Consider the following 57671-nt stretch of genomic DNA (forward strand, 5'->3'; position numbering starts at 1 on the left):
GGCGGGATGGGGGGAGCAATAAACCTGGCTTTATCAGTTTGTCGGGGCGGGTGGTGATTGATGGTATCGACGCACTAAAAACCGCGACTTATGGGTTTCGTTCATGGGCGCTAGAGGCGGTTGCACAAACGTTATTGGGAGAGGGAAAAGCGATTGATAATCCCCATGATCGCATGGCCTCCATCAATCGCATGTTTCATCACGACAAAGTGGCACTGGCGACCTACAACTTACAAGACTGTGTATTAGTCAACCGCATATTTGCTCACACCCATTTACTGGATTTTCTTATTGAGCGATCACGGTTAACAGGGGTAGAGCTTGATCGTGTTGGGGGGTCGGTGGCGGCCTTTACCAATTTGTTCTTGCCACGTTTGCATCGTTCGGGGTATGTGGCGCCGAATCTTGCCAGTGAGGGGTGGATCGCAAGCCCTGGCGGTTACGTGATGGACTCTAAGCCGGGGCTGTACCACTCGGTATTGGTTTTGGATTTCAAATCCCTGTACCCCTCTATTATTCGTACCTTTCTTATCGATCCGCTGGGGCTTATCGAGGGATTAAAAGCACAAGAAACGGGTGAAGAGGCAAAGACGGTATCTGGCTTCCGTGGCGGCGTCTTTCACCGAGAAAAGCATTACCTTCCTGCCTTGATTGATGATTTATGGCAAGCTCGCGATCGGGCCAAAAAAGCCGGCGAAAAAGCCTTTTCACAAGCGATAAAAATTATTATGAATTCCTTCTATGGGGTGCTGGGCTCACAAGGGTGTCGGTTTTTTGATCATCGTTTGGCATCGTCGATCACCATGCGTGGTCACGAAATCATGAAAACCACCCGTGAATTGATTGAGGCGCAAGGCTTTGAGGTCATTTATGGCGATACGGACTCGACGTTTGTCTCTTTAGGGGGCGAGAAGTCGAGCGAGCAAGCTGATCAGATCGGGCAGCACTTGGTGAGTGAGGTGAATGGTTGGTGGCAAGCACACCTTAGTGACACATACGGTTTGGACTCGGCGTTAGACATTGAATACGAAACCCATTACCAACGCTTTCTCATGCCCACCATTCGCGGTCAGGAAACGGGCAGTAAAAAGCGCTACGCCGGCCGCGTAATAGACAGACAGTCTGGCGAATCGAGGTTGGTGTTTAAAGGGTTAGAAACCGTTCGTACCGATTGGACGCCATTGGCACAAACCTTCCAAAAACAGTTATACCAACGTGTGTTTGATGGCGACGAGGTAGACGGGTTTATTCGTGAAATTGTCGAGCGTACCAACCAAGGTGAGCATGACGATGCATTGGTCTATCGCAAACGGCTTCGCCGACCCTTGGCGGAGTATCAAAAAAATGTGCCACCGCACGTGCGCGCGGCGCGGATGGCAGAGAGCGAAAACCAGAAACGGGGGCGGCCTGCGCAGTATCAGCGTGGTGGTTGGATAGAATACGTGATCACGGTCAATGGCCCCGAACCTTGTGATTACCTGCGTAGTCCAATTGACTATCAGCACTATATCGATAAACAGCTTAAGCCGATTGCCGACGGTATTTTGCCTTTTATTGGCAAAGAGTTTGATACCTTAGCCTTGCCGCAACTGGGCTTGTTTTAATCTAAATTTGCAATTTTGCTGTCCACCCGCTTGAATAAAAGAATCAGCAGGGAGGATGACGTGGAACAGCTCGATTTTTTCGAGGTGCCGAGTCCGTGCAAAGGCATCTGTCAGGTGAACAATAAAGGGTACTGTAAAGGGTGCTTACGCAGTCGCGACGAGCGCTTTTATTGGTATGACTTCACCAATGAGCAAAAACGTAATGTTGTCCGCCTTTGCCATCAGCGCTATCTGCGCATCTTACGTGCGAAAAGAAAACAAGCGCAAGACGCCGCTTTGGGTGCTGAGCCCCTGCCTTACCAACCTTCCTTGTTTGATGAGCCAAACGACGATCTCTCATCTTAGTGATTGGCTTTCCTTCTTCCTTGATTGAACGTCACTTTTGCTGGCGAGTTGGCATGTCCTTTCTAAAATAATAATAGGAGGGTGAGCGATGAGCGGTAAAGTGTGTGGTTTTAAAGCGCGTAATGGATGGCAATGTGATCAGCAAGCGGGTGAGTCCGGTCTTTGCTATTGGCATGATCCGAATGTTGATAAGCGGCATCACGATGTCAAAGCGGATGTGGAAGCGTGGGCGGCTTCGGGCCGGCCACTCGATGGTTTTCAGCTGGCGCGTACCAACTTGACGGATATTCATTTGGTCAATCGTGGCAATAAGCAAGGGTACTCTTGCCAAGGTGCGGATTTTTATCGTGCGAATTTAACCGAAGCGCATTGCTTTGGCTTAGATTTACGCAATGCGTCGCTAATGAAAGCCAATTTGCTGCGCGCCAACCTTAACTGTACGCACCTTGATGGTAGTAATTTATTGGGTGCAGATATGGCGCGCACGGGGCTTGAAAATGTCGATTGGGGCGAGCAATTTAAGCAAGAGCGGTTGGCCTTTTTGGAAAAGGATCCGTCTCGGCGTCAGTCTCTGTTCCAAGAGTCGGAAGAGGTATGCCGAAACATTCGTAAGCAGTGTGAAAAACAAGGACTGTTTGATGTGGCGGGTTATTTTTTTAAAAAGGAAATGCGTTTTCGTCGCTATCAAATGCCAACGTTCAGTTTTCAGCGCGCTCTGTCGAAAACGGTTGATTTGTTTTGTGGTTACGGCGAAGATCCGCTACGGGTAGTGATTTTTTCCGTGTTAGTGATTGTCTCTTGTGCGCTGGCGTATTTCGCGCTTGGCACCACGCAAGCCAACCCGATTTATCCTGACCTTGCTGGCGTAGAGGCTCGCTTTTATGAGCTGCTGAATGCGTTATATTTTAGTGTGGTGACCTTTACCACCTTAGGTTACGGGGACATTACGCCGTCTGGCTTTGCCCGTTTTATCGCCGCCTTTGAGGCGTTTCTAGGCAGCTTTACCATGGCACTTTTTGTGGTGGTGTTCGTGAAGAAGATGACGAGGTAGAAATCACTGTAAAGAAGAGAGGCGAATACTGCTTGATATAATCGAATGCGCCCTTAGAAAGAGCGCATTAGAGCTACTTATAACAAACCACTAATTGATTGGGTTAATCCTTTCTTAAGCTCAGGCTCTGCCTCAGCAAATTCTAGGTTAACCTTATTTGCGGTGGAGAGAATACGAGTCTGATATCTTTTCCACTGTGTCTTCTCCGTGGACGTCACTACCTTTTTGCTAGTAGAACCCTGAGCGAGTTGAGAGTCCAAAGCCTCAGTCACAACAACACCATCTGACGCTCTTTCAGAGATCTGTAAATCGGTGATCATTGAGTAATATACATCTTCAACGAGTGCATCTGCTACTAGTCCAACTGCAGCTCCTGCTAATGACGTAGCTCCTCGTGCTGAACCACCGCCAAACTGCGCGCCAGCCAGTGCGCCACCAACAGCACTACCAAACCCTTGTGACAAAAAGTTTTCGCTGTCACGTAAGTCAGCTTTACCAACTTGCAGAATATTGGCTTGGATCATGTAATGAGTCTTACTAGGGTCCTCAAGGACTTTATATCCGCGGCTTTCAATTTTTTCTTTGATACTAGATTTAATATCAAGATTAGGCTTGTCAGAGGTATTTCGAACTTGCAGAAATACTGTTCGTTTTGATGGAGCTACTGGGTCCAAGAAAACGGTGTTACTCATTTTTGTCTGAACTTCAAGATTACGCTTTTTAACGAGAGTATTGGTCGCTGAGCAGCCAGTCAGCGCAAGAGTTAGCGATATTAACGCCACAAGAAAGATATTGTTTTTCATAGTGAAACATAACGTGTGTATTGAAAGGGTGGCTATACTAACTAACTGGGTAGGCAAAGTGGAATACTGCTATTAATTTCATTCTCTTTTTAGTGATCAAGGTCTCTAATTATGACGGTAATATGACACACGAAGTTGATTTTTACGCTACACGAGCAGTTAATAAAAACAAAAAAGGCGCCGTTAAGGCGCCTTCTCTCATCTCATCATGATCGCAGGGCGATTAGATGCGGATGAAGTCCATGTGCTCAACTTTTGGCTTGAACGCGTGGCGCTGGATGTCTTGTGGCTTAACTTTTACTTCTTGGCCATCGATAACCAGGATGATGCCTTCGTAGAACTCAGGCTTGTCCATTTGGTTAACAACCACTGGGTGGTCAAGTGCGATTGATACAGGCTCTTGATTGCCACCGTAAACGATCGCAGGGAATTTCTTCTGATGACGTAGGCGGCGGCTCGCACCTTTACCCTTTTCTGTACGTACTTCAGCTTCGAACTTAAACATAATTAATAACTCTCTTTAGAGTGAAAACACAGTACTGAGCGTAGCGACCTAACTCAGTACCCAAAAACGAACGCGGATATTAGCACCGCTTGGCCGCTAAAACAAGCCTTATCGGTGGGGGCATCAGTGCCCAAGCCGCCCACAGTGTGCCTTTTCTCGTGGAATCGTTTATGGATTGACCCTCAGTGCGTTCAACTCGCGTCGGATTCGGCGAAAGCTTGCCCTCGGCTTTGCGCTAACAGGGCCGTTAGCCTGTCTTGGCTAATAAAGTTCTCCACATCAAAGATTTTCTGGCGCAGGTGCCAGAACCGGCCTTGTTTACGCGCAATCACGAAGTCAGGCGGACGAAATCGATGCTGTGACGCGGTCACTTTTGTCGGGGCGGTGGCGTCGAATGGGCGGTGGCGATCGACCAGGTGTGGTCGGACAAATCGTGCCAGGAAGTCTTGTTTTTGTTTTTTGCTGGCCAGCGGCCACACCTCGTGTAAATCGTTGCCCTCGTGGGTGTGATAGGTCACTTTAAGTTGTGGTTTTTGATAGCGGTTTTTTCCGGCGGTCAGTGTCATGTCGTTACACGCCATGACCAGCGCATCTTTCAATTTGAGTGCCTCTCGCAATTTCTTATCGGGGTCAATCAAAGGGGCATCGCATTGGTGACAGCGACGCGCGGCAATGTCGTTATCGGCGCCGCACTCATCGCAAAACTTGGCGCGAAAGCGGTAACCACAGATCTCGCGTTCGCCATCTTCATCCTCAAAATAGCCTTGGCACTGGCGGCCATAGTGTTCAATCAAAAAGCCATTGTCGTCCAGTTTGCCCCAAAAGCTGTTATTAAACCCGCATGCGGGGCAGGGGATCGTCACCAGCTCGCTGTCACTATCAGGTTTGGGCATGCCTATTTCTGGTTGGTACAAGTCGTAGACATTACCGGCGTAGTCGAGAATCAAACAATCTTGCTTTCCTGGCGCGAGGCGAAGGCCACGCCCGGCTATTTGCTGATAGAGACTGACCGATTCAGTGGGGCGTAAAATCGCTATCAAGTCTACATGAGGCGCATCAAAACCGGTGGTCAGGACTGACACGTTCACTAGATATTTCAGTGCTTTTTGCTTGAACGCAGTGATCAAGCGATCGCGCTCTGTGCTGGGCGTGTCACTCACGATCAGCGCGGATGTTTGCGCTGGTAAATAAGACAAGACTTCTCGCGCATGATTCACCGTGGCGGCAAAGATCATCACCCCTTGCCTTTCCCGTGCATAGTCAACAATTTGTTCGACAATTTGCGGGGTTGCACGAGGGGCGTTGGCCACCACTTTTTCTAGATCGGCTTCGCGGTAATAGCCGTTTGCAGTGCGAGAAACCTGAGAAAAGTCATAGCTCAGTAATGGCGCATCCAAGACATGGGCAGGGGTAAGAAAGCCCTCATCAAGCAAGTGACTTATCGGCAGTTCGAACACGCAATCGCGAAAAAAGCGTGTCTCTGTGGTGCGCACCTTGCCACTGGTGTGGTACTGATATATCCACCCTTGTCCAAGCCGGTAAGGGGTGGCTGTGAGCCCCAACACTTTGAGGCCAGGGTTGACCGTTTGCAGATGCGCAATCACGCGGCGATAACTGCTGTCTTGGTTATCAGGCACACGATGGCACTCGTCAATGACCAGTAAGGAAAACTGATCGGCAAAGGCATCCAGATTTCGCACCACCGATTGAACGGAGGCGAAAACCACTTTGTCGTGAGACTCTTTACGGCCGAGTCCAGCGGAAAAGATCCCCCCCGTTAATCCATAGCCTTCATATTTGGCATGATTTTGTTCGACGAGCTCTTTAACGTGGGCAAGCACCAGTACTCGGCCTTTGGCGATACGCGCAAGTTCTGCGATCACCAAGCTTTTTCCCGCACCGGTCGGCAACACGGCGACAGCAGGAGACGCATGGCGGCGAAAATAATGCAGCACGGCCTTCACCGCGTCAGATTGATAGGGACGTAGGGTATACATAATGAAAAAACGGCCTAAGTGAGGCCGTTTAGTTTACTGACTTGTGACGTCAGGTACAGAATTAAAGTCGTTTTGTCATAATGCAGTGCTGGCGGCGAGGCTGGTAATCGAACTGCTCATAGAAAAGCCGAGCGCCTTTGTTACCAATATTGACCTCAAGGATGACGGCCACGCATTCTTTTTCTTTGGCTCGCGCTTCCACGTGTGGGATCACTTGCGACCCCACGCCTTGCCGTCGCCAGCTGTGTTGGATAAAGAATTGATCTATCACACCGACGCTCCCCCCGTTTTCCACGCTGAAGCTATAGGCGACGACTAAAAAGCCAATGGTTTCGGTTTCTCCCTCATGCTCAACATCAATCAGAAAAACATCACCACGCTCTGGCTGTGAGAGCAAGGTGCTGAAGGTGGCCGCGACGGGAGTACGATCAAAAGGCAGCGCTTCGTGGTCGTGCTGTTCGTGTGACAGCGTCAATAAGGTTTCAAAGGCATCGGCGTCGGGGCGGCGAAGAGAGACAATCATGGTGTTTCCTTCTATATCACTGATTGGTCAAGACGACCGTATCATACTCGCCAAGCTGGCACGCTCAATCACCAACAATATTTTGATTGGCAGGTTGTGACAGACTCGGCGTCTCAGCAAAAAGCGTTGGGTTTTGCTTGCATTGTCATCTGTCCATCACGTGGACAATGACACCCAGTTTATCCCATCACGGCCTGTTTTTCCGTCAGATCTCGTAAAACTTGATCTGTGTCTGAGCCGCAATGTGACGTATAATCCGCGGCAAACAAAGGTGCAATAAGCGGTAATATGCGATTAGATAAATTTTTATGTGAAACCCTAGGGGTGACACGCAAGCAAGCAGGGCGTGTGCTTAAAAGCGAACTGGTGACGGTTGATGGTGAGGTGATCAAGTCGGGGGCCGTCAAAGTGAACGAGCATGAAGAGGTGGCGTTTGAGGGACGACCGCTGACGTTATCAGGCCCGCGCTATTTTATGATGCACAAGCCTGCTGGCGTGGTGTGCTCGCATGAGGATGCGTTTAATCCGACGGTGTTTGTATTACTGGATGAAGTCAATGCGGAGAAGCTGCACATTGCGGGTCGCTTGGATGCGGATACAACCGGGCTGTTGCTATTGACTGATGACGGTCAGTGGTCACATCGTATTACCTCACCCAAGCATCAGTGCTCTAAAACCTATCGTGTGTGGCTGGTTGATCCGATTAGTCCTGAGACTGCTCCTGCGTTTAAAGAAGGGGTGATGCTACGAGGCGAGAAGCAACCCACGCTACCGGCAACCCTAGAGAAAGTGGGTGATTACGAGGCTCTGCTCACCATTCAAGAGGGCAAGTATCATCAAGTAAAACGTATGTTTGCGGCGGTGGGCAATAAGGTCGACGCGCTGCATCGAGAATCCATCGGTAACTTGGTATTAGACGAACACCTAGAGCCGGGTGAATATCGTCCATTAACAGACGAAGAGATCGCGTTACTGGGTTAACGCAGGTGACTGGCTCGCTTCGTCATTGCAGGTTCTCGTTAAGCAACGGTAAGCACAGCATGGGCTGTGCTTTTTTTTGCCTTCAGCCTGAGGGGGGAGTGTGACGATGGTGTGATAAAAAGAAAGACATTATTTCCCACGGCGACACAATAAATTGTTACACTTTGACCAAGCTCACGTTATTTCCTTTTTTCCTGTCTTTTACGTTAAGGAGAGTTATGTCGCAATCATCGGCTGTCACGTCGTCCCCGACGCAATTAAGCTGGCTTTTGATCTTGGTGCTTGGCGCGATTGCGGCGCTGACGCCGTTGGCGATTGATATGTACCTCCCAGCCATGCCAGCGATTGCCGCGGACTTAAATGCACCCAGCAGTGCGGTGAAATCAACCTTGGTCGCGTACACGGCCGGCTTTGCGATTGGACAGCTTTTTCATGGCCCGATCTCTGATAGTTATGGCCGCAAACCGGTGATGCTGGCCGGTGTGGCACTATTTTTCATTTGTGCCGTGGTCAGTGCGATGGCTCAAGATATAGACGTACTGACCGTTGTACGTGCAACGCAAGGGTTTGCCGGAGCCGCTGCCGCCGTCATTATCCAAGCCTTGGTCCGTGATATGTTTGAGCGCGAGGAGTTTGCGCGGACTATGTCGTTCATCACCTTGGTCATGACGATTGCGCCTTTAGCTGCCCCGATGATTGGTGGTTATTTGCTGACCTGGTTTGACTGGCGCGCAATTTTTTGGGTGCTGGCCGGATGGGCGTGCTTTGTGACGCTTTGCATTATTGTCCGGATCCCTGAAACCTTACCTAAACACAATCGGCCGCCGATGCGTATTGGTGCGTCACTGCGTAACTATGCCCGTATGCTGAAAACACCGTTTGCTGTGGGCATGATCTTTTGTTCCGGGTTTTCCTTTGCTGGGATGTTCTCTTTTTTGACCGCAGGCTCATTTGTTTACATTGATTATTATGGCGTCAGCGCGAAGATGTTTGGCTACTTGTTTGCGTTAAACATTGTCTGTCTGATTGTGATGACCTTTATTAATGGCCGTTTGGTGCGCAAAATGGGCTCGCATTGGATGCTTCGCCTAGGGTTAGGCTTACAGCTGGTGGCTGGGATAGCCATTGCCGCGTTCCAATGGTTAGATATTGGGCTTTGGGGCACCGTGATTCCAGTGATGATGTACGTTGGCGTGATTTCAACTATCGGCAGCAACAGCATGGCGTGTTTGTTGGCTTGCTATCCGCAAATGGCGGGAACGGCTTCTTCATTGGCGGGGACGATGCGGTTTGGTATCGGCTCGTTGGTCGGTGCGGGTGTGGCGGTTGCCTCTGATGGTACGCCGTGGGGCATGGTTGGCGCGATAGCCCTTTGTGCGATACTCTCTGCCGCTTTCTATTGGCTATTAGCAAGCAAAGAACCATGAGTTATGTCACCGAAATTCAAACTGTGATGGCCGCTGCCTATGACGATCTCTCGGCAGCGATCGCCGCCAAAAAAGTGGCCGATGCGCCCCATGCGCGTGAGGCGTTTCTTGGTCGTTGGGTGGCGCAAGCGGTGAAGCGACAACGTTTTCATCACAGTGTCAAAGCGGACTTACAACGCTGGATCCAGCGCGCCCGCAGTGCCGGGACCCAAGCCGGGTTAGACACCGAGTTTGGTCAAATTCAACAAGTGTATGCCGAGTGGTTTCCCGTCGGTGAGCCCGTCAAGCCAGTGCACAAACAGCAATTGCAACAGTGGGTTGATTGTGCAATTGACGCGGGGTGGTGCGTGCATACGCAAGATACGATTGATCGAAAAGTGAAAATTATATCAGGTGGGCAGCATTCAATGGCCGTGTGCCCAGACGCGATGCAATCGGCTTTTGATGATGATCAGCACTTGGCTTCAGCACTGAGCGTGTATGTCCGAGGGCCAGAAGCCGAGGTAATACAATGGGCGCATCAGGCATGGATAGCACCGACGAGGGTGACGGCTTATAAATCGATCGTCAAATACCATGCTGAGTACCGTATTTGGCCCAACAATCAAGCCGATGGCTTAATGGTGATGCCGCGCTAATCGGCATTGATTCGCAGATAAGAAAACGCTCTCGGGCGTTTTTTTCTGTTTTAAAGGCACGTAAACTACATCGGTCCCCTCTAAGCTGGAGTCTCTTGTGAGCGTACTTTCCCGTCCTTTCTTTGATCCTGTGTTTTTAAAGCGTTTGCTGTTAATTGCCGTACCGATTGCACTACAAACCATGATGTTTTCGAGCCGCAGTTTGGTCGATATCTTAATGGTGGGACAATTAAGTGAAGCGGATGTCGCCGCCATTGGTATTGCCGGTAAAGCGATGTTTGTCTCCTCCTTACTGATCCTTGGTGCCATGACCGGCGGCTCTATGTTGGTGGCGCAATATTGGGGCGCGGGGGATCGACAAGGTTTTCGTGAAAAAACGGCGCTAACGGTGACTTTAACCAATGCCACGGCGGCGTTAAGTGCGTTTGTCTTCTGGGCTTATGCGGATGTCATTGTGGGGTTTGCCAGTGACAATCCTACTGTTATTGCGTTGGGGAAAGATTACTTACAAATAGCTGGCTTATCACTGTTTTGTTTGGCCAGTGTCTCAGGGCTGGCTGCCGGGCTTCGTGCCATGCACAAGCCAGGCATTAGCACCTTTTTTAGCGGGGTCGGGATCAGTGTCAACGTGGTGCTCAACTGGGTTTTTATCTTCGGTAATCTGGGCGCGCCTGAGCTGGGTTCGAAAGGGGCAGCGGTTGCTACCGTCCTGAGTGGTATCGTCGAAGTTGTCGCTTTGTATGCTTATCTATATCGTCGCCAACATCTGGTTGCCTTCTCGTTATCTGATTGGAAAGCCTCGCTGACGCTTGTGGCAGTAAAGCGGTTTTTGTCGCTTTCGTTGCCAACGGCGTTTAACTTTTTAATGTGGTCGTCCGGTATGTTCGTTTACCACGCGATTATCGGTCATGTTAACGAAGCCGGCCTAGCTGCTATTGCGGTTATCACTCCCGTCGAGTCACTCTCACTGTCGTTTTTGATTGGTACAGCCAATGCAGCGGCGGTGTTGGTCGGTAATAACTTGGGAGCCCAACAAACGGACACCGCTTATCACCAAGCCTGGCAGGTGGCGATATTTAATTTTCTCGCCGGTGTGGCGATTGCCTGCGTGATGCTGATGATTCAGCCCTGGGTGTTGAGTTTCTTCCCTGCATTAACGGGCGAGACGGCACAGATCACGGCTTACTTTTACTGGGCGATGTGTGCGTTGATTGTGGTGAAAACCATCCCCATGGCAATGATCGTTGGGGTACTGCGTGCTGGGGGTGATGTGCGCTACTGCCTGGGACAAGATTTTGTTGCACAGTGGCTAATTGGTATTCCTGTGGTATTGACCGCTGCGGTGGTCTTTGAGTGGCCGGTTTATTGGGTTTATGCGCTTTTGGGAGTGGAAGAAGTAGTCAAATGGGTTGGGTCTTTGATTCGGGTGAAGTCAGGCGTTTGGCTCAATAATCTTGTTAATGACGGCTAAGGATCGGCGAAAAAGAAATTGGGAAGCTGCCCACCGTTTTTAACGCTTTTCTCAGCCTCTTAATTGGGGTACATTGCCAAATTAATCAAACAGTGTGACCTAGTTCTCGTTTATTGCTGTTTTAAGACACTATAAGGGTGTGCATTGGCATGTTAGCAATTAAAGGGCTGTGTAAAGGTTATCAGGATGGGAGCGACTTCCATCCTGTGCTGCAAGGCGCCGCGATGTCGCTGTCGTCGACCAGTCAACTGGCGTTGATGGGCGAGAGTGGGTCGGGTAAAAGTACCTTGTTAAATGTGATTGCGGGGCTGGATAAACCCGATAGCGGTGAGATCTGGTTTGACGATACCCCTCTTCATCGATTGAGCGAGGGGGCACGCACGCAGTTTCGACGCCAAAACATCGGCTTGATCTTCCAGCAATTTAATCTGCTTCCCACCCTCTCTATTGCGGATAACATTCGTTTCTGTCGCCAACTAAAAGGCTTGAAAGAAGACAGTTGTCTGTGGCGACAAATTGTTTCTCAGCTTGATTTAATGCCGTTGCTCAATCGTTACCCAGAAGAGGTGTCTGGTGGTCAGCAGCAGCGCGCCGCCATCGCACGCGCGTTATATATGTCGCCTAAACTGCTACTTGCCGATGAGCCAACGGGGAGTTTGGATGAGCGCAATGCGGACGCGGTGATGCGTTTGCTTATCACACTAACCAGTCAGCAGGAGGCCGGGCTGTTGCTGGTGACACACAGTGATACCGTGGCTAGCTATTTGCAGGGTAGTGTAGGGCTACAAGGAGGCGTGCTCAGTGTTCGGGCCCGTCGCTAGCGCTTTATGGGGGCATTATCGTCGCCATCCCTTTCAAGTCTTTCTCGTCTGGCTTGGGTTAACCCTGGGTGTCTCTTTGCTGGTTGGCGTGTTATCGATAAACCAACATGCGCAGCAAAGCTATCGCCAAGGTGAACAGCTTTTTAGTAACCCTTATCCTTTTAGCATTCATCATACCGAGCGAACACAACGCGTGCCGCATGCCTTTTACATTGGCTTGCGCCGTCAAGGCTTAACCCAATGTGTGCCGATTGATCGTCTCGATGTTGTGACACCGTCACTTAGTGACATCCATCTGATGGGGGTGGATACTATCGCGATGCTGCCATTTATCGCCAATCAGCGAGCAGATGGAGCCCCCTCATTGTCCCCTATGGATGCGATCTCAATGCCTTATCCTGTCTATGTGGGAGAGGCCATGGCTGAACATAAAGGCTGGGAAGAGGGGCAAATGATTGATTTGCTAGATTACCCGCCGATCGGCCCTTTACGTATTATCGATAATGATGCGCTGAGTATGGGCACTTACTTGGTGGCTGATATGGCGCTACTGCGTCATCTCTCTGCGCGTACTGGGTTTACCGAGGTGTTATGCGGCGATTTGTCTCAAGCGGAGCGACAAACGATTCGCGAAGCGTTACCCTCAGCCTTGACGTTGACCAAAACCCAATCAACCCAACTTGGCCCACTCACCCGTGCTTTTCACTTAAATTTGCTCGCGATGGGGTTATTGGCTTTTGTGGTGGGACTGTTTATTTTTTATCAGGCGATTTCCCTTTCCATGACCCAGCGTCAGCCCTTGGTCGGAACCTTGCGGCAGCTTGGCGTTGATGGACGCCAACTCTCAGCTGTCATGTCAACAGAGTTGTTGCTTTGGGTGCTACTCGGCGTGGTCAGTGGCAACGTCCTGGGTATGTTACTTGCCAACCAATTACTTCCCGCGGTCGCCACGACCTTGTCTGATTTGTACGGCGCAGACATTAATTTAGTGATGCATTGGCAGTGGCAATGGGGGCTCTACAGTTTACTGCTTGCTATTTTAGGGGCGGCGATGGCGTCCGCTTGGCCTTTGGTGCGCTTAGTCAACACCTCCCCGGGGCGCTTATCGCAACGGATGACCCTGATGCGTGGTACACATCGAGAATATGCCGTACAGGCTATTTTAGCGGTGTTGCTTGGCGTGGCGGCGTGGGGCGTGTCGTATTGGGAGACGAGTCAATGGCAAGGGTTTACCTTGATTGCCTTTACCATGCTAAGTGCTGCTTTAGCGCTGCCTTATTTGTGTGGCTGGCTGTTTCATACCAGTGCAGCAGTGTATGCGGGCGCGCGATGGCGATGGTTTTTCACCGATGCCGCGGCAAGTTTAAGTTACCGTGGTGTGGCGGCGATGGCGTTTATGCTCGCGGTTTCGGCACATATTGGTATGGAAACCATGGTCGGTAGCTTTCGCACCAGCACTGAGACTTGGCTGCAACAACGCTTGGCAGCGGACGTTTATGTTAGGCCGAGCCATGCTGCTCTCGCGGAGATGGAAACATGGTTGGTAAAAAATAAAGACGTGGCGCAATTTTGGACCACGTATCGGCGTGAGCTGACGGCAAACCAAGGGCGGCTTGAAGTGCTGTCGGTAGGAAACCGTCCGTCTGAGAAACAAACGTTGGCGATGAAGGCGGCTCAGCCTGATTATTGGGCGCAATTACATCAAGCGCGCACGGTATTACTCAGTGAAGCGTTAGCGGCTAAATTTGGCGTTGGCGTGGGAGAGAGCATCAATCTTTCCGCCCCAATGGGCGAGCACTGGCAGGTTGCTGGGATTTATTACGATTATGGCAACCCCTATGGCCAGCTAGTAGTGTCTACCCGTAGTGATGCCGGACAATGGCTAAAGCAGGGCCGATCATCGCTGGCAGTGATCCTCAATCAGGACACGCAAACCGAGCAGTTTGTTGATCGCATCAATCACCGTTTTTCGCTGACCACTGGGCAGGTGCAAAACCAAGCGGATATTATGCGTTATGCAATGCGTATCTTTGATCGTACCTTTACTGTGACGGAAAGCTTGTGTGCACTGATGTTGGTTGTCGCGGTATGTGGGTTGTTCTTTTCCACCTTGGCGACCGAGCTGTCGCGCCAACGGCAATATAGCTTGCTACGTTACCTTGGTCTGTCAGGGCGTGAGCTTATAGCGCTCGGCGGAGGGCAATTGGTGCTGCTTGGTCTCACCAGTGCGCTAATTGCTATCCCGTTGGGGCTTGTGCTGGCGGGCATGTTGATCCATGTTGTCCTGAAAGCATCGTTCGGGTGGACCATGACCATGAGCTTCTTCCCGATAAGCTATGCCACCACCATCGGGCTGTCCATGTTGGCGCTTATGGTCGCAGGGGCTTGGCCTGTTTATCGCATGCTAAAACGCACCGCGGCGGCGTCGTTGCGTGATGCGCAGTAAAAAAGAGGCAGTGAAGTGATTCAGCGATGGAAGCGGAAAATGATACGTTCATTGTTAGGAGGCGGCGTGATCATCGCGCTCGGCGCACTGGTATGGTGGGGTCAGCCGCCGTCATCGTCTCCTGATACCCGTGGAAATTTTGCCGTTTTTGATTCGCAAAGTGGCTTTGCCTCTGTAATCCCAGACCACACGCCTACCTATCCCCAAGACATGGCGGCACACTCAGATTTTGCTACTGAATGGTGGTATTTGAACGCGACCTTAACCGACGCTAATGGACAAGCGTATGGCGTGCAATGGACATTGTTTCGCCGCGCGTTAGCTCCGGATCGCAAAGAAGGGTGGGCGAGTCAGCAGCTGTATATGGCGCATGTCGCGATCACGAGCGATGATAAACAATGGGAGTCGGAGCGCTTTGCCCGTGGCGGGATTGATCAAGCAGGAGTGACGCTGTCACCTTTTCAGGCTTGGTTAGACGACTGGCAATGGCAGGGCGGTCAACAACCTTTTCCCGCCCATGTGCGTGCGATGTGGCCTGCGCAAGGTAAGCCAGTCGGCTTTACGTTGGAGGTGCGAGAGAATGGACACCAGGTCAAGCATGGTGAAGAGGGATACAGTGTCCGTCATGCCAGTCAACCGTCGGCTTCGTATTATTTTTCTTTGCCACAGCTAACCATCAAGGGTGCGCTAACCATTGATGGTGAAACCATCCCTGTGACAGGCAAAGGCTGGTTTGATAAGGAGTGGTCGAGCGGCGCGATGGCCGCCGAACAAACGGGATGGGATTGGTTCGGGCTTAACTTAGATGATGGCCGTGCGTTAATGGTTACCCAAATACGCGGCAAGGAGCCGTTTATGTTTGGATCCTTACTGTATCCTGATGGCCAAGTCGTGACGCTGAGTCAGGATGATATTCGTATGCTACCAATCCGTCATGCCAAGATGGCGGAGGGCGCTAACTTGCCGGTTCGTTGGCAGATCAAAGTACCCAGTGAGGGCATTAGCCTGACTACGCAGCCGCTTAATCCACAAAGCTGGATGGATTTGAGTTTTCCCTATTGGGAAGGGCCTGTGGAAGTGCATGGCAGTGCCACAGGCCGTGGCTTTATGGAAGCGACAGGCTATTAACCCAGTCCGACCCAAGCTTGCGTTTGATGGGGGCGCCAAATGGGTTGGCGTTCAACCGTGATAATCCCAGGATGGTTGTCTCCTTGCGCGGCCGACACCGCGAGACTGAGTGCCGCGTCGCTAATCGCTTCAAATTGTTGAGGGAGAGATTGCACCCCAAAAGGAAGAAAATCGAGGATGCGGCTATCTCCAAAAGTGGCAAAATACAGTGCAGTGGGGGCGATCCCTGTTTGCCGGATGGCGTCCAGCACCCCTTCACACAGCGTGAAGGAGGTGGTGAGTAAGGCATCAGGTAAGTCACCGGCTTCAATCCACTCTGTCATCAGCCTTTGCCCCTCTGTACGGCTGAAAGCTTGACCGTAACGTACTTGTCCATCTACGCCTTGTGCCGCTAACGCACCACGAAAGCCGTTCTCCCTGTCTTGTGAGATGGCCAGCGAGGGGACGGCACCAATCAGTCCTGCTTGATAGACATCCGTTGGGGCAATTAACATCTCGGTGAGCTGGTAAGCGCCTTTTTCATCATCACTCAGCACATTCGCGAATTGGTTGGCATCCAGCCCACGGTCAATGGCAACGATGGGAGTGCCTTGCTGTTGTAATTTGGGGTAGAAGGTATTATCTGCAGGCAAACAAGAGGCCACGATTAACGCATCAATTTTCCTGGAGACGAGAGTTTCAGCCACTATTTTTTCTCGCTCTGGGTCGTCATCAGAGCCCGTAATAATAACCTGATAGCCTTGATCGTGGGCTTTTCGTTCAAAGAGTTTTGCCAACGTGGCGTAACTGGTGTTCGCTAAGTCAGGCACGACCAACCCCAGCGTTTGTGTGGTGCCTGCACGCAAGGCGGTGGCGGCGCGGTTCGGCTGATAATTGTGTTGTTCGACCACCGCCATCACGCGTGCTCGCGTTTTTTCACTGATCCGATAACGGTCGGCTTTGCCATTAATCACATAACTGGCCGTTGTGCGTGATACACCGGCAAGACGGGCAATTTCATCAAGCTTCATAAAGCGATCCTTAAGTAGGCCGATCGTTATTGATGGCTTTGTGAATGCGATCAAAGTTTACGCACTTCAGATCCATAATTTATTTGCATTATAAGCTAAAACGATTCAGCCTTAAAGCTGAAAGGTTTCAGCTTGTGTCAATTATTGGCGGCTGATCTCAAGACGCTGGAACGACGATGCGGCTCATTGCTTCCGGCGCATATAAGTGGAAGAAATTGACCAAACGCCGGGAGCAGTTTCTATCGCTTTACCTAAAAGCTGAATCGTTTCAGTTTTTAGGTAAAGCGAATGTGGCAAGTCAAACACGAACACTGCCAATCAACGGTGACTTGCGACCAACCAATATGTCCGCCATGTCTTAGTGATACTGATGTGGCCGACGACAACATCAACCCGTGCCGCGGCACTGAAAAAAGAGGAATGACCTCATGTTGGCACTTAACGTACACGATATTCATATGCAGCAACACGCGGCGTCTAAGCACGAGGCTATCAAAGCCATGGCCGCAGCACTCACCCAAAAAGGGCTAGTAGAAGCGGGCTATCAAGACGGAATGCTGGCGCGTGAAGCGCAAACCAGTACCTATCTGGGCAACGGTATTGCCATCCCGCATGGCACAACGGATACCCGCGATCAAGTTAAACAAACAGGGGTACAAGTGTTTCATTTTCCCGAGGGGGTTGACTGGGGAGAGGGAAACCTCACTTACGTGGCCATTGGTATCGCTGCCAAATCAGACGAACACTTGAGTATCTTACGTCAGTTGACGCGTGTGCTGTCACAAGACGGCATCGAGCAACAATTAAAAACGATATCGGGATCAGAGCAACTGGTTACCTTACTCAATGGGCAAACGGCGGATACTCAGGCCTTCAAGTTTAGCAGCGACATGGTGTTAACCGGCTTTCCAGCGTCAGATATCACTACCTTGCAAGCCGTGGGCGCGGGATTGCTCAAAAACCATCATTGTTTAAATAGCGATGGCGTCAGCCACGCTGTCGCGGGCCAGTCGGTGCACCTTGGTGAAGGGAATTGGTTGCTCGGTGTGGGAGACGGTGTACTGCAGACCGGGATGTCGGTGGTCATGCCCGCGACGTCACTGTCTCACCAATCCCAGTCGGTCAGTGCGCTTTGGTGTGTCGCAGCCAACAACCGTGCGCATCTTCCTGTGCTCAATACCTTGATGCAATGGAAGCTTGATAAACAACTGGCGGCATCCGGCCGTTACTCGCCACAAGCGCTGGTTGATGCGTTGTCTGCTGAACCCGCCCCCGAACAACCTCATACAGAGGCGCCGTCTGAAGCGCCCACCGCAGAGGGGTCAACAGGCCTGTATACGGTGACGAATGCGCATGGTTTGCACGCTCGTCCTGGGGCGATGTTGGTCAATACAGCGAAAAAATTCAGTGCTGATATACAGGTTGCCAACGCGTCCACCCAGTCGGCGCCGGTTAACGCAAAAAGCTTGATGAAAGTGATCGCGCTTGGGGTGAAACATGGGCACCAGTTACAGTTTTCCGCCCAAGGAAGCGACGCCGAACAAGCGATTGCGGCACTGGGTGATGCCATTAAAGATGGGTTGGGAGAGAACGCATGAGTGCCATTCTGACCGTAACCTTCAATCCCGCACTCGACATGACAGGCTCAGTCAGTGCGTTGCAGCCTGGTGATGTCAATTTGGTGCAAAACTATACACTGCACCCGGCGGGAAAAGGCGTCAATGTCGCACGTGTCTTAACGGATTTGGGCGCGACGGTCGCGGCGTCAGGCTTTCTTGGTGCAGATAACCAAGACCCGTTTGCCCACCTTTTTAGCGAGCACGGCATTGCCGATCACTTTTTGCGTGTGCCGGGCGTTAGCCGCACCAACGTCAAGCTGGTTGAAAAAGCGGGACGTGTCACTGATTTGAATTTTCCTGGTATGGCGGTTGAACAGGCCGATATTGAGGCATTGACGGCACGCTTGCTCAGTCTGGCTGAGCACCATGAGTGGATCGTGCTAGCGGGCAGTTTGCCACCTGGTGTCTCGACCGAGCAGTTGACCACTTGGATCACCACCTTGCGCGAAGCAGGGAAAAAAGTGGTTGTCGATACCAGCCAGCACGCCTTACGCGCCGCCGTTGAGGCAACACCTTGGTTGGTAAAGCCTAATGAAGCAGAACTGGCGCAATGCCTCAACGCGCCCATCAGTAATGAGCAAGCCGTGTTGCTGGCGCGCGGTGAGCAATTGTTTAACCAAGGGATCGCGAATGTGGTTATTTCTCGCGGCGTAGACGGGGTGCTCTGGCGCGATAAGGAAGGCTGGCTTAAGGCTGTGGCACCGGCGCAATCGGTGGTGAGTACCGTTGGGGCCGGGGATTCTTTAGTGGCAGGGCTGGTATCAGGATGCCAGACCGGCCTAAGCAAAGAAGCGGCGCTGTGTCGCGCGGTCGCTATCTCTGCGCTCGCGGTTACCCAAGTGGGGGTCGGTGTGCGCAATGATGAAGACGTGAACCAATTAATCGAAAAAATCAGCGTGTCGCCTGCTGAGCTGTCAGTGCACGCGGAATAAAACCAATCCATGAGTGGGGTAAAAGGTATGAATCTGGTGATTGTGACGGCGTGCCCAAGTGGCGTCGCCAATACCGTTATCGCGGCGGGCTTGTTAGAAAAGGCTGCCGAGGTAAAAGGATGGACGGCACAGATCGAGTGTCAGTCTAGTGTGCAACCAACACAGGCGGTATCGACTGCTGATATTGAAAACGCTGACCGTGTTCTCTTGGTCGGTGAGCCAAAAGAGTCGGCTCGCTTTAACGGCAAGCCTGTCTATCAAGCAAGCTTAAATGAGGTAATGGCCGATCCCCAAGCGGTATTGGAGGCCGCCGCGGATCATGCACAGCCGTATCACGCGCAGACGCCAAGCGAAAGCGGTACCGTCAGCATTGTGGGTATTACCGCGTGTCCTACCGGTGTTGCACATACCTTTATGGCAGCGGAAGCGATTGAAGAAGCGGCTAAAGCGAAAGGTTATCAGGTCAAAATTGAGACACGTGGGTCGGTGGGTGCGAAAAATGCATTAACGGATCAGGAAATTGAAGCCGCGGATCTCGTGTTTATCGCCGCAGATATTGAGGTTGATTTGAGTCGGTTTGCGGGTAAACGTTTATATAAAACCAGTACGGGCATGGCGCTGAAAAAAGCATCGCAGACGCTCGATGATGCGCTTGCTAACGCTGAGGTCTACCAAACAACGCAAGCGAGTTCATCGAACGCCAGTGCTAACCAAGGCGAACGTACCGGTGTCTATAAGCACTTGATGACAGGCGTATCACATATGTTACCACTGGTTGTGGCCGGTGGCTTAGCTATTGCGCTCTCATTTGTCTTCGGGATTGAAGCTTTTAAAGAGGAGGGAACACTTGCAGCCGCACTGATGGAAATTGGTGGTGGTAGTGCGTTCGCGCTGATGGTACCGGTACTGGCCGGGTTTATTGCCTTCTCAATTGCGGATCGCCCGGGTCTGGCACCAGGCTTGATTGGTGGCATGCTCGCCGCGTCCACCGGCGCTGGGTTTTTAGGGGGCATACTGGCGGGATTTATCGCCGGCTACAGTGCTAAGTTTGTGGCAGACAAAGTCAGTTTGCCGGCCTCAATGGAAGCCCTTAAACCCATTCTCGTGATCCCTTTATTAGCCAGTTTGTTTACCGGTTTGGTGATGATCTATGTCGTAGGCGGGCCTGTCTCTGTCGCCATGGAAAGCCTGACCAGCTTCTTGCAGGGGATGAACTCAACGAACGCAGTGATCCTAGGCGTGGTATTGGGTGCGATGATGTGTTTCGACCTTGGCGGTCCGGTCAACAAAGCGGCGTATACCTTCGGCGTCGGCTTGATTGAGAGTGGTACCTATATGCCGATGGCAGCGATCATGGCGGCCGGTATGGTGCCAGCGCTAGGGATGGGACTATCAACCTTCTTAGCCAAGCGTAAATTTAATGATGCTGAGCAAGAGGCAGGTAAAGCATCGTTTGTGCTCGGGCTATGTTTTATCTCGGAAGGGGCGATCCCCTTTGCGGCTAAAGACCCAATGCGAGTGATCCCATCTTGCATCGCAGGTGGTGCGCTGACAGGCGCAATCTCTATGTTGATTGGGGCAAAATTGATGGCACCACACGGTGGCCTCTTCGTGCTGTTAATCCCCAATGCCATCAGCCCTGTGTTTATGTACCTGGCTGCTATTGCCGCAGGTACCTTGGTAACTGGTTTGGTTTATGCGGTGCTTAAGCCCGTCAGCCAACCCTCACCGTTGACGGCGGCCGAGCAATCCTAATCTTATATTGAGTCGTTAACACGTAATAAAAAAGGCCCATTTGGGCCTTTTCGTTTTGGACGTTTTAAGAAAGTGCTTCCGGCTCTGGAACCATGGGGTAGCGTACTCCCATCATTTGCTCCATGCAGTGTACTACCTGACAGCTATAGCCGAACTCGTTGTCGTACCAAATGTACAGCACGCAACGGTTGCCCTCGGCGATGGTTGCTTGGCTATCCACCACACCGGCAAAGCGTGATCCCACCAAATCACTCGATACTAATTCGGTCGACTGAGTAAAATCAATTTGCCCCGATAGCGGCGAGTACAAAGCGACGTCTTGTAAATAGGCGTTGATTTCATCCTTGTGAGTGGGGTTATCTAAATTCAGGTTAGCAATAGCCATAGAGACATTGGGCGTGGGCACACGCACTGAGTTACCGGTTAATTTACCTTTAAGCTCAGGCAGTGCTTTGGCAACAGCACTCGCGGCACCGGTAGACGTGAGTACCATATTCAAAGACGCAGAGCGGCCACGGCGATCGCCTTTGTGATAGTTATCAATCAGGTTTTGATCATTGGTAAACGAGTGAACTGTCTCAATGTGTCCGCCATCAATACCAAATTTATCGTGCATGGCTTTGAGCACCGGGGTAATGGCGTTGGTGGTGCAGCTGGCGGCAGAGATAATTCGATCATCGTCGTTAATCACGTCATGATTGACACCGAATACCACGTTTTTAAGATCGCCTTTGCCCGGCGCGGTGAGAAGGACTTTCTTAGCGCCTTTGCTGTCAAGGTGTTGACTCAGGCCTTCTTCATCTCGCCACATACCTGTGTTATCGACTACCAATGCGTCATGAATACCGAATTGGGTGTAATCGACGTCCGTTGGGTTATTGGCATAAATGACTTGGATGAAATTACCATTGGCGATCAACGCGTTACGCGACTCATCAACAGTAATGCTGCCATTGAACGGGCCGTGAACAGAGTCGCGACGCAGCAGGCTGGCGCGCTTTTCCAGGTCGCCTTCTTTTCCGCCACGCACCACGATAGCGCGTAAGCGTAAGGGGTAGCCAGGACCGCTTTTTTCAATCAGTAATCGTGCGAGTAAGCGACCGATACGACCAAAGCCATACAGTACCACGTCTTTCGGATCAACGCCGTTGCCTGTCCCTAGCAAATGCCCAAGCTGGCTATGAAGAAAATCAGGAATGCCATTTTCACTGTCATGCTGTTGCCAGTATGTCCAGGCGAGCTGACCGATATCGATTTTACTGGGAGCAAGATCCAATTCAGCCATCACTTCGATTAATGGCAACGTCTGGCTGGGCGATAAGGTGCCCCCCGTATAGCGACGCGCCACGCGGTGTGCCTTAATGATATCAATGGTGCTCGCATTGATCAGTTGACGACCGAACAGTTGGATTTCGACGCCTTTTTGGCGATAAAGCTGGCTAAGCAGCGGATACATGGTTTCAGAGTGAGTTTGACTGGTTTGCCAATCGAGTAGGTAGCTTTCTGGACTCATGAATCGACCTTTTTCACGAATGATAGTGGGTGGGCAGGGTGCCCAGTAGGGTATTTGGCTGATCGTTGCCAGCCTTTTGATTATGCCGCGCAGTCTAAATGATGCGGCATTATTCACCTACTAAAAAAAAGTGGGCAGTGATAAGGCGTTATGACGGTGAGAGGTGGGTAGAATGACGACCACACGATCTAGCAAATGTGATCAAAGCTGTAACCTAAATGAAACAAATTACATTGGACATTTATAACTGTGAAGTGCTTCGCTCGTTGAATTATCTTAATAATTAGCAAGAAAAAAGTAAGCAAAGAGAAAAGAAAACACAAGTTACACGGGCCTTTGCAGCGAAGCTTTACAAATCGATAGCAACTTGTGTTTATGTCTTAGCGACAGTAAAAGGAGAGAGGCGCTAAATCCCTAGCTCGTCAAGTAAGTCGTTACTGCCGCTGTCTTTTTTATCGTTTTTGTCGTTAGACTTTTCTTCCAATTGGCGAACCGTTTCTGCTTCCAGAATGGAATCAGGATCAACCTCTTCCCCTTCTTCAAAGTCCTGAAGCTGAATAAATTCGGTACGTTCCATGGCAAGCTCAAGATAGAAGATATTGTTGTGCTCAGTGGTAAAGCTCACGCGGCGCGCCTGTGGCTTGTCGATATTGCTATCGACTGACACGGTAATATTTTTGTTAACCGCCATCATCTTCGGTTGGTTTTGGGTGATCGAGGTTTGGATTGAGCGCTTAATCTTACCGGTGAAATCGCCAATAATCTGGTTCATGAGTTCACCGAGCACATCGCCCACTTCATCCGCGGTGTGTAAGCTGGCTAACTCTTCTTCGGGGATCCCCATATGTTGCATGTAATTGCTGTAAATCTCTAACGCTGCGGCGGAGGAGAAGTTGATCACAACAAGGCCAGAGAAGCCGCCATCAAATAGTACAAAACAGCCGAGGTCAGGCTTGAGGCTGGTTTTGGCAATCTTTTGTACCATCGCAGCATGGTGCACGGGAGAGTCAGTCGCTTTGGTGAGTACTGCCGTGGCGGACTGACATAGTTTGAGCAGAATGTCCTCGGAGGTGACTACTTTGGTTTTTCTCATTATTCACTACCGTCATGGTTGATAAAACTTACTGTCAGTGTGGCACTGGATTGCGCGATTTGTACACCGATTTTCCGGATATCCGGATAAGGGATCACATTCATCTGTCTGTGACTGCCTATATTGGGTCATTGAGGGTCACGCGGTAATACCTCCAGCAAGTGGTCCAGTGCTGTGTCGATACGGGCTAATGCCTGAACAAGTGCTTCTGTTTGCTGATTGTTAGCGGCTTGCTCGGCCTCAAGGCAGGCTTGATGAAGGGCTGTCGCACCAATACTGCCTGCGGCAGATTTTTGTTTGTGTGCGGCCTCTTTTAATGCTTGCCAATGTTCAAAAGGCGGTTGCGATTGCGCGAGGGCGCGTAGGCTGGGGACGCTACGTTTAAGGAAAACATCGACAATATCTTGATAGGCCTGTTGCTGCCCGCCATATAAGCGTTCAACCACCGTTGGATCAAGTACATGTGGCTCTTCGGCACTGGCTGTCACAGGGGGTGGCGTCGACTTTGTCGTGATGTGAGGACGGTTAACCCAATAGGTTAAGCGTTCGTCAAGCGGATCCAGCTCAATGGGCTTGGTAATGTAATCGTCCATGCCTGCCTCAAAACACCGCGCTTGTTCACCACTGAGCGCATTGGCGGTAATGGCGATAATAGGCACCCAGCGAGATGTTCGCTGCATTTCACGCAGCGCAGCGGTTAACGTATAGCCATCTTTGTTGGGCATATGGCAGTCGGTGAGGACAAGATCTACCTGATGGTTCTGATATGCCGCGAGTGCCTGGTTACCATCATCCGTCATCACCACCTCATAGCCGAGGTAATGGAGTTGCTGAGTCAGCACCTGTTGGTTAGTGGGGTTGTCTTCTGCCACTAAAATACATCCACGAGTGCGTTCCGGCTCGCATGTTTTGGCGTCTGCCTCGTCGGGAAGAGGTAGCATTGCGTCAGATTCCACCAACATACTGATATCAGGGCTCTCAAGACCGAGGCAGACGCGTAGACCGTGGACCAGACGACGATAGGTTAATGGTGAGGCAAACAGCTCGACAATGCGTTTATCAGGGTGGGTTGCCAGCGATAAGGTATGTTTGAGGGCAATCACATGATCGACAGCGCGTTCAGCAATTAATGTGCTTGGCTCGGTGTGGGTGGTTATCAATAATCGGTGCTTCGTCGGTTGCTTTCCTGTGTTAGACGGTGCTGACCCATGATGATAAGCGATATCCAAGTGCGCCAGATAGCGGCACACTGCGTGATTGAGTGCGTCTTGATGAATATCCACTTCAATCGATAATTGTTGCGCCTGCTCGCGAGTAATCGGTAAATCGTCAGGTTCTGCTAATGGGTTCACCGTATAATCGATACGCACGGTAAACCGTGTGCCGACTCCCTGCTCACTCTCAATGTCAATATCACCGCCGAGGAGATCGATAATATTCTTACAAATGGCTAAGCCAAGCCCAGAGCCACCAAACTCACGGGTGGTCGACGACTCCGCCTGACTGAATGGCTGAAAGATAGTGTCGACTTTATCAGGCGCAATGCCGATGCCGTTATCGGTGATGGTAAACACCAGCTGGGCTTTTTGCGCGTCTTGGTTATCCATCGCGTCAATATTGACAGCGACAAAACCGGGTTGACGATGCTGGCCGCCGGAGAACTTAATCGCATTGCCAACAAGATTATACAGTATCTGTTTTAATCGGTTGGGATCGCCCACCAGTTGTTCGGGGAGGTCAGGATTAATAAATAGTGACAGTGTCACCTTTCGCTTGTTGGCTTGATGGCTGAGGGTGTCCATCACTTGCTCTACGGTGTCGGACAAAGAAAAGGTGACGCGTTCAAATTGCAGCTTTCCGGCCTCGGTGCGAGAAAAGTCGAGGATGTCGTTAATGATGGAGAGCAAAGAAAGGGCGGACTCACGCACCGTACTCGTCAGGCTATATTGAGATGGCGTTAAAGACGAGCGACGAAGCATATCGAGCATCCCAATCACGCCATTCATTGGCGTGCGGATTTCGTGACTCATGGTCGCAAGAAATTGCGCTTTCGCACGTGATGCGCTTTCGGCGCGCTCTTTTTCGGCCATTAACTGTTCGCGTGCTTGGTTACGAGAAATAATATGCGCGCGAAATATGACTAACCCATTAGCGATTTTGCCGACTTCATCCGTCCGATCTTGAAAATTGCGGGCCGGGGGCGTCATGTCGCCAGCCACAAGTCGCTGCATGGAGTCGGCGAGCTGTGCGATCGGCAAAGTGAATGTACGATAAATATAAAAGTACATTGCGCCACTGACGAATAAGATAAAAACCAGTAAATAACCGAGGTTGAGTTGATTGGAATGGAGTATTGCACGTAAATCAACCATAGACCGGGTTACCACTTTTCCTGTCTCTTGTGCGAACGTAGAGAGCGCATCCTCAAGCGCCTGGTATTCTTGGTCACTCAAGGTTCGCACTGCGGTCATGGCGGCGACTTTGGCACTGGGTTGATAGTTGTTAAAAATAGCGATACCACTGCGCTTTAAACTGGTGAAATGGTGGCGGATGCTCGACAGTTTGTTGAGTGAGGCAGGGTGATTGATCTCGAACTGCGTCAAGGAAAGATAGCGCTCAAAGGTTGCCATATCCTCCATAAAGCGCTGTCGGCTACTTTTTCGCCCATCTAAATACTGATTAAGCTCAGTCAGCATATCGCCATTTTCATCCACCAGTTCATCAAGGTATTGCAACACGGCAAGGTTATCAGGCTGTGTCAACGCTTGTGAGGCTTTTAATTCGGCAATCAAGTTATCGATAGGGCGAACCACATCAATGGATAGCCGCATCACCTGTTTACGCGCCCATTGCTCAGCGACGGGATCAAACTCTGTTAAGACTTTTTGATGAGCGATACGCTGGAAGCGCTCATAAAGCTGGCTGATCAAGGAAAGCCGCTGCTCTGCGTCGGGTTTTACTTCACGAAGGCGCGCCAGTAATTGCTCAAAATCTTGCTGACTTTCTAAAAAAACGGCGAGCGATTCATGACGGCCCATGACATATTTGAGCATGCTGGCATTCATATCACTGGCGGCCCGTTGCATGCGCATGGTGATGATCGCGCTCGGGATTTCTTGATGAGTGGCGCGGCCGACATCGCGGTTAACCCGATCTTGCATGATGTAGCTCGAGACTGACAGGCCCAACACCATCAAGGTGATGAACGTCATAATCAACCCAATCTTACTGACGATACTCTTACCAAATGGGCGAGGGCGATTTACCTTCATGACGATTCCTACATCCTTGTCAACGATTGATTTGGGCGTGATCCGTGTTAAATTGCGCGTTGTGTTGTTTGCTTTCATCACGGTGAAGCCAGACTATACTGCAAAGAGACTGGCGTCAGTCGTTTGTATGATTTGGCCTTGCCGCTCTGCTCTCTCCTTGCTCGAGCCAGAATGAAAGGGAGGGGCGGTGAGAGCAGCCATCGTGTCATAGTACGATGGTTAGTTTATAGTATACAGTACGCTAAGCACTGCGAAGCGTGACTCGCTTTCTAATTTCGCCTTCAAGAGGCGCAAATAGCCGACGGGCACGATACAATAAAGATAGTTGAACAGTCTAAGGACAAGTAATCATGGTAGTAGATTCAGACGGGTATCAAGCACTGATCGAACATTTTGCGTTTAATCTCTCTGTGTTTGAAAAACCGGGTGAAGCCATTGGCGATGATACCGTTGCGGATATTGTGCACGATCTAGTCGCCTCTAACATTATGACCATTTGCGAGCAAAATCCTGGGCTTTCGTCTGCATTGCGCTTCACCATATTGCGAGAGGCAGATCGTGTAGTGGAAGATATGGAAGAAGTGCTGGCGGGTCGCTGGGAGCAACCAGTCACCGCCGAGCAGGTTGGCTTTCTCGAAGAGTACATTGCCCTGGTAAAAAACCTGTTTGATGGTGCCATGGTCGAGTTACGTTAGTGACCCCCTGACGGTAACCGTCTAATGCCTGTATACCCGTGTACAATTGTGAGCGATCGAGACTGACAGCCAAGCTCAGGTCGGTATACTAGACGGCCCATTGACAACCTTAGATTTTACCATGTCCCCATCCGCTCCGCGTCACGCTATTCATCAGCTTTACTCCGCCCGTTTGGCACGTGCAACGCGTCCCTATCGCGCACGTGGCGCTGGTGTAGACCGCTGTTCAGCATGTATGTTAGTTCGTCATTTCTGTATGTGTGATTACCGTGCCGCCCGCCAGACCCATGCTGCGTTCATGTTACTGATGTACGACGACGAGGTACTAAAACCGAGTAACACAGGACGTTTGATTGCTGACTGCGTGGCGGATACCTACGCCTTTATCTGGTCTCGCACGCACCCTGATCCTGACATGCTGGCGTTGTTATCCCGCTCAGCTTTTCAACCGTATGTGGTCTTTCCTGCTCAGTACACGACCCCGACGCGCATGACCTCACCGGCACGTCTCCATGACAACGCGAAGCGGCCGCTATTTATCATCATTGACGGTACCTGGCGGGAGGCGAAAAAAATCTTTCGCAAAAGCCCTTGGCTTGATCACTTTCCGGTTTTAAGTATTGAGCCTCAGGCATTATCTCGTTATCGCGTGCGCGATGCTCACGGTGAAAATCAACTGGCAACAGCAGAAGTGGCTGCAGAAGTGCTTGCCGTGAATCAAGAGCGCAAGGCGGCAGAGTACTTAAACCAATGGTTCGATGTCTTTCGTGAGCGATACTTAGCAGGCAAACGACAACAACACCTTGCAGACGACAATGCGCTGACGCGCTTGCTTGATGACCAAACGCTGGCGAAAAATGTCGACACCTGAGTGAAAAGTCTGGTTGGAAAACAACGAAACTTGGGGCGAATCACGGACTTTTGCCTTGTTTTGCTGAATAATCTGGTTAAATAACGACAATTTAAGGTAGCTCAGCCATGTATTACGGCTTTGATGTGGGTGGCACGAAAATTGAATTTGGTGCCTTCGATAAACAACTCAATCGTGTCGCGACCGAGCGTCACCCAACCCCAACGCAAGATTACCCTGCCTTAATCGACACATTAGTGCGGTTGGTGGAAAAGTATGATGCGGAGCTAGGGCAAAAAGGAACCATTGGTATTGGGATCCCTGGCTCTCAAGCAGAAGATGGCACGGTGCTGACGGTCAATGTTCCCGCGGCAAATGGACAGTCTTTGCGAGATGATTTACAAGCACGTGTGGGGCGAGAAGTGCGGATTAGCAATGACGCCAATTGTTTTGCGTTGTCGGAAGCATGGGATGTGCAAGCGCAATCGGCGAAAACCGTTCTAGGGTTAATTTTGGGCACCGGCTTCGGTGGTGGATTAGTGATCAATGGCAAGGTCATTAATGGTAAAAACCAAATGGCAGGCGAAGTCGGGCACATGCGTATGCCGATTGATGCCTGGTTACGGTTGGGTGATAACCCGCCGATGTTTGATTGTGGCTGTGGCAATAAAGGCTGCCTGGACAATTATTTATCTGGGCGTGGGTTTGAACAGCTTTATGCTCACTTTTATCAGCCGTTGTCAGCGATCGAAATCATCGAACAGTATCGCCAAGGTGAGCCGGATGCGGTGGCATTTGTTGACTGCTTTTTTGATGTATTAGCCATGGCACTGGGAGGCTTGTTAACCGCGTTTGATCCAGACATGGTTGTGCTTGGTGGCGGTCTCTCTAACTTTGATGAGCTGTATCAAGCGATGCCTGAACGCTTACCGGCATACCTTCTGTCTGCGGCTAACGCCCCTGATATTGTGAAAGCGCAGCACGGTGATGCGGGAGGGGTGCGTGGCGCTGCCTTCTTACATTTAACCTGATGCCAATAACAAAGCCGACGAACGTCGGCTTTGTGTGAGCGATTTTATTCTGGTTTTTTATGCTGACAATGGCGGATGGCGTTGTCGAGTAACTCAAGTGCCGTTTTATCGGTTGGCGGTAACGCCGCATCAGACTCGGCGATCGGTGTTGTACGCTCGCCCCAACGGATTAATCCTGCGCCCCATGTCAGGCCAGCGCCAAATGCCGCGGTGAGCAGCTGGCTATGTGGCTTAACGGCCCCTTGCTCAACCGCTTCGCACAAGGCGATAGGGATGGTGGCTGCTGAGGTATTACCATAGCGCTGGATATTGATAAACGCCTTGTCTAACTCGATGCCAGCGTGCTCACATAAGGTTTCGATAATCCGTTTGTTGGCTTGATGCGGCACGACCAGATCAATACCGTCAGCATTGAGCTGATTCCGTGTTAATACCTGATTTGCCGCTGATCCCATGCCTTTGACCGCACGTTTAAAAATATCACGGCCGATAAAATCAAACGCAAAATAGCCATTAGCCGGGTCGAAGCGATCCATTGCCGTCCCAAAGGCAGGGATCGCGAGTACATCACGGCCTGCTGGATCACAACCAAGTTGCGCGTCAAGTAACCCCACTTCCTGCTCGCTTTTGCTTACCACGACGGCGCCGGCACCATCACCAAATAGCACGGCGGTATCGCGTTTGCTCCAATCCAAATACCAGGTTAAATGCTCTGCGCCGATAATGAGTGCATGCTGATAATGGCCAGCTTGGAGCATCTTGGTTGCGGTCTCTAACCCGTATAAAAAACCGGTACAAGCGGCATTCATATCAAATGCCGCGGCACGAAGTGCCCCCAAGTTGCCTTGCACTTTGGAGGCAATATTAGGGATCAGGGTATCTGGTGAGCAGGTCGCTACAATCAACAGATCGAGCTGGCTTGCTTCAATCCCTGCTGCCGCTAACGCGCGTTGGGCGGCAACAGTGGCGAGCTCAGAGGTTTCGACATGACTCACTCGGCGTGCTTCAATGCCTGTGCGTGAGCGAATCCATTCATCATTAGTCTCTAAAATTGTGCTGAGATCGTCATTGCTCAACACCGCGGGCGGAAGACACTTCCCCCAGCCTGTAATTTCTGCAAATGCCATAGTTAGTTACGGGTTGTTTAGCGTGGCGCTAGTGTAAACCTGAAACTCGGATGAAACAATTTTGATGGTCGATAAGGCGTGAAAAACACTACCTGGCGCAAACACCAGGTAGTGGGAGAGTGATTACCAGAATAGGCGAGTGAAAATCGCCAAGACCGCAATACAAACAATGTTGAGATATAAGCCAACACGCATCATATCACGTTGCTCTATATGCCCTGAGCCAAACACAATGGCGTTTGGTGGCGTAGCAACGGGCAGCATAAAGGCACACGACGCGGCAATCGCGATCAGCGCAGAAAGTGCGACTGGCGACACGCCCAATGCTTCGGCGATGGTGGCAAAAACCGGTACCAATAATGCGGCGCTGGCGGTATTGCTCGCAAACTCAGTCAAGAAGATCACGAATGCCACCACGCCTAGCATGGTGAAAAATAGCCCAGATCCTGTCAGTGCATTGCTCAGGTGGTTGGCGAGAAACAAACTCGTACCGGTTGCTTTGAGCACATTGCTCAAGCAAATTCCGCCGCCGAAGAGTAACAGCACGCCCCAGTCAGCGGTTTTTTCGACTTCTTTCCATTTTACAACCCGCGTCGCCCCCAGCAAGACAATCGCAGATAACGCCACAATGGTGTCAAATTTGCTCAGGCCACCGAGCATGGCATTCAATGGTTTACTGAAAATCCAAGCGCTGACGGTCAGTGCGAAAATCACAAGCGTGATCACGCGAGGTGTGCTCCAGGTGAAGTCACGCTGATCCGCTTCAAAACGGTGGTTAAGGTCTGGCTTGGTCAGTGCATACAAGACGATAACCGCGACGGGGAGCAATATCAGAGTGACAGGCAGGCCTAGTTTCATCCAATCTGCGAAGCTAAGCCCGGCTTCAGCCGCTGCAATCGCATTAGGGGGACTACCGACAATGGTTGCTATGCCGCCGATGCTCGCGCAATAGGCAATACCCAAGAGCACAAACACATAAGTGCCATGATCTTTTTGATTGTTCACCTTGTGTAAAATGCCTAACACCAATGGCAACATCATGGCGGTGGTCGCGGTGTTACTGATCCACATGGAAAGGGCGGCGGTGACCCCAAACAGCATCATCACGGCTACTGACATTTTGCCCTGCGCAATCGTGAGCACTTTATTGGCGATGGCTTGATCGAGGCCTTGGGCCTGCAGCGCGGCTGCCAAGGCAAAGCCACCGAGAAAGAGAAAAATGATGGGATTAGCGAAATTTGACATCGCCGCGGGTGTTTCAAACACGCCAAGCGCGACGGCCATAATGGGCACCAGGATCGCGGTGATGCTGACATGAATCGCTTCAGTCAGCCATAGCACGGCAATGAATATCAGTAGACTCAGGCCGATTGTGACATCTGTTTCAAACGGCAGAGTATTATACAAGATGAAAAACAGGGCAATGTCAGCAAACAAGATCCACGCTTTTCTATCCAGCCCCGGCGCACGGGAGGAAAGGGTTTGCACATCCATAGGGCGTCCTTTTCTTAAACGTTATTGAGTGTTTTTATAATGTTTTACTTTGAGTTTTTAGGTGCTTGATAGGGACAGGGTTGCTGCCATTTGGGTGGCAGTTGGCCGTCAAGCGACGGCTAATATACGCCTAAATAGTCAGTGTGTTAATCGATTGCAGGCAGGTTTTTAAACAAATGATTAAAGTAATGTGAAAATTGTGATTGGATCGGCACTGGTCGATACTGGGGTTAGTCCTTCGACGTTGAGACGCCATTGATTGGCTCTTTGGGGCCGGTAAACTTAGGTTTGACGTTGAGAATAAAGCTATCAAGTACCGCTTTGGTTCTCGCTAATACTTCCCTAGCGCGAATTTTGACCCCTGCCCAGCCTTGCGGACTCGGTACGGCGTAACAAATAGCATCAATATTGTTTACATCGGCGAGAAACAACGCACGCTCGCAATGAAACTGTTGGCTGATCACCGTGTAGCGCGCCAAACTGAAAACGGTTTTCGCACGGACAACAGAGTCCAGCGTTCGAAAGCCAGCATAGTCTAGGTGAATTGTCTCTTCTGGGATCCCTGCTTGACGTAAATCTCGCTTCATCGTCCAGGGCTCATTATACGAGCGGTGCGCGTTGTCGCCGCTGAGCAAAAGGTGCTGAATCTTACCTGCATGGTATAACGACTCCGCCGCTTCAATCCGGTAGGTGTAATAGGGATTGGGGGTTTTACCAATGTACTTGCTGGTTCCCAGAACCAAGCCGACTTGCCGAGCGGGTAGCGTCTCAGCGTGTTGATAGATCCGGCCTTTGGCGTTAACTGTGATCGCGATATCACTGGCAGCCATCACGATAGCGGTGACCACAGTAAACCCAATCAATGTGAAAATCGCCTGACGAAAAAGGCGCTGGAAAGCCATGGTGCGTTTTATTACCTTTGCGAGCATTAAGCCGCACTCGGGGTTACGTGTGCGGGCAAGTAGGTGGAATAATAGCAAAAAAAGCGCCTGGATAGACGCTTTTTTCTGTTAGGTTCGCGTTAAAAAGAGGTCCGTTTATAAGCACGATATTGCGGTGACCAAAAGCTCTCTTCAATACGCTTTTTAAGCGCCTCGTCAGACAGTTCTGATGCCACCCCCTCAGTGATCGCTTCTTTTGCTACCGCAAACGCGATGCGTTTTGATACCTGAGTGATATCTTCTAACGACGGTAGTAGGGCGCCTGTGCCACGCTTGGCTAACGGCGAGCACTCAGCTAAAGCACGTGACGAGGCCATCAGCATGCCATCTGTCACCCGGGAGGCGGCGACGGCTAACACGCCCAGCCCGATGCCTGGGAAAATGTAGCTGTTATTACATTGCGCAATAGGAAAGGTCTTGCCATTGTCTAAACGGACAGGCTCGAACGGACTCCCCGTAGCAACCAGTGCTTGACCCTCTGTCCAGCGCAGAATATCAAAGGGCGTCGCCTCTACACGGCTGGTCGGGTTAGAGAGAGGGAAAACAATAGGACGTGGGCAATTGGCATACATTTCTTTCACCACGTCTTCGGTAAATAATCCAGGTGCGCCAGAGACACCGACCAACACGGTCGGTTTCGCATTACGCACGACATCGAGCAATGAAATGTTACTGTCTTCTAACTGCCAGTGGCTGAGCGCCTCGCTCTTTTGCACCAGTCGTTGCTGAAAGTCGAGTAAGTTAGGCATGGCATCGATTAACAGTCCCCAGCGATCGACCATGTAGACACGTGCGCGGGCTTCTTGGTCGGAAATCCCTTCAGAGACCATTTGCGCGATGATCGCTTCGGCAATACCACAGCCCGCTGATCCCGCGCCCAAAAATGTGATGCGTTGTTCGGAGAGCTTGGTGCCTGCCGCCTTACACGCCGCAATCAAGGAGCCAACCGTTACCGCGGCGGTGCCTTGAATATCGTCATTAAAGCAGCAGACGCGATCCTTATAGCGCTCCAGGATCGGCATAGCATTTTTTTGCGCAAAGTCCTCAAATTGAATCAAGGCATCTGGCCAGCGACGCTGCACCGCTTGGATAAACTCTTCAATAAAGGCATCGTACTCTTGTCCACTGATACGGGTGTGACGCCAGCCCATGTACATGGGATCGGAAAGACGTTGTGGGTTGTTGGTACCGACATCCAGCACGATCGGGAGTGTGTAGGCTGGACTAATCCCGCCACAAGCCGTGTAAAGCGATAACTTACCAATCGGGATGCCCATGCCGCCAATGCCTTGATCGCCCAGGCCAAGAATACGCTCCCCATCGGTGACCACAATCACTTTGACGTTGTGACGTGATGCGTTGTTAAGCACATCATCAATGCGATCACGGTTAGGGTAGGAAATGAAAAGCCCGCGGCCTCGACGATAGATATTGGAGAAGTTCTCACAGGCTGCCCCTACTGTCGGGGTATAGATGATAGGCATCATCTCGGTGATGTGATTGGAAACCAACCGGTAAAAAAGCGTTTCGTTGGTATCTTGGATGTTGCGTAGATAAATATGCTTGTCGATATCGTTCTCGAAACGTTGATATTGCTGATAAGCGCGCTCCGTCTGTTCTTCGATTGTTTCGATGGCGTCAGGCAATAAGCCTTCGAGGTTGAAAAACTTACGCTCTTCGACGCTGAATGCGCTGCCTTTATTCAACAATGGTGTTTCTAGCAAGGCCGGTCCCGCATAGGGAATATAGAGAGGACGTTTTTGGTTATTCATGAATGATCAGACTCGATATTGTCTTTTAATTAGGTCGATGATGAGTATTGGGCGTTATCTGGTGCCTTCGTGGCAAAAATGATCCCTTGCGAAACGCTGTAAAGGCGTTGGTCTGCGATAACCCATAACTACGCTGTAATTGGGGACAAAGTTTAGGCATGAATGGTGACCTAATTCAACTTTTTTACTTGATTGTGCGGATTCGGCAGAGGCATATGAGGGCGCGTTTAAATTCGTAATCAGCGCTGAATGGCTCTTTTTTGTCTTTTTATTCAAACACTTGTGTATAGAAAAAACGGAAGTTAGATCACAACCTCTAGCAAAACTGCGCACGGGACATGGAAGCTGACTACACTAGACGTGGTGAGCGAATAGTGACAAGGCCACGCCTTATCCTATTCAGCTTACCCAATTGGTATGAGCTAATAATAATAATGTTGGCTGAGCACATTTAATGGAAGGTTAAAAGAGGTAGTCCAATGAAGTCACTCATTGCCGCCAGCTTGCTGGTTTTTTCAACCACCACAGTCGCTGCAAACTTAGGCGATCTTGATTATATCACTGAGGTGTATCCGCCGTTCAACTATGAAGAGCGCGGTGAATTAAAGGGGATTGCTGTTGATTTTCTCGAAGCTGCGACAGAAGCAGCAGGGGATCCGGTAAGCCGAGATCAAGTGAAAATTCAGCCATGGGCCCGTGGTTATGCCACAGCACTGTCTGAGCCCAATACGGTACTGTTTTCAACCACGCGGACGGATGAACGGGAAGATAAATTTAAATGGGTTGGGCCGATTACAGACACTAAAATTGTGGTCTGGGCGCCTAAAAGCAAAGGGATCACTATCGACAATGCGAGTGACTTTGCCAATTATAAAGTAGGCGTTGTACGCGATGACGTCGGCGAGCACTTGTTACGCTCAATGGGGGTCGATGAAGACGCGCTGCGCTTGTCGCCAAAAGCGGATTTACTCGCCAAACAATTGGCGGCGGGCCGTGTCGATATGTGGGCTTACGAGGAAAACGTCAGTGCCTTTATTATGAGCCAAAACAATATTGATACCAGCCAGTTTGAAGTGGTTCATGTCTTGGATGAGTCTCAGCTCTACTATAGCTTTAGTAACAACACGCCAGACAGCTATATTGACAAGCTACAAGCGGGCATTGACCAAGCGACCGCAGATGGCACGCTTGAGGCCATCAAAAGCAAGTACAAGTAACGCAGTGCGAGTGTTGTCACGAAAAAGCGCTTAGCGACTGACACGCGCTGCCGAATAAAACGGGCCTAAGTCTAACAGGCCCGTTTTTTTATTGTATCGATAAAAGGGCTTTGGGCTAGTCGCGAAAGTTTTCAAATTGGAAAGGCTGCTCAAAGTCACTTTCCTTGATTAATTGAATCACGGCCTGTAGATCATCACGCTTTTTGCCGGTGACACGTACTTGCTCGCCTTGAATCTGGGTTTGCACTTTCATCTTGGCATCTTTAATCGCTTTGGTGATCTTCTTGGCGACAGGCGTTTCAATACCGTTTTTAAACTTCACTTGTTGATAAAAGGTTTTGCCAGAGTGGACCATGTCTTGGGTTTCCATTGCGCGTGCGTCAACGCCACGCTTGGCGAGGTTACTGCGTAACATGTCCATCATTTGGTTAACCTGAAAATCTGCTTCAGCTGTTACTTTCACGGTTTCTTTATCAAGTTCGAAGCTGGCCTCGACACCCCGAAAGTCGAAGCGAGTTGCAAGCTCTCGGTTGGCATTATCCACTGCGTTTTTTAGCTCAACGTTGTCAATTTCAGAGACAATATCAAATGAAGGCATAGTCTTTTCCTAATTGGGGCATGAGTCAGTCACGCCGATAAATCGTCAGTCATTATGAGTTGTTGCGCGCCGCGACAGCATCAGCCAGTTGTGCAAGCAAGCGCTCGGTATCGGCCCAACCCAGACAGGGATCAGTGATCGACTGGCCATAAACACGTGATTGGACGTTACCCATGGCTTGATTACCTTCTTGTAAGAAGCTCTCAGCCATGATGCCAGCAATCGCTTGTTCGCCATGACGGATCTGTTCAGCCACATCGGCACACACATCCAGTTGGCGGCGATGTTGTTTTTGGCAGTTACCGTGGCTGAAGTCTATCACAAGCTTGCGAGGCAATTTGAAATCGCTCAGCGTTTGCGCAGCGGCTTTCACATCGTCGGCGCCATAGTTCGGTTGATGACCGCCTCGCAAAATGACATGCCCATCTGGGTTGCCTGCGGTGCGATAAATGGTCATGCTGCCATTTTTATCGGGCGAGCAGAAAAGGTGTGATTCTCTGCTTGCGCGAATGGCATCGACCGCAATACGGATGTTACCGTCAGTGCCATTTTTAAATCCTACCGGGCTCGATAGCGCAGAGGCCATCTCGCGATGGATTTGTGACTCCGTGGTACGGGCACCAATCGCGCCCCAGCTGATCAAGTCGGCAATGTACTGACCCGTGATCATGTCTAGGAATTCAGTGGCGGTCGGGAGACCCATTTTGTTGATATCTAACAGTAGCTCTCGTGCGGTGAATAGCCCTGCACGTATGTCTCCGCTACCGTCAAGGTGCGGGTCATTGATGAGACCTTTCCAACCAACCACAGTACGTGGTTTCTCAAAATAGGTGCGCATCACCACCAATAATTGATCGGTGTATTTGTCCGCCAGGGTTTTAAGTTTTTCCGCATAATCACGGGCCGCATCGGGATCATGGACGGAGCAGGGCCCAACAATCACGAGAAGCCGCTGATCGTCGCCATTTAGAATGCGACTGATCGCCTGTCGAGCGGCGGTGATATGGTGAGCAACACTGTCGCTGATGGGGTGGGCAGCTTCCACCTCTGCGGGCGTGGGCATGGTATCGACCACGCGTGTTCGAAGTTCATCGGTTTTCAGGGGCATAGAGGACAGCCTTCCTCACATCTTATTCTGTTGCGAAGCCAGTAAGATAGCAAAAAACGCCGCCCATGAAAGCATCAATGTGACATCTGTTGGATTTTTCTTATTAGAATGCCCTCTTGGTTGGGCAGCGTGCACCTCGGCCAAATAAATGGCGGAAGCGCACAATGTTTTAGGATGAGCAGCTTAGCGTCAAATCTTTCTCATCATCATTGGGGCGTTGGGAAAGGTGGTCGAGGTCGCTGTGTGATCGAAAGGGGTCAGCCAGAACACGCATTAAATCGTGCGTTGGCTGCATGTCGCCTTGTTCTGCCGCCTCGATTGCTTGTTGGGCCAAATAATTACGTAAAACAAATTTAGGGTTGGTGGCCTGCATGCAAGTGAGGCGAGTGTTGTCGTCATGCGCCGCTACCCGTTGGTGGTACTCGCTTAACCAAGCCGTTAATGTGTCAGCATCTGATACGAGGTCGTTAAACTGGCTGAGTGTCTTTGCGCTTAACAACGCATCTTGTGTGATGTGGCTGAGCCTATGAAAGAACAGGGTATAATCGACACGTTGAGACTCGAGCAACGAAAAGAGGGCATTGAACAACTCACTGTCTCCTTGCTGTGCATCGGAGATCCCGAGCTTATTGCGCATTACCTGACTATAAGCAACTTGGAGGTGATGCTCGTAACCGCCGAGAATGTCGTTAATCACGTCACTTTCAAGCAGCGGCGTAAAGGCGTAGCCAAGCGCAGAGAGGTTCCATAGCGCAATGGCCGGTTGCTGATTAAAGGCATATCGCCCAGTGTAATCAGTGTGGTTGCAAATATTACTCGGATTGAAATCATCCAAAAAAGCATAGGGGCCATAGTCGAAGGTCTGGCCTAAAATCGACATATTGTCGGTATTCATCACCCCGTGATTAAAGCCGACTGCCTGCCACTGGGCAATCATTTCTGCCGTGCGTTCGACAATTTCCTGTAGCAATGCGGCATAGGGCGTCTCGGCCTCGGCAAGCTCAGGGAAGTGGCGTGCAATGACATAATCAGAGAGAGTGCGCAGCGCATCGTGCTGTCGGCTGTAAAATAAGTACTCAAAGTGGCCAAAACGCACGTGGCTCTCGGTAACGCGAAGCAGCGTTGCGGCGGTCTCGATACGTTCGCGCATCACCGGGGTATCGCTGGTGGCCATGGCTAATGCTTGTGTGGTGGGGATGTTGAGCCCCCTCATGGCGGCGCTAGCGAGATACTCACGGAGTGTCGAACGCAACACCGCTCGACCATCGCCGTGGCGGCTATAGGGGGTTTTTCCCGCCCCTTTCAAATGCCAATCCCAGAGTGTGCCTTTATCATCACGCCACTCCCCCAATAACACCCCACGGCCATCACCGAGTTCAGGGTTATATTGACCAAATTGGTGCCCTGTGTATTTCATTGCAAAGGGTTGGCGGCCCGCAAGCGGCGCCTCCGCAGACAGAATCGCTCGAAAGCTTTCACTGTGAATGTCTGCCGTCGTTAATCCAAGCTCATCAGCCAGTGCGGCGTTGTATGTTAGAAGCCGGCCATTGTCGAGGGGAGTGGGTTTCACTGCATTGCCAAAAGCACTGCCTAGCTGGCTAAAGCTAAACCGAATGTGTTCACCATCAAATACTGCCATATCTTCCCCCTTGGTTTTATGGTGTAAGCCTAACAGCTTAGTGGTGGCTAACAAGAGATAGAATGTAGGGATATTCGCTGGCATGGTTTGGCGTTTTTTTCCTCACCCGCAACGCATTTCTTCCACATCTGAAGGACAAATTGCGTATACTCACAGGCATTATTTTTTACAGCACTGAGACAATGATTAAACTAGGCCAATACAACACATTGACGGTAGTGAAGCAGGCAGACTTCGGCGTGTTTCTTGATGGTGATGAGTTCGGCAATATTTTGCTGCCAACTCGGTACGTCCCGGAGGATACCCATATCGGCGACGAGCTTAATGTGTTCATCTATTTTGACTCCGAAGATGACATTATTGCCACCACTGAAACACCGTATGTGCAAGTGGGCGAGTTTGCATCGTTGCGCTGTGTTGGCGTGAATTCGGTCGGGGCGTTTGTCGACTGGGGGTTAAGCAAAGATTTATTAGTGCCCTTTAGCGAGCAACGTACGCGCATGGAAGAGGGTAAGCCTTATGTGGTTCGCGTATACACGGATAAAGCCTCGGGCCGTATCGTCGCTAGCCGCAAATTCAACAAGTTTATCAGCGACGAAAAGCCGCGTTTAAAAGCGGGTGACAAAGTGTCGGTCATCATTACGGATATCACTGATCTCGGCTTTAAGTGCGTGGTGAATAATCAGTACTGGGGGCTTATTTATCGCGCTGAAGCGTTCGGGAAGCTGTTTATCGGTAAAAAGCTCAGTGCCTTTGTAAAAACCGTGCGTGAGGACGGCAAAATCGATCTTGCCCTACAAAAGCACGGCAAGGCGCGGGTTGATGATCTGAGTGACAAAGTGATGAAAACGCTTGAGAGCAAAGGGGGCTTTCTACCACTCAATGATAAGAGCTCGCCGGACGCTATTTTTTCTCTCTTTCGTACCAGCAAGGCCACGTTTAAAAAGACGTTGGGCGGACTTTACAAGCAACGTAAAATTCGTATCGAAGCGGACGGGATTTACCTGAACAAGTGACGGTGTCACTTTATAAGCGCAAAAAAATACCCGGAACGTCCTGTTCCGGGTTCAGGGAAAAGGCTCAAAGAGCCATATGCCAATATTTAGGTTGTGATTACTAAAGTGTAGTCTATCAATAACGGCTTGCCAGTTTGTGACACGACTTTGTGGAATAAACAGTATTATCAGGGGCCTAGCGAGTAAGCCAAGGTCCCTGATTTGCTGTTAAAGCGCCTATCGATGGTCACTTTGTACGGCGTTTATGGTGTTGGAATAGCGGTTCGCCATTCTCGCCATACTTTTTTGCTCTCACTGTGCAACAAGAAATGGCGATGATTATTGGCCACCGGCTGCAAAGGTTGATCGTCTGGGGTTGAGAAAGCAATACCGCCTTTCAGCAAACTATCAATGGTGCCACTTTTTAGATCCGCCCCTGTCAGGCCGATGGATACATCGACCCCGGACTCGTTCCAAAATACCGTGTTTTTACGAACCAGGTGCGCATACTGGGGCGCGACTTGTAGCTCGAAAATGACTCGGTCAGATAGCTCGCCTAATTTAACGCTAGAGACGATACCCACTTCTATATCGCGATGTAACACGGGTGTGCCAGGGGCGATAGAGTGGCGAGCGTCACTCTCCAGGATGAGTGTCAGCCCTTTTGGATATTTGGGCGAGTCATGGAGAGTGAATTGTTGGGTGAAGTCACCCTCGCCGGGGACCACCGAGATATAGGTGCCAAATAGTGAGTCCAAGTTCTCTGTTTTAGTGAGGCTGAGGACAGGTTGAGTGAGCCAGAAATAGCTGCCGGTGCGCGCAAGCGCATTTTTGTATTCAGGGTAGAGACGAGCCTGAATGGTCACGTTTTCGTGGTCGAAGTCGGGGCTTAGGGTGATCACTTCGCCAACATCGACTCCTTGATAACGGATCGCGCTGCCCACTTTCACCCCGTTGGCCTGGTCAACCGTTAGCCTGATATCAACACCGTATTGGGCGGCGTCTTGCTTTGAGGGATAAAGCTTCCAATCGCCGTTTCGTTGATTACTGATGCCAGGCATGGTGCCGAACGCGATACCGCCGTTAACCAGTGACCGCAACGAGCCTGTATTAATTTCGACGCCGCTGAGGTTAGCTTTGATATCCAGCCCAGATTGATTCCAAAATACGGTTTGCGGATTAATCAGATGCTTATAGCGATTATTCACCGCGATGGCGATAGACACACTGTTGCCGTTCAGCTGATACCCTTCGACGTGGCCGACCACAAAGTTACGGTACATCACCGGGCTGCCTTCGCTCACACCGGGCATACGACTCGCCACTAAGGTAAAGCGTGTTTCACCGCGGGCATCTTGCTTGGCGTGCTTCGCTTGGATAGGGGAGGTGTACAGTGGATACGTCTTCTTAACGCCTTTTGCCCCTTCACTGGTAAAGCTTAAAGCCGGATCGGCAATTTGCTCCATCGCTGGCACGACCACATTGAGACCATCACCACTGAACTCGCCCGTGATCCCACCGAGAATAAAAAACTGCGATTGTTGCTTCACCAAATGGCGGTATTCTGGGTAAATGAGCAGCTTCAAAGTGACAGTGTCACTTTCGTTAAGCCCGACACGGTCGATAAAACCCACTTGAATGCCACGATGTAATACTTTGGTGTGGGGAGTTAAGCCGTAGGCATCGTCTGCGGTTAAGGTGACCGTGAGGGCATTGGCCAGTTGCTTTTGCTGTTGGTGCCAAGTGCGGGCAGTAAAGATATCGTCAGGCATCGCGGGATCAGCATCTGCCGAACCAGGCTGGATCGCCAAGTAGTTGCCGAGGACTAAATTCCCCAGGTTCTTTAGTCCATCAAAACCAATTTGTGGCTGTTCTATCTGAAAATAGGTGTCTTGGTTGAGCAGCCAGGTCATGCTGGGGTCAATGTGCGCGGTCGCGACAGGCTGCTGTTGCTGTGCGTCGATGTCAATATGGGTAATTTCACCGATTTCTAACCCTTGATAGGTGATCTTCGTCCCCGCGCCGGGCAGCCCATGTTGTTCAGGGAGCGCTATTTGTATCGATTGACCGCGTGCAGCCTGTGAAAGGCTTTGATAAAGCTGGAAAGGGCGACCTTCTTCAAGTGTTGGGCTTGCTTTCGGGGAGTCGAATGCAATGCCACCGGCAATCAAGCTCGCCACACTCTCGAGCTGCACGTCAACACCAGACACATCAACATTGGCTGTTACACCACTGATGGACCAAAAGCGTGAGTCTTGTTTGAGTAAATGCGAGAATGGCGGCTCAATTAACGCGGAGAGCGTCACCCCTTGCGAATCTTGATCAAGCCGGTAACTGTAAATTTCGCCGACACGAATTTTCCGATAGTAAATCGGCGAGCCGACATTGAGTGATCCTAATGTCGGTGCGTGTAGCTTGACCGTTGTGCCGGCTTTATCGGCGATGTCTGTCGGTGGTTCGTCACGCGCAACAAAGGATAGGCTGGGGTCGCCGCTACCCGGTTGTAAGGCAATATAGTTGCCTGAGACCAAGGTTTCGAGGCCGCTGATGCCAGTGATTGAGGCGCGTGGTTTCACAAGCCAGAACTCGGTGCCACTGGTGAGCAGTTGTGTTGCTTCTGGATAGATATTGGCATCAACATAAATGCCGTCCAAGTCATCCGCGAGTGTAATATTGCGCACCTTCCCCACTTCTAATCCTTGGTAACGGATCGTGGTTTGGCCAGCTTCTAATCCTTGCGCATCGCTAAACACAATTTGAATCCGCTGCCCCGCTTCACTGATGGATTGAAATAGCAGCCAAGCGGCCATCAATAAGGCTAATACAGGCAGTATCCATAGAGGAGACAAGCCATAGCTGCTTTTAACGATCGGTGAGGGTATGTCTTGTTTGTCGCTCATGATGATCCCATATCAAACGCGTATCCAGAAATTCAGTGGCAAGCATGGTTAATACCACGACCAAGCCGAATGCAATGGCACCCGGTCCAGGCATAAAGTCCATAATGCGACCACGATCGACTAAGGCGACCATAAACGCAATCACGAATAAATCCATCATCGACCACTTTCCAATCCATTTCACGCCTCGGTATAGCCACATATGTTGACGTGGTGTGATGGCGGTAGTGCACCGTAAGCTTATTAATATCAAACTTAGCCCTAGTATCTTTGCAACGGGCACGACGATACTGGCAGTAAAAATGATCGCAGCGATGCCTGGCATCCCATTATTAATCAGACTCGCGACCCCAGAAAAAATGGTGTCTTCAAGTCGAATGCCGTTGGAGAACAAAATGGAGATTGGGAACAGGTTGGCCGGAAACAGAAAAATGGTCGCGGTGATCAAACAGGCCCAGGTTTTTTGTTCGCTGCGTATCAGACGAGGATGAAGCACTTGGTGGCATCGGTGGCATCGAGTGTCTTGCTTGACGGTTTGAGTCAGCCCACAGTGGTCGCAGCGCACCAGTGGCGCATTATTGGGCAGCGGCGTTGGCTGTGCAAACGCATCCCAATATCTTTGCGTATTGACCCGCACCAGTAAAACCGATAGCAAGATTTGTATCGTCGCATAGCAGGCAAGCCCTACGGAAAAGTGCAGGGTGGCGTAATCTTGGATTTTAAAACAGGCGATGGCTAAGCTAACCATTAAAACATCCGCCATCACCCAGTGGCGGCTGTGCGCAATCACGCGCACCGCTGGACGAAACCATCGGATAGATTGTCGGCGTCGAGAGAGGTGCAGCACCAATAAGGCACAGGTAAATAAAAGCGGTGCGAATGACGCACAGAATATGACGAGGCTGGCGACAAATGGAAATGAAGACCAAAGTATCTCGGCACCGGTAAGCACGGATGTGGTGATGGTTTTTCCCAGTAAATCGATGGAAAGGAGTGGCAGAAGGTGAGCGGGCAGAAACAGCACCAAAATCGTCAGCGCTAAGGCTATTTCCCCATTAAAAGATAGCCGCCGTCCGTGTGCGAGCTTGGTGGTGCAGCGTGGACAGATCGCTAGGTGATCGGAGCCTGTTTGGCACGGTTGTAACACCAGATCGCACCCCGAACACCTCGTTAAAGGTGGAGACGTCGCCCACGGTTTGTCTGGTGATTGTGTCATGGTCTACTTTCCCGCCGCCTGTTGTATTGGCCCATACAAGGTTTGATAGACCCCGGGCGCATTAACAAGCTCTGTGTGCGTGCCTTGTTGGGTCACTTGTCCTTCATCCAACACATAAATCAGATCGGCTTCTTTAACTGCCGAGAGACGGTGAGCAACGATAAGGGTTGTCCGTCCCGCCAAAAATGTTTGCATTGCTTGGTGCAGCGCGCGCTCAGTGGCCGTATCTAGCGCTGACGTGGCTTCATCTAAGATAACCAGTTTAGGGTCACTCAGTAGCATGCGTGCAATCGCCACGCGTTGTCGCTGACCGCCAGATAAACGGATCCCTTGGCGTCCAAGCGGTGTATCGAGTCCGTCGGTGAGCTGTGTTACCACATCCCCCAATTGGGCGTGCTCGATAGCTTGCCAAAGCGCGGTGTCAGCGAGATGACGCCCCAAGCATAAGTTATTTCTCAACGTATCATTAAACAGTACAGGCTGTTGCAATACCACGGCAATTTGATGACGGAGGGCATCCATGTCGACATGATTAATCGAGTGGCCGTTAAAGCGTATATCCCCTTGTTCTACCGGATACAGTCCTAACAGCAACTGAATGAGGGTTGATTTTCCGCCGCCACTGGCACCGACTAATGCGACACGCTGGCCGGCAGGGATATCCATGCTTAAACCATTGAGTACCGATTTATCCTCATCGTAAGAGAAGCATAGGTTATCAATTTCGACCGTTAAGCCCGAGTCCTGTGCGTGGGTGGCGATACGACTGGGATCAATGCCCGCGGGCCGACGCGGCTCTTCGGCCAGTTGTAAAACCTCATTAATACGTGTCATTGCGGCTTTAGCACTGTACCAAGCAAATTGGATCCCGAGCAGCTCTTGGACCGGGCCGAGCATAAACCACAAATAGCCAAATACCGCAAACATCAGACCAATCGACAAATCGCTGAAAAAGACCATGCCCATGGCCACGGCGCGAAACAGCTCAAAACCGATCAAGAACATCAAAAATGATAAACGTCCTGCGGCTTCTGACTGCCAGGCATACTTGTCAGCACTGTCTTTAATTTCACTGGCACTGTGGTCAAGTTGACGTAAATATTCACGCTCTCGATTGGCGGCACGAAGTTGATACAAGCCGTCTAACGTATCCACGAGACGTTGCTGGAAACGCTCAAAAGATTGGTTTTCTTCTGTTTTAAGATGCTTAACCCGTTGGCCAAGGGTGCGGCTTAATGCCACGACAATGGGATTAATTAGCAAGATGAACAGGCCGAGTCGCCAATCAATCCAAAGTAGGACAACCGCGGTGCCAGTCACCGTCAACAGACCAATAATAAACTTGCTTAGTGTGGTACCAATAAACTTATCGATGGTTTCGACATCGGTGACAAGGTGAGAGGTAAGGCCGCCACTCCCGCGTAATTCGTATTCACGCATACTGATCCGCCCGAGCTTGGCAATCAAGTGTTGGCGAATCTTGTAGGTAATCGCTTTGCCGACGAGCGTGAACTGGCGGCTTTGTAAAATATTGAGTCCCTGGCTAATCACACGCATCAACACGACAATCACCAACACAGCGGCGATATAGACGGCCGCATGCTGCCAGCTCGTTGGGAGCAGGGTGTTGAGTACCGCAAGCCCCCAGTCTGGCTTGTCTAGCAATACCTCATCGACCAATAATGGCATGAGTAACGGAATAGGCACACTGACCAAGGTGGCCGCAATGGCTACCACATTGGCCCAAATAAGCCGAGTGCGATGGGGTCGAGCTTGGTCAAGAAGCCAGCGCCAGGTGATCATAAATAGTGATACTCAATTGAAAAGTCTTTGGATTATTTCTATTGTAATGGTCTTGTTGTTTGAGATGCAGTGATTTATGGAAAACAAAGCTGATTTTTACCGTTTGTTAACCCAACAAGCGGTTGCGTTATGCGAAGGGGAACCCAACCTTATTGCAAAACTGGCGAATATAAGTGCGTTACTCAATAGCCAGCTTGAAGATATTAACTGGGTGGGTTTCTATCTCGACGAAGGCGCAGAGTTAGTGCTCGGCCCGTTTCAAGGCCAACCAGCCTGTGTACGTATCCCTTATGACAAAGGGGTATGTGGGGCGGCCTATCGCCAAGATACCGTGATGCGAGTAGAAGATGTTCACGCCTTTGAAGGACATATCGCGTGTGACGCGGCGAGTAACTCGGAAATTGTGGTGCCTGTTCGGGTCAATGGCCAATTACAGGCAGTACTGGATATTGATAGTCCAAGTATCGGTCGCTTTGACCAAGAAGATGAACATGGACTGGCTACTTTGGTCAAAGAAATGCAAAAACACTTGTGATTTCGCCAATCTTGGTAGTTTTTTCATATCAGGTATCTATAATACGCACCACTTTCATACTTAAATACACGTAGATACGCTGCTGTGGTTTCTCGCAGCAGGCCAGGAAAAAACATGGAAAATACTGAAAAGCTCGCGAACAGCAAAGAAGTCATTGCCTACATTGCTGAACGTTTCCCTAAATGTTTTACTGTTGAAGGCGAAGCCAAGCCGTTAAAAATTGGTATTTTTCAAGATCTTGCGACACGTCTTGAAGGCGATCCCAAGGTAAGCAAAACCCAATTGCGCGCTGCGCTTCGTCAGTACACGTCTTCCTGGCGTTATCTGCACAGCGTGAAACCAGGGGCGTCACGCGTTGACCTTGATGGCAATGCGTGTGGCGAGCTTGAGCAAGAGCATATCGACCATGCTGCGCAGACCTTGTCAGAAAGCAAAGCGCGTGCGGCAGAGCGTCGTAAGCAGCAACAAGCGAAAAAGTCAGAAGGCCAGGCGAAAAATGCGGGTAAAACCGCACCAAAAGGCAAAAAGGCGGCTGCGCAATCAGCGAAAGGCCGTACGAGTAAACCAAAGCCCGCTAAAATGACTAAGAAAGAGAGTGAGCCACGTCGCGAACTCAACGCCAACGACGTTGTCGTAGGTAAAGACGTGAATGTGAACATGGGCAACGGTAACCTGCCAGCGACCATTGTTGAAATTAACAAGGATGAGGTGCGTGTTCGCCTGACTAACGGGTTAACCATGTTAGTAAAAGCGGAGCACCTCAGCGCCTAAAGGAGACTCCTCGACGCATGTTTTGTCGACGCCGCGTTTCGGCTATCGCTGCCAGCTTGATGCTGGCAGCCTCTGCCCAGGCCGTAGAAGCCAATTTTCAACTCAGTGAACTCCCTTCACTGTCCGCTGAACCTCAACACGAAACCGCTTCCAAGCGTGTAACTTCTCGTTTCACTCGATCCCACTATAAGCAGTTCGCGCTCGACGATGCCTTCTCAGCGGCGATTTTTGATCGTTATTTGGAAACACTGGATTATAACCGTGTGTTTTTAACCCAAGGTGATGTCGAACGTCTATCACGCTGGAAAACGCGTTTAGATGACCAGCTTAAAGAAGGTGATACACAAGCAGCCTATGCGATTTACAATCATGTGCTGAAAAAACGCTTTGAGCGTTATCAGTACGCGCTGCGCGTGTTGGACAAGCCCTTTGATTTTTCTGCTGACGAAAGCATGGTGCTAGATCGGACGGAGCGGCCTTGGGCGGCTGACGAAGCCGAACTGGATGCCATCTGGGATAAACGGGTTAAAAACGATGCCTTGAACCTACGTTTGACGGGGAAAGAGGATGAAGAAATCCGAGAGACTTTGGGCAAGCGTTATAACAGCGCATTGAAGCGTTTAACCCAAAGTCACAGCGAAGATGTGTTTCAGGTCTACATGAATGCCTTTGCGCGTGAAGTTGACCCACACACCAGCTACCTATCACCACGTAATGCCGAGCAATTCCAGTCGGAAATGAACTTGTCCCTCGAAGGAATAGGGGCGGTGTTACAAGTGAAAAACGAATACACAGTGATTCGTTCCCTCGTCGCCGGTGGCCCGGCATCTAAGTCCAAACAGCTTTCACCTGGCGACCGTATTATTGGCGTGGGCCAAGAAGACGAGGCGGTTGTTGATGTGATTGGCTGGCGATTGGACGATGTGGTCGAGCTGATTAAAGGCCCTAAAGGCAGTGAAGTGAAACTCAAGATCTTGCCCGAAGGGGCGAACGCTAAGAGTTACAACGTCACTCTCACCCGTGACAAAATACGCCTAGAAGATCGCGCGGTAAAATCTGACGTGATTGAGCGTGGTGACGAAAAAATCGGCGTACTGACGGTCCCCGGGTTTTACGTCGGGCTGGCCGATGACACCAAAAAAGAGATCGCCAACCTTAAAGAAAAGGGGATCAGCGGCATCGTTGTCGACTTACGCAATAACGGTGGTGGTGCACTGAGTGAAGCAACTGCGCTCAGTGGCTTGTTTATTGAGAAAGGCCCCATTGTACAAGTCAGAGACAGCTATGGGCGAGTGAAAGTGAACAGTGATACGGACGGCAAACGTTTCTACGACGGGCCGATGACGGTATTAATCAATCGCTATAGTGCGTCAGCGTCTGAGATCTTTGCCGCGGCAATGCAAGACTACGATCGCGCGGTCGTGCTTGGTGAGCAATCTTTTGGTAAAGGAACCGTACAGCAGCACCGTTCGCTCAACCATATTTATGACTTGTTCGACAAACCGCTGGGTTACGTGCAATACACTATCCAGAAGTTCTACCGGATTAGCGGTGGTAGTACCCAGAACAAAGGTGTGGTACCAGACATTGTCTTTCCTTCTCCCGTCACACCGGATGAAACCGGTGAGAGTGTCGAGGAGAATGCGCTTCCTTGGGATCGGATTGAAAAAGCGGATTATCAACCAAGATCGCTGCCTTCGTCGCTGGTAAGCACGCTGGGCGAAAGGCACAAAGCTCGGATCAAAGACGATCGTGAATTCGACTTCATTCGCCAAGATATTGCCCGTTACCAAGAAGAGAAAGATAAAAATACGATTTCTTTGAACGAAGAAGAACGTCGTAAAGACATGGATCGGGAAGACGAAGCGCGTTTAGCGCGGTTGAATACGCGCCAGGAAGCATTGGGAGAGCCCCCCTTTAAAACGCTCGATGATGTGCCTAAAGATTACGAAGAGCCAGATGCATACTTAGATGAGGCCGCGAGCATCACAAAAGATTTGGCTAATCTTCTTTCTGCCAACCGTTAGGTAGCAGGTCGGCATTGTCCGAGTCACCCCAAGCCTAGGCCATTCGCCTAGGCTTTTTTTATGACATTATGGTGACGACGAGACGGTGTCACTCAACATGAAACGAGATCTTGCTCAAAAAACTGCATAAAACTGAGAAGTCCGTCTAACCTTATTGGTAGAGCATCACTGCCAATAAGGGGGAAGGTATGCGTTGCTTATTGGGTGCTTTTGTGGCCTTAGTGATGGCGTTGCCAGTACACGGTGACGACTTAGCGCGATTTGACGTCCCGTTACTGCTTGGTCAATGGTATTGGTTTAGTGCTGAGGAAGAGTCAGAGGCTCGTCATCCTTATAAAGCCATTAACCTTTCGTTTAATTCTCATTATGAATTTCGTATTGATATGCTGCGTCGTGACGGGCAACTTGAAACGGCGGCCGGCAGATATACGGTGAACCATCAAGCATTACGGTTGTACGATGGGCAGGGGGCGGATCAAGTGCATGCCTACCAGTTGAATCACAACCAGTTGCAGCTTCAGGGGGCGGTTTTTACCAAACTGCTGCCGGAGGATCTCTCCGGTGTATGGCGTTCAAACCGTATTGAAGGGGAAGATGTGAGTGAAGTGGTGGATGGTGTGTCGCTGAAACTTCGCCCAGACTTTCTGTTCGCGATGCAGGTGCGTGGCAACGATGGCCGCTCCATTACTCACCGCGGGGTGTATTTGGTTGAAGGTGACAACCTGATGCTTATTTATGAACAAGGACGCCATTCGTCCCAGTACCAACTCGCCTCAGATACCTTACGCTTAACCAATGAGGTGTTTGGTATGGAGGCGGTGTTACAACGCCAACGTTAGCGGTGGTGGCTATATCAGTAGAAGAAGTCGAGATTAAAAAGGGCCGGTAATTAACCGGCCCTCTCTGTAGGTGTGAAGCGTCTCGTCCGACAACGGTTTAGTCCGGTAACTTGAACGCGGCTTTTAGTGCAGAGAGGTGCGCCTCATCTTTACAAATGGCTTTGTTAGGTTCATCAGAAATTTTGGCGACAGGTTTCCCTTGGCAGGTGGTAAGTTTGATCACCACATTGAGGGTTTTCACATTGGGCAGATCACAGGTCAACTGCGTGCCAATACCAAATGAGGTCGTGGCTTTGTCGGCAAAGTATTGATAGATGTGCACAGCCTTCGCCAGCGTGAGGCTATCGGAGAAGACCAGCGTCTTATCTTTGGGATCAATGCCATGCTCCCGATAATGCGCGATCGCCTTTTCACCCCACGCAATCGGGTCACCACTGTCATGACGCAAGCCGCTAAAGGCATGGCAAAGTGAACGGTCAAAGTCCTGTAAAAAGGCATCCATGTTGATGCAATCGGTTAACGCTATCCCGAGGCTATCGGGATATTCTTGTAGCCAGACTTGTAACGCAAGCTGCTGAGAGTCAGCTAACTGGCCGGCAAGCTGCTGATGGGCCTGAAACCACTCATGTGCTTGGGTGCCGACAGGCGGGAGCCCTAGCTGTTTCGCTAGCCACACGTTAGAGGTGCCTTTTAAAGGCGGATAGACGTCGTGCAGTCGTGTCACTACCGCTTGGTGCACCTCGCGTGAAAACCGTCGTCGTGTGCCAAAGTCCACCAGCTGAAACCCATCCGCAAAGCCATCTTTGGGCAGATGCACAAGTTTATCATCAAGACGCGTGAGCGCGTCATTGACCGTGTGATGAGGGTAGCAGGCGCGATTTCTCAACTCACAAATAATCGCCAGTAGGGGTACTTCCCAGAGAATCACCTCGTGCCAGGGGCCGGCGATATGAATCGCCAATTGACCGTCTTCGATACCAACAGTGACCTGGTCAGGATCGAATTGAAAACCTGACAAAAAGGCGAGAAAGTCTGCTTGATACAGACCTAGCGAGTCCAGATAGCTGAGCTCGTCTTCACGAAACCGTAATGTCGCGAGATGGTGGACATGATCCACCACTTGTTCACATAGGTAGGAGAGGTCTTCATCACTGCGGCAGTAAAAGTCAGCGGTAACGTGGACATCAGGATAATGATGGAATACTGCTTGCTGCATATTGATTTTATAAGCATCAGTATCCAAAAGTGATGTAATGATCGGATTGTGCATGCGTGGTGAACGCCTTACGGGTTACAAAACGAAATGAGCGTCATAGTACCGCAATTTTTATAAAATTTAACCGTCGTCACATTATATTTCCGTTGGGATTGGCAGGCTTCGTTGACATTATGCGGCATTTATTGAATGTAAACGCAAACATTTGATAACAAACTGTTAAATCTATAGTCATCGATGCCAAGCCGCGGTAAGGTATGGCATGCAAAATCGCCCTTGGGCGAATGAATACAGTTCGTTGGCTGAGGTACACTCGATAAAAAGGAAACGACATGTCTCAACAACCCACCGCCAAATACCGTGATGATTACCGTGCACCGGATTTCACTATTACGGACATCAATCTTGAGTTTGATCTCCATCCGAACAACACCCTGGTCACTGCCGTCAGTCAGGTAAAACGCCTGAATAATGACGCGACGGATCTCGAACTAGACGGTGACGCATTGACGTTAGTGCGCCTAGACATCAACGGCGACCCTTGGACGGCTTATAGTGAAGAAGCGGGTAAATTGATTATCCGAGACGTTCCTGAAGCGTTTACGTTAACCGTACAAACTCAGCTTGACCCGGAAAACAATACTGCTTTAGAGGGGCTCTATATCTCAGGCGGGGCGTACTGCACCCAGTGTGAAGCGGAAGGGTTTCGCCGAATCACTTATTATCTCGACCGTCCCGATGTGTTAGCGCGCTTTACCACCAAAGTGATTGCGGATAAAGCAAATTATCCGTACTTACTCAGTAATGGTAATAAGATCGCGTCGGGTGAATTGGAAGGTGGCCGCCACTGGGTAGAATGGCATGACCCTTACGCCAAGCCCAGCTACCTATTTGCGCTGGTTGGTGGCGATTTTGATGTGTTACGCGATACGTTTGTCACACGATCTGGCCGAGATGTGGCGTTGGAGATTTTTGTTGATAAAGGCAACTTGGATCGTGCCGATCACGCGATGACGTCACTCAAAAACGCAATGAAATGGGACGAGGATCGCTTTGATCTTGAGTACGATCTAGACATCTACATGATCGTCGCCGTTGATTTTTTCAACATGGGCGCCATGGAGAATAAAGGCTTAAACATCTTTAACTCCAAGTACGTATTGGCAAACGCAGAAACCGCCACCGATACCGATTATCTTGGCATCGAAGCGGTCATTGGTCATGAGTACTTCCATAACTGGACGGGGAACCGAGTGACATGCCGTGATTGGTTCCAACTGAGCCTCAAAGAAGGGCTAACGGTATTCCGAGACCAAGAGTTTTCGTCAGATTTAGGCTCGCGCTCGGTTAATCGTATCAATAACGCACGTATTATGCGTGGCCCGCAGTTTGCTGAAGATGCCAGCCCCATGTCTCATCCGATTCGGCCAGAGAAGGTGATCGAGATGAATAACTTTTACACCCTGACGGTGTATGAGAAGGGCAGCGAAGTTATCCGCATGATGCATACTATTTTGGGTGAAGCAGGCTTCCAAAAAGGGGTTAAGCTTTACTTTGAGCGCCATGATGGTACCGCGGCAACCTGTGATGATTTTGTTCAAGCGATGGAGGATGCCTCTGGGATTGATTTGACCCAGTTCCGTCGTTGGTATAGCCAGTCGGGAACGCCAGTGCTCAGCGTGTCGTCGACGTATGATCCTGATAGCAAACAATTAGCACTGCATGTTTCTCAGCACACCCCGCCAACGGCGGATCAACAGGAGAAGTTGCCGCTTTACATCCCATTGGATATCGAGCTGTATCGTCGTGATGGCAGTGTGATTAAGTTACAGCGTCACGGTGAGAGCGTCTCCAATGTGCTCGCGGTAACGGAGACAGAGCAAACCTTTATTTTTGATGAGGTGGACGAGCAACCTGTGCTATCACTACTGCGCGAGTTCTCGGCGCCGGTGAAGCTTGATCACGATTATCAAGATGATGAATTAGCCTTCTTATTGCAACATGCGCGTAATGACTTTGCGCGGTGGGATGCGGGTCAGAGCCTACTGGCTAAGCATATTAAAGCGAACGTCGCACGGGTACAGAACGAGCAGCCTATTGATGTGCCTCTGTCTGTGATTGATGCGTTCCGTGGCGTACTCCTTAGTGACAACACGGATCCGGCTTTGATTGCAGAAGTACTTAATCTTCCAAGTGAAACCGAAGTGGCAGGGTGGTTTGATACCGTTGACGTTGATGCTATTCACCAGGTGATGGCGGCGTTCAAGCAGCAGTTTGCCGATCATATGGTTGATGAGTTTGATGCGGTATACCGCCAGTATGCGCAGCCTGAATATCAGATCACTCATAAAGCTATCGGTGAGCGCGCGTTGCGCAATACCTGCTTGAGCTATCTCGCCCATACGGAAAACGGCAATACGCATGTTGAGCGTCATTACCATGCTGCGAATAATATGACTGACACCATGGCAGCATTGAATGCCGCCAACAATGCGCAATTGCCGTGCCGTGAACCACTGATGAAAGATTTCAGTGATAAATGGCAGCATGATGGGCTGGTAATGGACAAATGGTTTATGCTGCAAGGGGCAAACCCAGCAGACAATGCGCTTGACCAAGTTAGAGTGCAAATGGACCATCCGGCCTTTACCCTTAAAAACCCCAACCGTGTTCGCAGCTTAGTGGGCGCTTTTTGCAACCGAAACCCTGCGCGTTTCCACGCTAAAGACGGTAGCGGCTATCGGTTTTTGAAAGAGATCTTAGTGATACTCAACCAATCTAACCCGCAGGTGGCGTCTCGATTGATTGATCCTATGCTCAAGCTTGCCCATTACGATCGCGATCGCCAGCAGCAAATGCGCCAGATATTGCAAGAGTTGGCCGATATGGATAACTTAGCAGCGGATCTTTATGAAAAAGTAGAAAAAACACTTGAGCAGTAAGAAACGATTTGGGATAAAATCAGCCAAGCGTTAACAAGTGTGAAAAGCCGTCCACCTTGGGCGGCTTTTTGTTTTCGATGGTTGATTGGTTTGCGGTGTCACGGTGATAGGTTGAGCGGAAGAGATGGAGTACTATTTTAACGTTTACATTGCTTACTCAGAGTATCAACACTATTACAGTGGTGCCGCGGCCAATGTGGTGGTGACATCCGATCAGGGGCTGCGTCTTCAGATCCCGGCTTCTCGTTTTCGTCCTTTCTTATCACACCTGGGTATACGCGGGCGTTTTAAACTGGTGACAGACGCCAACCACAAGTTCCAGTCGTTAATGCGGGTAGCCTAGTGATACGCGAGTAAAGCCTCATCAATTCTTCTGTTTAAATAGCCACACCAGTCACATTCTGGCGAAATTCGCGTAAATCCAGCCGTTTATCTATAACGTTTTTATCTGCCAAGCCTTACACTAGACAGTGCGTTTGTTAACGCAATGTTTACCTCTGAATACTCACAACGATAATGTTCTAAAAAGGACAACGGAGCTCCAGAATGACCTCGCGTGACCCTATAGTACCTGTGTTACTTGAGAAGGTTTATCAGTTGATTGCCGATAAACTCGATGAAACTCAACAACCACTTGTCGATGCATTAGCCAAAAGGATATTGGGTCAAATCTCTGATGATGATTTGCAGGAACGCAATGAGTCAGATCTCTACGGTGCTGTGATGAGTTTGTGGCACCACCTCAACACCTTTGAACAAGATCAAGTCTTTGTAAAAGTCTTTAACCCCAGCCTTAGTGGCAATGGGTGGCAGTCAACCCACACCATTGTCGAGATCTTGGCACCTGACGCCCCTTTCTTGGTTGATTCGGTGCGTATGGCGCTCAACCGTTTGGGGATCACCACCCACTTAATGCTTAACACCCCAATAAAATCACAAAAGAATGAGCAGGGTGATGTGATTGCCATTGGTGATGATAATGGCAAGTTCCAAAGCACGTTCCATATCGAAATTGACAAAATGTCCGATGAGTCAGAGATGGCGGCACTTGAGGCTGAGCTGTCTGAAACCTTAACGGATGTGGTGATGGTGGTGAACGATTGGAAGCCGATGCGTGAGCAGATGCTTGAGTTGGTGTCGGAATTGAAAGACACACCGTTGCCGATTGATGACGAGCGTCGGCAAGAAGCGATCGAGTTTTTGAGTTGGATTACTGACAACAACTTTACCTTTATGGGGTACAAGTGTTTTGATTTAGTGCCTGTTGAAGGGGATTATGAACTGCGAGCAAGCACAGACTGCAATGCGCTTGGCTTGGCGAAAAAACATAAATCGCCCGCGGTACTCAGCTTGTCAGAAATGCCAGAGTCCGCCCGTGCTGAAGCGTTGAAAAAAGAGCTACTGGTGCTCACAAAAAGTAACGCTAAATCGCGAGTTCACCGTCCGGCTTATGTGGATTACATCGGCATTAAAAAGTTCGATAAACAAGGGAATGTGATTGGCGAACACCGTTTCACGGGCCTTTACGCATCATCTGCCTATAACCAATCCACGGCAAGTATTCCTGTCCTGCGAAATAAAGTACGTCGTATTCTCGATAACAGTGGTTTTTATCGTGAATCTCACTCGTGGAAAGCATTAGCGAATATTTTGGAAAACTATCCGCGTGATGAGTTGTTCCAAGCGACGGAAGACGAAATGCGCGACGTTGGGATGGGCGTGGTGCAGATGCAAGATCGCGACATGTTGCGAGTGTTTGTCCGTCGCGATCCATTTGGGCGTTTTTTCTCGTGCATGGTGTATATCACTCGTGAGCGCTACAACACCGAGTTCCGTCGTCAAACCCAGCGTATTCTCCAGCAATACTTTGGTTCCGATCAGACGGTAGAATTTACCACTTTCTTCTCGGAAAGCCCCTTGGCACGGACGCACTATATCGTCCGAGTAGAAAACAACAATTTCGATATTGATGTGAAGAAGATCGAACAAAACCTAACAGAGGCAGCGTCGTCGTGGGACGATCGCCTGCAAGAGGCGGTGATTGCTAACTTTGGTGAAAACCGAGGTACGCCAATCGCCAAACGCTATTTGCGCGCGTTTCCACGTTCGTACAAGGAAGCCATGCTCCCGGGCTCCGCCGTTGCTGACATCGAGCGCCTTGAAGGTCTCAGTGATGATAATAAGCTCGACATGTTGCTTTACCGTCCTCAAGAGGTGAGCCATCAATCCAACGCGATTAGCCTCAAGTTGTTCCAAAAGGGCGAGCCTATTCATCTGTCTGATGTGATGCCGATGTTGGAAAACCTCGGGCTGAGAGTGATTGGTGAGTCGCCTTATGAGGTGGCAACTAGCCAAGGGGATACATACTGGATCCTTGATTTCTCCATGTTGCACAGTGCCGGTTCGGCGTTTGATCTTGGTAATGCCCGAGATCGTTTCCAACATGCCTTTGCCGATATTTGGCATGGCCGTTTGGACAACGATGGCTTTAATCGCTTGGTGCTCAATGCTGGGTTGTCGGGACGAGAAGTAACGATTTTACGTGCTTATGCGCGTTATATGCGTCAAATTGGCTTTCCATTTAGTCAAGCCTATATAGAAGAGACGTTGGCGTCACACTCTCAGCTTGCCAGCTTCTTGGTAAAACTGTTCAATACGCGCTTTGATCCAGCGGGTAAGCAAACCAAGCGCGCGCAAGACGCCATTATCAATGATATCGAAGAAGCGCTCGATAATGTTGAGAGCCTTGATGATGACCGTATTATTCGTCGCTACATGGACATCATGTTGGCGACCACACGGACCAACTTCTTCCAAAAAGATCCGGATAATGGCCAAGACAAGCCTTATCTCTCGTTAAAACTCGAGGCCTCTGAAATCCCGGATATGCCCAAGCCTGTTCCGGCCTTCGAGATCTTCGTGTATTCCCCTGATGTTGAAGGGGTGCATTTACGCGGTGGTAAGGTGGCTCGTGGCGGGCTCCGTTGGTCGGATCGGCAAGAAGATTTCCGTACCGAGGTG

Annotated in this window: 44 protein-coding genes (1 of these 44 running past the window's edge); 25 read left to right on the top strand and 19 right to left on the bottom strand. The window is 50.4% G+C overall.

All coding sequences use genetic code 11. From position 1 onward, the window contains the following. The 3 genes from C7A19_RS02695 to C7A19_RS02705 all read left to right on the top strand — a co-directional run. Positions 1 to 1604 (top strand): DNA polymerase II (locus C7A19_RS02695; RefSeq protein WP_116644093.1); only part of this gene is annotated, 1604 nt, incomplete at its 5' end. 60 nt (positions 1605 to 1664) lie between these two features. After that, positions 1665 to 1949: a DUF1289 domain-containing protein gene (locus C7A19_RS02700; RefSeq protein WP_116644094.1), complete on the top strand. Its 285-nt coding sequence runs from the start codon at positions 1665 to 1667 to the stop codon at positions 1947 to 1949. An 88-nt stretch (positions 1950 to 2037) separates the two neighbouring features. Continuing rightward, the gene (locus C7A19_RS02705) at positions 2038 to 3000 is read left to right on the top strand and encodes an ion channel (protein ID WP_116644095.1); all 963 of its coding nucleotides are present in this window, start codon (positions 2038 to 2040) and stop codon (positions 2998 to 3000) included. 77 nt (positions 3001 to 3077) lie between these two features. Here C7A19_RS02705 and C7A19_RS02710 read toward each other — a convergent pair whose 3' ends face one another. From C7A19_RS02710 to C7A19_RS02725, 4 genes are all read right to left on the bottom strand, one after another. Beyond that, positions 3078 to 3803, bottom strand: a complete 726-nt coding sequence (locus C7A19_RS02710; protein WP_077523036.1) for a complement resistance protein TraT — start codon at positions 3801 to 3803, stop codon at positions 3078 to 3080. Positions 3804 to 4026: 223 nt separating this feature from the next. Further along, positions 4027 to 4308 (bottom strand): 50S ribosomal protein L25, encoded by a 282-nt coding sequence (gene rplY, locus C7A19_RS02715; protein WP_046073181.1) that lies wholly within the window; start codon positions 4306 to 4308, stop codon positions 4027 to 4029. A 191-nt stretch (positions 4309 to 4499) separates the two neighbouring features. After that, positions 4500 to 6305: a DEAD/DEAH box helicase gene (locus C7A19_RS02720; protein WP_116644096.1), complete on the bottom strand. Its 1806-nt coding sequence runs from the start codon at positions 6303 to 6305 to the stop codon at positions 4500 to 4502. 61 nt (positions 6306 to 6366) lie between these two features. After that, on the bottom strand, positions 6367 to 6828 hold the full coding sequence (locus C7A19_RS02725) for a GNAT family N-acetyltransferase (RefSeq protein ID WP_069362456.1): 462 nt from the start codon (positions 6826 to 6828) through the stop codon (positions 6367 to 6369). Between the two features lie 288 nt (positions 6829 to 7116). Here C7A19_RS02725 and rsuA point away from each other — a divergent pair, with 288 nt between their 5' ends. The 7 genes from rsuA to C7A19_RS02760 all read left to right on the top strand — a co-directional run bounded on the left by rsuA (position 7117) and on the right by C7A19_RS02760 (position 15740). Next, complete coding sequence (gene rsuA, locus C7A19_RS02730; protein WP_069362455.1) at positions 7117 to 7809, top strand: 16S rRNA pseudouridine(516) synthase RsuA; 693 nt, start codon at positions 7117 to 7119, stop codon at positions 7807 to 7809. Positions 7810 to 8027: 218 nt separating this feature from the next. Continuing rightward, positions 8028 to 9236 (top strand): Bcr/CflA family multidrug efflux MFS transporter, encoded by a 1209-nt coding sequence (locus C7A19_RS02735; RefSeq protein WP_077459511.1) that lies wholly within the window; start codon positions 8028 to 8030, stop codon positions 9234 to 9236. After that, the gene (locus tag C7A19_RS02740; RefSeq protein ID WP_116644097.1) at positions 9233 to 9874 is read left to right on the top strand and encodes a DUF2913 family protein; all 642 of its coding nucleotides are present in this window, start codon (positions 9233 to 9235) and stop codon (positions 9872 to 9874) included. The genes C7A19_RS02735 and C7A19_RS02740 overlap by 4 nt, the downstream gene beginning before the upstream one ends. A gap of 97 nt (positions 9875 to 9971) precedes the next feature. Next, positions 9972 to 11345, top strand: coding sequence for an MATE family efflux transporter (locus C7A19_RS02745; protein WP_235614249.1), 1374 nt, complete (start codon positions 9972 to 9974; stop codon positions 11343 to 11345). A gap of 149 nt (positions 11346 to 11494) precedes the next feature. Continuing rightward, entirely contained in the window at positions 11495 to 12166 is a 672-nt protein-coding gene (locus C7A19_RS02750) for an ABC transporter ATP-binding protein (protein WP_069362451.1), read from the top strand. Further along, on the top strand, positions 12147 to 14612 hold the full coding sequence (locus C7A19_RS02755) for an ABC transporter permease (RefSeq protein WP_116644098.1): 2466 nt from the start codon (positions 12147 to 12149) through the stop codon (positions 14610 to 14612). Before C7A19_RS02750 ends, C7A19_RS02755 begins: the two co-directional genes overlap by 20 nt. A gap of 39 nt (positions 14613 to 14651) precedes the next feature. Next, positions 14652 to 15740, top strand: coding sequence for a lipocalin-like domain-containing protein (locus C7A19_RS02760; protein ID WP_116644099.1), 1089 nt, complete (start codon positions 14652 to 14654; stop codon positions 15738 to 15740). Here the strand turns inward: C7A19_RS02760 and cra are convergent. Then, complete coding sequence (cra, locus tag C7A19_RS02765; protein ID WP_077486807.1) at positions 15737 to 16750, bottom strand: catabolite repressor/activator; 1014 nt, start codon at positions 16748 to 16750, stop codon at positions 15737 to 15739. The two genes, C7A19_RS02760 and cra, sit on opposite strands and share 4 nt — an antisense overlap. Before the next feature lie 428 nt (positions 16751 to 17178). Between cra and fruB the strand changes: the two genes are divergently transcribed. The 3 genes from fruB to fruA are packed head-to-tail and all read left to right on the top strand — an operon-like array spanning position 17179 to position 21056. After that, the gene (fruB, locus tag C7A19_RS02775; protein ID WP_116644100.1) at positions 17179 to 18348 is read left to right on the top strand and encodes a fused PTS fructose transporter subunit IIA/HPr protein; all 1170 of its coding nucleotides are present in this window, start codon (positions 17179 to 17181) and stop codon (positions 18346 to 18348) included. After that, positions 18345 to 19301, top strand: coding sequence for a 1-phosphofructokinase (gene pfkB / locus C7A19_RS02780; protein ID WP_116644101.1), 957 nt, complete (start codon positions 18345 to 18347; stop codon positions 19299 to 19301). The genes fruB and pfkB overlap by 4 nt, the downstream gene beginning before the upstream one ends. Before the next feature lie 27 nt (positions 19302 to 19328). Beyond that, positions 19329 to 21056, top strand: a complete 1728-nt coding sequence (fruA, locus tag C7A19_RS02785) for a PTS fructose transporter subunit IIBC (RefSeq protein ID WP_116644102.1) — start codon at positions 19329 to 19331, stop codon at positions 21054 to 21056. Positions 21057 to 21120: 64 nt separating this feature from the next. Here fruA and C7A19_RS02790 read toward each other — a convergent pair whose 3' ends face one another. The 3 genes from C7A19_RS02790 to C7A19_RS02800 form a co-directional block, all read right to left on the bottom strand. Next, complete coding sequence (locus C7A19_RS02790) at positions 21121 to 22569, bottom strand: glyceraldehyde-3-phosphate dehydrogenase (RefSeq protein ID WP_077600000.1); 1449 nt, start codon at positions 22567 to 22569, stop codon at positions 21121 to 21123. A gap of 406 nt (positions 22570 to 22975) precedes the next feature. Then, the gene (locus C7A19_RS02795) at positions 22976 to 23662 is read right to left on the bottom strand and encodes a DUF3334 family protein (protein ID WP_077772333.1); all 687 of its coding nucleotides are present in this window, start codon (positions 23660 to 23662) and stop codon (positions 22976 to 22978) included. 128 nt (positions 23663 to 23790) lie between these two features. Continuing rightward, positions 23791 to 26934: an ATP-binding protein gene (locus C7A19_RS02800; protein WP_162300236.1), complete on the bottom strand. Its 3144-nt coding sequence runs from the start codon at positions 26932 to 26934 to the stop codon at positions 23791 to 23793. Between the two features lie 350 nt (positions 26935 to 27284). On the opposite strand from C7A19_RS02800, the gene C7A19_RS02805 reads away from it, so the two are divergent. From C7A19_RS02805 to nagK, 3 genes are all read left to right on the top strand, one after another. Then, positions 27285 to 27629: a DUF3802 family protein gene (locus C7A19_RS02805; protein ID WP_116644104.1), complete on the top strand. Its 345-nt coding sequence runs from the start codon at positions 27285 to 27287 to the stop codon at positions 27627 to 27629. 121 nt (positions 27630 to 27750) lie between these two features. Continuing rightward, positions 27751 to 28500 carry a tRNA-uridine aminocarboxypropyltransferase gene (locus C7A19_RS02810; RefSeq protein WP_116644105.1) on the top strand — a complete coding sequence of 250 codons (750 nt, stop codon included), beginning with the start codon at positions 27751 to 27753 and terminating at the stop codon, positions 28498 to 28500. 107 nt (positions 28501 to 28607) lie between these two features. Beyond that, positions 28608 to 29510, top strand: coding sequence for an N-acetylglucosamine kinase (gene nagK, locus C7A19_RS02815; RefSeq protein ID WP_116644106.1), 903 nt, complete (start codon positions 28608 to 28610; stop codon positions 29508 to 29510). A gap of 44 nt (positions 29511 to 29554) precedes the next feature. Here nagK and C7A19_RS02820 read toward each other — a convergent pair whose 3' ends face one another. From C7A19_RS02820 to C7A19_RS02835, 4 genes are all read right to left on the bottom strand, one after another. After that, positions 29555 to 30637 carry a ketoacyl-ACP synthase III gene (locus C7A19_RS02820; protein WP_116644107.1) on the bottom strand — a complete coding sequence of 361 codons (1083 nt, stop codon included), beginning with the start codon at positions 30635 to 30637 and terminating at the stop codon, positions 29555 to 29557. Between the two features lie 123 nt (positions 30638 to 30760). Next, a complete protein-coding gene (locus C7A19_RS02825) occupies positions 30761 to 32131 on the bottom strand; it encodes a DASS family sodium-coupled anion symporter (protein WP_116644108.1) in 1371 nt (456 codons plus the stop codon). A gap of 230 nt (positions 32132 to 32361) precedes the next feature. Next, positions 32362 to 33033, bottom strand: a complete 672-nt coding sequence (locus C7A19_RS02830; protein ID WP_116644109.1) for an ElyC/SanA/YdcF family protein — start codon at positions 33031 to 33033, stop codon at positions 32362 to 32364. Positions 33034 to 33152: 119 nt separating this feature from the next. Continuing rightward, complete coding sequence (locus C7A19_RS02835; RefSeq protein WP_069362435.1) at positions 33153 to 34844, bottom strand: NAD-dependent malic enzyme; 1692 nt, start codon at positions 34842 to 34844, stop codon at positions 33153 to 33155. A gap of 479 nt (positions 34845 to 35323) precedes the next feature. Between C7A19_RS02835 and C7A19_RS02840 the strand changes: the two genes are divergently transcribed. Then, a complete protein-coding gene (locus tag C7A19_RS02840) occupies positions 35324 to 36061 on the top strand; it encodes a transporter substrate-binding domain-containing protein (RefSeq protein ID WP_116644110.1) in 738 nt (245 codons plus the stop codon). Positions 36062 to 36176: 115 nt separating this feature from the next. On the opposite strand, the gene C7A19_RS02845 is transcribed toward C7A19_RS02840, so the two are convergent. The 3 genes from C7A19_RS02845 to C7A19_RS02855 form a co-directional block, all read right to left on the bottom strand. Then, positions 36177 to 36659 carry a YajQ family cyclic di-GMP-binding protein gene (locus C7A19_RS02845; RefSeq protein ID WP_069362433.1) on the bottom strand — a complete coding sequence of 161 codons (483 nt, stop codon included), beginning with the start codon at positions 36657 to 36659 and terminating at the stop codon, positions 36177 to 36179. Positions 36660 to 36711: 52 nt separating this feature from the next. Beyond that, complete coding sequence (locus C7A19_RS02850) at positions 36712 to 37767, bottom strand: 3-deoxy-7-phosphoheptulonate synthase (protein ID WP_069362432.1); 1056 nt, start codon at positions 37765 to 37767, stop codon at positions 36712 to 36714. Between the two features lie 169 nt (positions 37768 to 37936). Further along, positions 37937 to 39406 (bottom strand): protein adenylyltransferase SelO, encoded by a 1470-nt coding sequence (locus tag C7A19_RS02855; RefSeq protein ID WP_116644199.1) that lies wholly within the window; start codon positions 39404 to 39406, stop codon positions 37937 to 37939. A 182-nt stretch (positions 39407 to 39588) separates the two neighbouring features. On the opposite strand from C7A19_RS02855, the gene C7A19_RS02860 reads away from it, so the two are divergent. Next, a complete protein-coding gene (locus C7A19_RS02860; RefSeq protein ID WP_077486276.1) occupies positions 39589 to 40422 on the top strand; it encodes a S1-like domain-containing RNA-binding protein in 834 nt (277 codons plus the stop codon). A gap of 242 nt (positions 40423 to 40664) precedes the next feature. Here C7A19_RS02860 and C7A19_RS02865 read toward each other — a convergent pair whose 3' ends face one another. Genes C7A19_RS02865 through C7A19_RS02875 form a run of 3 tightly spaced genes read right to left on the bottom strand, consistent with a single transcriptional unit; the run spans position 40665 to position 46320 of the window. Further along, the gene (locus C7A19_RS02865) at positions 40665 to 43301 is read right to left on the bottom strand and encodes an MlaD family protein (protein ID WP_077486275.1); all 2637 of its coding nucleotides are present in this window, start codon (positions 43299 to 43301) and stop codon (positions 40665 to 40667) included. Further along, positions 43264 to 44517, bottom strand: coding sequence for a paraquat-inducible protein A (locus tag C7A19_RS02870; RefSeq protein ID WP_077486274.1), 1254 nt, complete (start codon positions 44515 to 44517; stop codon positions 43264 to 43266). The genes C7A19_RS02865 and C7A19_RS02870 overlap by 38 nt, the downstream gene beginning before the upstream one ends. Before the next feature lie 3 nt (positions 44518 to 44520). Next, the gene (locus tag C7A19_RS02875; RefSeq protein WP_077486273.1) at positions 44521 to 46320 is read right to left on the bottom strand and encodes an ABC transporter ATP-binding protein; all 1800 of its coding nucleotides are present in this window, start codon (positions 46318 to 46320) and stop codon (positions 44521 to 44523) included. A 76-nt stretch (positions 46321 to 46396) separates the two neighbouring features. Here C7A19_RS02875 and C7A19_RS02880 point away from each other — a divergent pair, with 76 nt between their 5' ends. The 4 genes from C7A19_RS02880 to C7A19_RS02895 all read left to right on the top strand — a co-directional run bounded on the left by C7A19_RS02880 (position 46397) and on the right by C7A19_RS02895 (position 50492). Continuing rightward, positions 46397 to 46855, top strand: a complete 459-nt coding sequence (locus C7A19_RS02880; RefSeq protein ID WP_077458723.1) for a GAF domain-containing protein — start codon at positions 46397 to 46399, stop codon at positions 46853 to 46855. A 114-nt stretch (positions 46856 to 46969) separates the two neighbouring features. Then, positions 46970 to 47626 carry an RNA chaperone ProQ gene (proQ, locus tag C7A19_RS02885; RefSeq protein ID WP_069362426.1) on the top strand — a complete coding sequence of 219 codons (657 nt, stop codon included), beginning with the start codon at positions 46970 to 46972 and terminating at the stop codon, positions 47624 to 47626. A gap of 17 nt (positions 47627 to 47643) precedes the next feature. Further along, complete coding sequence (gene prc, locus C7A19_RS02890; protein ID WP_077600007.1) at positions 47644 to 49653, top strand: carboxy terminal-processing peptidase; 2010 nt, start codon at positions 47644 to 47646, stop codon at positions 49651 to 49653. 188 nt (positions 49654 to 49841) lie between these two features. Continuing rightward, the gene (locus C7A19_RS02895; RefSeq protein ID WP_116644111.1) at positions 49842 to 50492 is read left to right on the top strand and encodes a hypothetical protein; all 651 of its coding nucleotides are present in this window, start codon (positions 49842 to 49844) and stop codon (positions 50490 to 50492) included. 97 nt (positions 50493 to 50589) lie between these two features. Here C7A19_RS02895 and pncB read toward each other — a convergent pair whose 3' ends face one another. Then, positions 50590 to 51762 carry a nicotinate phosphoribosyltransferase gene (gene pncB, locus C7A19_RS02900; RefSeq protein WP_116644112.1) on the bottom strand — a complete coding sequence of 391 codons (1173 nt, stop codon included), beginning with the start codon at positions 51760 to 51762 and terminating at the stop codon, positions 50590 to 50592. 278 nt (positions 51763 to 52040) lie between these two features. Between pncB and pepN the strand changes: the two genes are divergently transcribed. From pepN to C7A19_RS02915, 3 genes are all read left to right on the top strand, one after another. Next, positions 52041 to 54650 (top strand): aminopeptidase N, encoded by a 2610-nt coding sequence (gene pepN, locus C7A19_RS02905; protein ID WP_116644113.1) that lies wholly within the window; start codon positions 52041 to 52043, stop codon positions 54648 to 54650. A gap of 124 nt (positions 54651 to 54774) precedes the next feature. Beyond that, entirely contained in the window at positions 54775 to 54993 is a 219-nt protein-coding gene (locus C7A19_RS02910) for a DUF2835 domain-containing protein (protein WP_069362421.1), read from the top strand. A gap of 203 nt (positions 54994 to 55196) precedes the next feature. Further along, positions 55197 to 57671 carry the 5' portion of an NAD-glutamate dehydrogenase gene (locus tag C7A19_RS02915; protein WP_116644114.1) on the top strand. 2346 nt of this gene lie beyond the right edge of the window, so 2475 of the gene's 4821 nt are visible here — the first part of the coding sequence; the start codon lies at positions 55197 to 55199; the stop codon falls past the right edge of the window.

The sequence above is a fragment of the Salinivibrio sp. HTSP genome (genome assembly GCF_003390965.1).
Taxonomy (GTDB): domain Bacteria; phylum Pseudomonadota; class Gammaproteobacteria; order Enterobacterales; family Vibrionaceae; genus Salinivibrio; species Salinivibrio kushneri.

Excerpts from the sequence above, each read along its gene's own strand:
- C7A19_RS02705 (WP_116644095.1), top strand. The coding sequence starts at position 2,038 with ATGAGCGGTAAAGTGTGTGGTTTTAAAGCGCGTAATGGATGGCAATGT.
- C7A19_RS02710 (WP_077523036.1), bottom strand. The coding sequence starts at position 3,803 with ATGAAAAACAATATCTTTCTTGTGGCGTTAATATCGCTAACTCTTGCG.
- rplY (WP_046073181.1), bottom strand. The coding sequence starts at position 4,308 with ATGTTTAAGTTCGAAGCTGAAGTACGTACAGAAAAGGGTAAAGGTGCG.
- C7A19_RS02720 (WP_116644096.1), bottom strand. The coding sequence starts at position 6,305 with ATGTATACCCTACGTCCCTATCAATCTGACGCGGTGAAGGCCGTGCTG.
- C7A19_RS02725 (WP_069362456.1), bottom strand. The coding sequence starts at position 6,828 with ATGATTGTCTCTCTTCGCCGCCCCGACGCCGATGCCTTTGAAACCTTA.
- rsuA (WP_069362455.1), top strand. The coding sequence starts at position 7,117 with ATGCGATTAGATAAATTTTTATGTGAAACCCTAGGGGTGACACGCAAG.
- C7A19_RS02735 (WP_077459511.1), top strand. The coding sequence starts at position 8,028 with ATGTCGCAATCATCGGCTGTCACGTCGTCCCCGACGCAATTAAGCTGG.
- C7A19_RS02740 (WP_116644097.1), top strand. The coding sequence starts at position 9,233 with ATGAGTTATGTCACCGAAATTCAAACTGTGATGGCCGCTGCCTATGAC.
- C7A19_RS02750 (WP_069362451.1), top strand. The coding sequence starts at position 11,495 with ATGTTAGCAATTAAAGGGCTGTGTAAAGGTTATCAGGATGGGAGCGAC.
- C7A19_RS02760 (WP_116644099.1), top strand. The coding sequence starts at position 14,652 with ATGATACGTTCATTGTTAGGAGGCGGCGTGATCATCGCGCTCGGCGCA.
- cra (WP_077486807.1), bottom strand. The coding sequence starts at position 16,750 with ATGAAGCTTGATGAAATTGCCCGTCTTGCCGGTGTATCACGCACAACG.
- fruB (WP_116644100.1), top strand. The coding sequence starts at position 17,179 with ATGTTGGCACTTAACGTACACGATATTCATATGCAGCAACACGCGGCG.
- pfkB (WP_116644101.1), top strand. The coding sequence starts at position 18,345 with ATGAGTGCCATTCTGACCGTAACCTTCAATCCCGCACTCGACATGACA.
- fruA (WP_116644102.1), top strand. The coding sequence starts at position 19,329 with ATGAATCTGGTGATTGTGACGGCGTGCCCAAGTGGCGTCGCCAATACC.
- C7A19_RS02790 (WP_077600000.1), bottom strand. The coding sequence starts at position 22,569 with ATGAGTCCAGAAAGCTACCTACTCGATTGGCAAACCAGTCAAACTCAC.
- C7A19_RS02795 (WP_077772333.1), bottom strand. The coding sequence starts at position 23,662 with ATGAGAAAAACCAAAGTAGTCACCTCCGAGGACATTCTGCTCAAACTA.
- C7A19_RS02800 (WP_162300236.1), bottom strand. The coding sequence starts at position 26,934 with ATGAAGGTAAATCGCCCTCGCCCATTTGGTAAGAGTATCGTCAGTAAG.
- C7A19_RS02805 (WP_116644104.1), top strand. The coding sequence starts at position 27,285 with ATGGTAGTAGATTCAGACGGGTATCAAGCACTGATCGAACATTTTGCG.
- C7A19_RS02810 (WP_116644105.1), top strand. The coding sequence starts at position 27,751 with ATGTCCCCATCCGCTCCGCGTCACGCTATTCATCAGCTTTACTCCGCC.
- nagK (WP_116644106.1), top strand. The coding sequence starts at position 28,608 with ATGTATTACGGCTTTGATGTGGGTGGCACGAAAATTGAATTTGGTGCC.
- C7A19_RS02820 (WP_116644107.1), bottom strand. The coding sequence starts at position 30,637 with ATGGCATTTGCAGAAATTACAGGCTGGGGGAAGTGTCTTCCGCCCGCG.
- C7A19_RS02825 (WP_116644108.1), bottom strand. The coding sequence starts at position 32,131 with ATGGATGTGCAAACCCTTTCCTCCCGTGCGCCGGGGCTGGATAGAAAA.
- C7A19_RS02830 (WP_116644109.1), bottom strand. The coding sequence starts at position 33,033 with ATGGCTTTCCAGCGCCTTTTTCGTCAGGCGATTTTCACATTGATTGGG.
- C7A19_RS02835 (WP_069362435.1), bottom strand. The coding sequence starts at position 34,844 with ATGAATAACCAAAAACGTCCTCTCTATATTCCCTATGCGGGACCGGCC.
- C7A19_RS02840 (WP_116644110.1), top strand. The coding sequence starts at position 35,324 with ATGAAGTCACTCATTGCCGCCAGCTTGCTGGTTTTTTCAACCACCACA.
- C7A19_RS02845 (WP_069362433.1), bottom strand. The coding sequence starts at position 36,659 with ATGCCTTCATTTGATATTGTCTCTGAAATTGACAACGTTGAGCTAAAA.
- C7A19_RS02850 (WP_069362432.1), bottom strand. The coding sequence starts at position 37,767 with ATGCCCCTGAAAACCGATGAACTTCGAACACGCGTGGTCGATACCATG.
- C7A19_RS02855 (WP_116644199.1), bottom strand. The coding sequence starts at position 39,406 with ATGGCAGTATTTGATGGTGAACACATTCGGTTTAGCTTTAGCCAGCTA.
- C7A19_RS02860 (WP_077486276.1), top strand. The coding sequence starts at position 39,589 with ATGATTAAACTAGGCCAATACAACACATTGACGGTAGTGAAGCAGGCA.
- C7A19_RS02865 (WP_077486275.1), bottom strand. The coding sequence starts at position 43,301 with ATGAGCGACAAACAAGACATACCCTCACCGATCGTTAAAAGCAGCTAT.
- C7A19_RS02870 (WP_077486274.1), bottom strand. The coding sequence starts at position 44,517 with ATGACACAATCACCAGACAAACCGTGGGCGACGTCTCCACCTTTAACG.
- C7A19_RS02875 (WP_077486273.1), bottom strand. The coding sequence starts at position 46,320 with ATGATCACCTGGCGCTGGCTTCTTGACCAAGCTCGACCCCATCGCACT.
- C7A19_RS02880 (WP_077458723.1), top strand. The coding sequence starts at position 46,397 with ATGGAAAACAAAGCTGATTTTTACCGTTTGTTAACCCAACAAGCGGTT.
- proQ (WP_069362426.1), top strand. The coding sequence starts at position 46,970 with ATGGAAAATACTGAAAAGCTCGCGAACAGCAAAGAAGTCATTGCCTAC.
- prc (WP_077600007.1), top strand. The coding sequence starts at position 47,644 with ATGTTTTGTCGACGCCGCGTTTCGGCTATCGCTGCCAGCTTGATGCTG.
- C7A19_RS02895 (WP_116644111.1), top strand. The coding sequence starts at position 49,842 with ATGCGTTGCTTATTGGGTGCTTTTGTGGCCTTAGTGATGGCGTTGCCA.
- pncB (WP_116644112.1), bottom strand. The coding sequence starts at position 51,762 with ATGCACAATCCGATCATTACATCACTTTTGGATACTGATGCTTATAAA.
- pepN (WP_116644113.1), top strand. The coding sequence starts at position 52,041 with ATGTCTCAACAACCCACCGCCAAATACCGTGATGATTACCGTGCACCG.
- C7A19_RS02910 (WP_069362421.1), top strand. The coding sequence starts at position 54,775 with ATGGAGTACTATTTTAACGTTTACATTGCTTACTCAGAGTATCAACAC.